This window comes from Nocardia sp. NPDC060259 (assembly GCF_042728775.1).
GTDB lineage: Bacteria > Actinomycetota > Actinomycetes > Mycobacteriales > Mycobacteriaceae > Nocardia.
The window spans coordinates 1-54,512 of sequence record NZ_JBHXAY010000041.1 but is presented as its reverse complement, the minus strand read 5'-3'; the positions used below and the strand labels follow the sequence as shown (position 1 = coordinate 54,512).

General features: G+C 67.9%; 46 protein-coding genes, 1 tRNA gene and 1 riboswitch. Of the genes, 20 read left to right on the top strand and 27 right to left on the bottom strand.

Annotation, left to right across the window (positions count from 1 at the left end):
* Positions 1-131: 131 nt before the first annotated feature.
* Positions 132-608 carry a YbaK/EbsC family protein gene (locus ACFWF2_RS17290; RefSeq protein ID WP_379308425.1) on the top strand — a complete coding sequence of 159 codons (477 nt, stop codon included), beginning with the start codon at positions 132-134 and terminating at the stop codon, positions 606-608.
* A gap of 162 nt (positions 609-770) precedes the next feature.
* Positions 771-1,238, top strand: a complete 468-nt coding sequence (locus tag ACFWF2_RS17285) for a flavin reductase family protein (RefSeq protein ID WP_379308429.1) — start codon at positions 771-773, stop codon at positions 1,236-1,238.
* Positions 1,239-1,268: 30 nt separating this feature from the next.
* Here the strand turns inward: ACFWF2_RS17285 and ACFWF2_RS17280 are convergent, their stop codons facing one another.
* Positions 1,269-2,585 (bottom strand): aminotransferase class V-fold PLP-dependent enzyme, encoded by a 1,317-nt coding sequence (locus ACFWF2_RS17280; RefSeq protein WP_379308424.1) that lies wholly within the window; start codon positions 2,583-2,585, stop codon positions 1,269-1,271.
* Positions 2,586-2,633: 48 nt separating this feature from the next.
* Positions 2,634-2,748, bottom strand: a riboswitch (SAM riboswitch).
* 265 nt (positions 2,749-3,013) lie between these two features.
* On the opposite strand from ACFWF2_RS17280, the gene ACFWF2_RS17275 reads away from it, so the two are divergent.
* The 6 genes from ACFWF2_RS17275 to ACFWF2_RS17250 all read left to right on the top strand — a co-directional run bounded on the left by ACFWF2_RS17275 (position 3,014) and on the right by ACFWF2_RS17250 (position 13,724).
* Positions 3,014-4,144 carry an AAA family ATPase gene (locus tag ACFWF2_RS17275; protein ID WP_379308423.1) on the top strand — a complete coding sequence of 377 codons (1,131 nt, stop codon included), beginning with the start codon at positions 3,014-3,016 and terminating at the stop codon, positions 4,142-4,144.
* A 23-nt stretch (positions 4,145-4,167) separates the two neighbouring features.
* A complete protein-coding gene (locus ACFWF2_RS17270; RefSeq protein ID WP_379308422.1) occupies positions 4,168-6,363 on the top strand; it encodes a S8 family peptidase in 2,196 nt (731 codons plus the stop codon).
* A complete protein-coding gene (locus ACFWF2_RS17265; RefSeq protein ID WP_379308421.1) occupies positions 6,356-7,729 on the top strand; it encodes a hypothetical protein in 1,374 nt (457 codons plus the stop codon). The genes ACFWF2_RS17270 and ACFWF2_RS17265 overlap by 8 nt, the downstream gene beginning before the upstream one ends.
* A 119-nt stretch (positions 7,730-7,848) precedes the next feature.
* On the top strand, positions 7,849-8,283 hold the full coding sequence (locus tag ACFWF2_RS17260) for a MarR family winged helix-turn-helix transcriptional regulator (protein WP_379308420.1): 435 nt from the start codon (positions 7,849-7,851) through the stop codon (positions 8,281-8,283).
* 156 nt (positions 8,284-8,439) lie between these two features.
* The gene (locus ACFWF2_RS17255) at positions 8,440-12,369 is read left to right on the top strand and encodes a Pls/PosA family non-ribosomal peptide synthetase (protein WP_379308428.1); all 3,930 of its coding nucleotides are present in this window, start codon (positions 8,440-8,442) and stop codon (positions 12,367-12,369) included.
* Positions 12,369-13,724 carry a M1 family metallopeptidase gene (locus tag ACFWF2_RS17250; protein ID WP_379308419.1) on the top strand — a complete coding sequence of 452 codons (1,356 nt, stop codon included), beginning with the start codon at positions 12,369-12,371 and terminating at the stop codon, positions 13,722-13,724. Before ACFWF2_RS17255 ends, ACFWF2_RS17250 begins: the two co-directional genes overlap by 1 nt.
* Here the strand turns inward: ACFWF2_RS17250 and ACFWF2_RS17245 are convergent.
* Together ACFWF2_RS17245 and ACFWF2_RS17240 are read right to left on the bottom strand one after the other, a co-directional pair.
* On the bottom strand, positions 13,709-13,894 hold the full coding sequence (locus ACFWF2_RS17245) for a hypothetical protein (protein ID WP_379037232.1): 186 nt from the start codon (positions 13,892-13,894) through the stop codon (positions 13,709-13,711). The two genes, ACFWF2_RS17250 and ACFWF2_RS17245, sit on opposite strands and share 16 nt — an antisense overlap.
* 38 nt (positions 13,895-13,932) lie before the next feature.
* On the bottom strand, positions 13,933-14,394 hold the full coding sequence (locus tag ACFWF2_RS17240) for a DUF2752 domain-containing protein (protein ID WP_379308418.1): 462 nt from the start codon (positions 14,392-14,394) through the stop codon (positions 13,933-13,935).
* A 208-nt stretch (positions 14,395-14,602) separates the two neighbouring features.
* On the opposite strand from ACFWF2_RS17240, the gene ACFWF2_RS17235 reads away from it, so the two are divergent.
* The 3 genes from ACFWF2_RS17235 (at position 14,603) to ACFWF2_RS17225 (ending at position 17,071) form a co-directional block, all read left to right on the top strand.
* Positions 14,603-15,655: an alpha/beta fold hydrolase gene (locus ACFWF2_RS17235; RefSeq protein WP_379308417.1), complete on the top strand. Its 1,053-nt coding sequence runs from the start codon at positions 14,603-14,605 to the stop codon at positions 15,653-15,655.
* 194 nt (positions 15,656-15,849) lie between these two features.
* Positions 15,850-16,779, top strand: coding sequence for a peptidase M12 (locus ACFWF2_RS17230; RefSeq protein ID WP_379308416.1), 930 nt, complete (start codon positions 15,850-15,852; stop codon positions 16,777-16,779).
* Positions 16,763-17,071, top strand: coding sequence for a hypothetical protein (locus ACFWF2_RS17225; protein WP_379308415.1), 309 nt, complete (start codon positions 16,763-16,765; stop codon positions 17,069-17,071). The genes ACFWF2_RS17230 and ACFWF2_RS17225 overlap by 17 nt, the downstream gene beginning before the upstream one ends.
* A 61-nt stretch (positions 17,072-17,132) precedes the next feature.
* Here ACFWF2_RS17225 and ACFWF2_RS17220 read toward each other — a convergent pair whose 3' ends face one another.
* The 3 genes from ACFWF2_RS17220 to ACFWF2_RS17210 form a co-directional block, all read right to left on the bottom strand.
* Positions 17,133-18,497 carry an alpha/beta hydrolase family protein gene (locus ACFWF2_RS17220; RefSeq protein ID WP_379308414.1) on the bottom strand — a complete coding sequence of 455 codons (1,365 nt, stop codon included), beginning with the start codon at positions 18,495-18,497 and terminating at the stop codon, positions 17,133-17,135.
* 3 nt (positions 18,498-18,500) lie between these two features.
* Positions 18,501-19,079, bottom strand: a complete 579-nt coding sequence (locus ACFWF2_RS17215) for an ArsR/SmtB family transcription factor (RefSeq protein WP_379308413.1) — start codon at positions 19,077-19,079, stop codon at positions 18,501-18,503.
* Between the two features lie 136 nt (positions 19,080-19,215).
* Positions 19,216-19,530, bottom strand: coding sequence for a hypothetical protein (locus tag ACFWF2_RS17210; RefSeq protein WP_379308412.1), 315 nt, complete (start codon positions 19,528-19,530; stop codon positions 19,216-19,218).
* Positions 19,531-20,569: 1,039 nt separating this feature from the next.
* Between ACFWF2_RS17210 and ACFWF2_RS17205 the strand changes: the two genes are divergently transcribed.
* Positions 20,570-21,397 (top strand): sulfite exporter TauE/SafE family protein, encoded by an 828-nt coding sequence (locus ACFWF2_RS17205; RefSeq protein ID WP_379308411.1) that lies wholly within the window; start codon positions 20,570-20,572, stop codon positions 21,395-21,397.
* 9 nt (positions 21,398-21,406) lie between these two features.
* On the opposite strand, the gene ACFWF2_RS17200 is transcribed toward ACFWF2_RS17205, so the two are convergent.
* The 4 genes from ACFWF2_RS17200 to ACFWF2_RS17185 all read right to left on the bottom strand — a co-directional run bounded on the left by ACFWF2_RS17200 (position 21,407) and on the right by ACFWF2_RS17185 (position 23,293).
* Positions 21,407-22,264, bottom strand: a complete 858-nt coding sequence (locus ACFWF2_RS17200) for an SAM-dependent methyltransferase (RefSeq protein ID WP_379308410.1) — start codon at positions 22,262-22,264, stop codon at positions 21,407-21,409.
* 58 nt (positions 22,265-22,322) lie between these two features.
* Positions 22,323-22,454, bottom strand: a complete 132-nt coding sequence (locus ACFWF2_RS17195) for a hypothetical protein (protein ID WP_379308409.1) — start codon at positions 22,452-22,454, stop codon at positions 22,323-22,325.
* A gap of 144 nt (positions 22,455-22,598) precedes the next feature.
* A complete protein-coding gene (locus tag ACFWF2_RS17190; RefSeq protein ID WP_379308408.1) occupies positions 22,599-22,742 on the bottom strand; it encodes a hypothetical protein in 144 nt (47 codons plus the stop codon).
* Between the two features lie 71 nt (positions 22,743-22,813).
* A complete protein-coding gene (locus tag ACFWF2_RS17185) occupies positions 22,814-23,293 on the bottom strand; it encodes a DNA-directed RNA polymerase subunit beta (protein ID WP_379308407.1) in 480 nt (159 codons plus the stop codon).
* Between the two features lie 526 nt (positions 23,294-23,819).
* Between ACFWF2_RS17185 and ACFWF2_RS17180 the strand changes: the two genes are divergently transcribed.
* From ACFWF2_RS17180 to xerC, 5 genes are all read left to right on the top strand, one after another.
* Positions 23,820-24,932 (top strand): helix-turn-helix domain-containing protein, encoded by a 1,113-nt coding sequence (locus tag ACFWF2_RS17180; RefSeq protein WP_379308406.1) that lies wholly within the window; start codon positions 23,820-23,822, stop codon positions 24,930-24,932.
* Between the two features lie 845 nt (positions 24,933-25,777).
* The gene (locus ACFWF2_RS17175; protein WP_379308405.1) at positions 25,778-26,224 is read left to right on the top strand and encodes a hypothetical protein; all 447 of its coding nucleotides are present in this window, start codon (positions 25,778-25,780) and stop codon (positions 26,222-26,224) included.
* A 20-nt stretch (positions 26,225-26,244) separates the two neighbouring features.
* Entirely contained in the window at positions 26,245-27,801 is a 1,557-nt protein-coding gene (locus ACFWF2_RS17170; RefSeq protein ID WP_379308404.1) for an FtsK/SpoIIIE domain-containing protein, read from the top strand.
* Complete coding sequence (locus ACFWF2_RS17165) at positions 27,798-29,561, top strand: replication initiator (RefSeq protein WP_379308403.1); 1,764 nt, start codon at positions 27,798-27,800, stop codon at positions 29,559-29,561. The genes ACFWF2_RS17170 and ACFWF2_RS17165 overlap by 4 nt, the downstream gene beginning before the upstream one ends.
* Positions 29,562-29,830: 269 nt before the next feature.
* Complete coding sequence (xerC, locus tag ACFWF2_RS17160; protein WP_379308402.1) at positions 29,831-31,117, top strand: tyrosine recombinase XerC; 1,287 nt, start codon at positions 29,831-29,833, stop codon at positions 31,115-31,117.
* 74 nt (positions 31,118-31,191) lie between these two features.
* Here xerC and ACFWF2_RS17155 read toward each other — a convergent pair.
* From ACFWF2_RS17155 to ACFWF2_RS17140, 4 genes are all read right to left on the bottom strand, one after another.
* Positions 31,192-31,267: transfer RNA gene (locus tag ACFWF2_RS17155), tRNA-Thr, on the bottom strand.
* Between the two features lie 57 nt (positions 31,268-31,324).
* A complete protein-coding gene (locus ACFWF2_RS17150; RefSeq protein ID WP_379308401.1) occupies positions 31,325-32,524 on the bottom strand; it encodes a DNA polymerase III subunit delta' in 1,200 nt (399 codons plus the stop codon).
* 234 nt (positions 32,525-32,758) lie between these two features.
* The gene (gene topA, locus ACFWF2_RS17145; protein WP_379308400.1) at positions 32,759-35,698 is read right to left on the bottom strand and encodes a type I DNA topoisomerase; all 2,940 of its coding nucleotides are present in this window, start codon (positions 35,696-35,698) and stop codon (positions 32,759-32,761) included.
* A 256-nt stretch (positions 35,699-35,954) separates the two neighbouring features.
* On the bottom strand, positions 35,955-36,161 hold the full coding sequence (locus tag ACFWF2_RS17140) for a cold-shock protein (RefSeq protein WP_019044597.1): 207 nt from the start codon (positions 36,159-36,161) through the stop codon (positions 35,955-35,957).
* 433 nt (positions 36,162-36,594) lie between these two features.
* Here ACFWF2_RS17140 and ACFWF2_RS17135 point away from each other — a divergent pair, with 433 nt between their 5' ends.
* On the top strand, positions 36,595-38,985 hold the full coding sequence (locus ACFWF2_RS17135) for a DEAD/DEAH box helicase (protein ID WP_379308399.1): 2,391 nt from the start codon (positions 36,595-36,597) through the stop codon (positions 38,983-38,985).
* 298 nt (positions 38,986-39,283) lie between these two features.
* Here ACFWF2_RS17135 and ACFWF2_RS17130 read toward each other — a convergent pair whose 3' ends face one another.
* The 7 genes from ACFWF2_RS17130 to ssd all read right to left on the bottom strand — a co-directional run bounded on the left by ACFWF2_RS17130 (position 39,284) and on the right by ssd (position 45,596).
* Positions 39,284-39,661 (bottom strand): Rv3654c family TadE-like protein, encoded by a 378-nt coding sequence (locus ACFWF2_RS17130; protein WP_379308398.1) that lies wholly within the window; start codon positions 39,659-39,661, stop codon positions 39,284-39,286.
* Positions 39,658-39,972 (bottom strand): TadE family type IV pilus minor pilin, encoded by a 315-nt coding sequence (locus ACFWF2_RS17125; RefSeq protein WP_379308397.1) that lies wholly within the window; start codon positions 39,970-39,972, stop codon positions 39,658-39,660. The genes ACFWF2_RS17130 and ACFWF2_RS17125 overlap by 4 nt, the downstream gene beginning before the upstream one ends.
* A 41-nt stretch (positions 39,973-40,013) precedes the next feature.
* Positions 40,014-40,223: a DUF4244 domain-containing protein gene (locus ACFWF2_RS17120; protein ID WP_189031156.1), complete on the bottom strand. Its 210-nt coding sequence runs from the start codon at positions 40,221-40,223 to the stop codon at positions 40,014-40,016.
* A 72-nt stretch (positions 40,224-40,295) separates the two neighbouring features.
* Positions 40,296-40,916, bottom strand: a complete 621-nt coding sequence (locus ACFWF2_RS17115) for a type II secretion system F family protein (protein ID WP_379308427.1) — start codon at positions 40,914-40,916, stop codon at positions 40,296-40,298.
* A 721-nt stretch (positions 40,917-41,637) separates the two neighbouring features.
* On the bottom strand, positions 41,638-42,273 hold the full coding sequence (locus tag ACFWF2_RS17110) for a type II secretion system F family protein (RefSeq protein WP_379308396.1): 636 nt from the start codon (positions 42,271-42,273) through the stop codon (positions 41,638-41,640).
* Positions 42,274-43,320: 1,047 nt separating this feature from the next.
* The gene (locus ACFWF2_RS17105) at positions 43,321-44,502 is read right to left on the bottom strand and encodes a TadA family conjugal transfer-associated ATPase (protein ID WP_379308395.1); all 1,182 of its coding nucleotides are present in this window, start codon (positions 44,500-44,502) and stop codon (positions 43,321-43,323) included.
* A complete protein-coding gene (gene ssd / locus ACFWF2_RS17100) occupies positions 44,499-45,596 on the bottom strand; it encodes a septum site-determining protein Ssd (RefSeq protein ID WP_379308394.1) in 1,098 nt (365 codons plus the stop codon). Before ssd ends, ACFWF2_RS17105 begins: the two co-directional genes overlap by 4 nt.
* 415 nt (positions 45,597-46,011) lie before the next feature.
* Here ssd and ACFWF2_RS17095 point away from each other — a divergent pair, with 415 nt between their 5' ends.
* Entirely contained in the window at positions 46,012-46,806 is a 795-nt protein-coding gene (locus ACFWF2_RS17095; protein ID WP_379308426.1) for an HAD family hydrolase, read from the top strand.
* Between the two features lie 422 nt (positions 46,807-47,228).
* On the opposite strand, the gene ACFWF2_RS17090 is transcribed toward ACFWF2_RS17095, so the two are convergent.
* The 6 genes from ACFWF2_RS17090 to ACFWF2_RS17065 all read right to left on the bottom strand — a co-directional run bounded on the left by ACFWF2_RS17090 (position 47,229) and on the right by ACFWF2_RS17065 (position 53,452).
* Entirely contained in the window at positions 47,229-47,975 is a 747-nt protein-coding gene (locus ACFWF2_RS17090; RefSeq protein WP_379308393.1) for an oxidoreductase, read from the bottom strand.
* An 11-nt stretch (positions 47,976-47,986) separates the two neighbouring features.
* Positions 47,987-48,151, bottom strand: coding sequence for a hypothetical protein (locus ACFWF2_RS17085; RefSeq protein ID WP_379078752.1), 165 nt, complete (start codon positions 48,149-48,151; stop codon positions 47,987-47,989).
* A 92-nt stretch (positions 48,152-48,243) separates the two neighbouring features.
* Positions 48,244-49,917, bottom strand: a complete 1,674-nt coding sequence (locus tag ACFWF2_RS17080) for an ABC transporter ATP-binding protein (RefSeq protein ID WP_379308392.1) — start codon at positions 49,915-49,917, stop codon at positions 48,244-48,246.
* On the bottom strand, positions 49,914-50,843 hold the full coding sequence (locus tag ACFWF2_RS17075; protein ID WP_379308391.1) for an ABC transporter permease: 930 nt from the start codon (positions 50,841-50,843) through the stop codon (positions 49,914-49,916). The genes ACFWF2_RS17080 and ACFWF2_RS17075 overlap by 4 nt, the downstream gene beginning before the upstream one ends.
* On the bottom strand, positions 50,836-51,762 hold the full coding sequence (locus ACFWF2_RS17070) for an ABC transporter permease (RefSeq protein WP_379308390.1): 927 nt from the start codon (positions 51,760-51,762) through the stop codon (positions 50,836-50,838). Before ACFWF2_RS17070 ends, ACFWF2_RS17075 begins: the two co-directional genes overlap by 8 nt.
* A gap of 61 nt (positions 51,763-51,823) precedes the next feature.
* Positions 51,824-53,452, bottom strand: coding sequence for an ABC transporter substrate-binding protein (locus tag ACFWF2_RS17065; protein ID WP_379308389.1), 1,629 nt, complete (start codon positions 53,450-53,452; stop codon positions 51,824-51,826).
* Between the two features lie 241 nt (positions 53,453-53,693).
* Here ACFWF2_RS17065 and ACFWF2_RS17060 point away from each other — a divergent pair.
* On the top strand, positions 53,694-54,512 hold an 819-nt coding region (locus tag ACFWF2_RS17060), incomplete at its 3' end, for an AMP-binding protein (RefSeq protein WP_379308388.1).

Below are 54,512 nucleotides of genomic sequence, written 5' to 3'. Positions count from 1 at the left end.
GTGCCGTTGCGTAGGCGACGAAGGAGCAAGCAACGGTGCCTGACCGACGGGACAGGAGGGGCCGCGAACTCGAGCACGCCAGTGCTCCAGTTGCACAGTATATTTCCCGCAATCGACCTACTCTGGATCTCATGCGCAGGTCGTCTCTTCCGGCGGTCGCATGCCGCGTCGCCGATACCCTCATCGCCCGCGGGCATCACGGCGTCATCGTTTCCCCCGAGACGCCAGCCCCCACCGCGGCCGATGCCGCTCGGGCCATGGGCGCCCACCCCACCGCGATCATCACTTCCCAGGTCTTCCTCCTCGACAACGACCCGGTCCTGATCCTGGTCGCCTGCCATCACCAGGTCGATCTGAGCCGCACCGGCAAACGCCTGGAAGGCACCCTGATCCCCGCCCCCACCGCCCTGGTGGAGCGCATCACCGGCCAGCACATCGACGGCACCGCCCCCGTCGGCCACCCGACGAACCTCCCCACCTGGGTCGACACCGCCCTCGCCGCCCACCCCGAGGTCTGGGCTGCAGGCGGCCACCCGAACACGGTGTTCCGCACCAACTTCCGCGAACTCGTCCGCATCACCGCCGGCCTGCCGATCGAGATCGACTGAGGTCGGCCGCGCGCGATGTGCGTCAACCGGGCAGAAGGGCCCCTGTGCGAGGTTCCGGCGCGGGCGTAGTTTGGGGCGGTGAGTGAAGTGCGACGAACCCCGGCCGAGCTGGTGGTCCCCGATGATCTGAGCGGGATCACCGCCGAGCAGTACCGGGAATCGATGCGGCACTATCCGGCCGGAGTCACCGTGGTGACCATCGGCGCCGAGACCGGCCCGGTGGGCTTCACGGCGACGTCGTTCGCCTCGCTCTCCCTGGAACCACCCCTGGTGTCGTTCAACATCGCCCACACCTCGTCGAGCATCGACGCACTGCGCGCCGCCGACTCGGTCGTCATCCACTTCCTCGGCGAACACCAGCACCACCTCGCCCACCGCTTCTCCCGCACCGCCGCCGACCGCTTCACCGACCGCTCCCTGTGGACCACCCTCGACACCGGCGAACCGGTCCTGCACGGCACCCCCCTCTGGCTCCGCACCACCCTCCACCAACTCATCGACATCGGCGACCACACCCTCGCGGTCGGCCTGGTCACCCGAGTCCACGACCAAACCCACGAATCCCCCACCGCCGCCCCCCTCCTCTACTACAACGGCAAATACCACCGCCCCACCGCCCTCGACACCTGATCGGGTGGGGCGGCGGGCGACGGCGAGAACTCAGCCGATGAGGCAGGGGGCGGCGCCTGCGGGGGAAGCGGCGGTGAGGGGGCGGGTTTCGGGGGTGGGGTTCCAGAGGCCTTCGGTGGTGGTGTAGGTCCAGGTTGGGCCGGATTCGGTGAGGGTGGCGATGGCCGTGATCAGGCGGTCTACGTCGGTGGTGGTGGTGCCGAGGCCGATGCTGGCGCGGAGGGCGGCGTCGAGGCCGAGGCGGGTGAGGAGGGGGTGGGCGCAGAAGCGGCCGTCACGGATGCCGATGGCGTGTTCGGCGGAGAGGTAGGCGGCGACCTGGCCGGGGGCGTAGCCGGCGACGGTGAAGGCGACGATGCCGACGCAGTCGGGGCTGTCGGACCAGATGCGGACGATGTCCACGCCGGGAATCGCGGCCAAACCGTCGCGCAGACGGTCGGCCAGGAAGCGTTCGTTGGCAACGAGTTCGGTGGGATCGATGGCGGCCAGCGCGTCACAGGCGGCGGCGATCGCGGCCGCGCCGAGCACATTCGGCGAGCCCGCCTCGTGCCGCTGCGGCGCCGCGGCCCACTCGACCTGTTCCACACCGACTTCGCGCACCGCGCCACCACCGGCCAGGTACGGCTCGCCCGCGTCGAGCCAGTCCCGCCTGCCGACCAGCACACCGGCGCCGAACGGCGCGTACAGCTTGTGCCCGGAGAAGGCGAGATAGTCGATCCCGTTCTCACGCAGCGAAATCCGGCGATGCGGGGCCAACTGCGCCGCGTCGACGAGAATCCGCGCGCCGCACAAGTGGGCGATGGTGGCCAGCCGCTCCAGCGGCAGCACCTCACCGGTGACATTGGACGCCCCGGTCACCGCGAGCAATGCGGCGGGCTTGCTGCACAATTCGGCGACGACCCGCCGGATCGTCTCCTCGACGGTGTCGGCCGCCCGCACGACCCGACGACCGTGCGCGGTCCACGGCAGGAAGTTCGCGTGATGCTCGATATCGAGCACGACGGTCTCGCCGGGCACGCAGCCTGCCAGCAGGTTCAGCGAATCGGTGGTGTTGCGGGTGAACACGACGACCTGGTCGTCACACGCGTCGACGAACCGGGCGACGGCGCCACGCGAGGCCTCGTAGCACTCGGTGGAGATCCGCGAGGCGTAGCCCGCGCCGCGGTGCACGCTGGCGTAGTACGGCAGCAGCTGCGAGATCCGGTCGGTGACCTGCCGCAACGCGGGCGCGCTCGCCGCGTAGTCGAAGTTGGCGTAGGTGCTTGTGCCGCCCTGCACGAGCGGAACCTGCAGGTCGGCGCCGGACACGGCGGCCAGGGCACAGGTGGGGTCGATTACTGCGGTCATGACGAAATCCCGTCGGCTCAGGGACTCGTTCCCGAAAAGGGTGCTGCGAGTCCGCGCTTGCCGCGCCCACTGCGGACGGCGGCCTGGTCGTCACCCGGAGCACCCCACCGCGGAGGAGGGTTGCCGACCAGCTAGCCGGGGCTTGTCGCTGGTACTCGTGACCTGTTGACGAGAGTGACAGACGATCCAGGGAGCTGTCAACCACCACCATCGGCACGCCCGAACCGACAGGAATCGCCGACGCCGGGTCGCCACGCAACTAGCATCCGACGAAGGCGACGGCTACGCCGACGACTCGGCAGATCAACGTGGCGCTGCGGGTGGGTTCTGATGTCAAACCGGTACACAAGGGGTGAACTTTGCCCGCGATGGACGCCGTACGATCGAGTGAACCGAAATCAGTCCATGCCTTCGATCGGAAGAACACCATGTCACACGCCCTGAGCTCCACACCGGCGGACGTGAACGCCGATCTAGCAGACGAATTCGTCCACCTTGCTCGGTTGGCGATGGCAGGCCGCGAACAGGACGTCACCATGTTCGTCCGCCGCGCCGCGCGCCGGCATCGCACCGACTGCCCCGAGCTCGCCGAGGCCCTGATCGGACTGCTCAGACAGAACCCGACGCGGGCCAATCCGCTACGCGCCGAACTCGATACGCCGATCCCCGTCGACGGCGACAGCCGCCTGCCGCTGCTGCGGGTCGTGCCGCCCGGCGCCACCGCGGAGGTGCCGATCCTGCCCGCCGAGACCTACCGGGTGCTCACCCAGATCGTCGACGAACGCAAGCAGGCCGACCGTCTCGCCGCCGCCGACCTCACCCCGGCGCGCAGCCTGCTCTTCGTCGGTCCGCCCGGCGTCGGAAAGACCATGGCCGCGGCCTGGCTCGCCCATCAGCTGGAGTTGCCGCTGGTGGTGCTCGACCTGGCCACGATCATGAGCAGCCTGCTCGGCAAGACCGGCACCAACCTGCGCCACGCCATCGACTACGCCAAGCAACGACCCTGCGTGCTGCTGCTCGACGAACTCGACGCGATCGCCAAGCGCCGCGACGACGACCGCGATGTGGGCGAGCTGAAACGCCTGGTCACGGTGCTGCTGCAGCAGATCGACGACTGGCCGTCGGGCGCCGGTCTGGTGATCGGCGCGACCAACCACGCCGAGCTCCTCGACCCGGCCGTGTGGCGGCGCTTCGACGTCACCGTCGGCTTCGAGCTGCCGGAGACGACGCAGCGCGGTGAGGCGATCCGCCGCTTCGCAGGCCAACCGCTACCCGATGCCGCCGTCGACGCCGTCGCCATCGCGTCGAAAGGCTTGTCGTTCAACGATATCGAGCGCACGATGCTGCGGTTGCGGCGTCGTTGCGTGCTCGATGACCAGCCGCTGCCGGACTTGATGGCCGAGCATTCCGCGCGTCTGGTAGCTGAACTTTCGCGGACCGATCGGTTACAGCTGGCACAGACCCTGGTCGGCATGTCAGGCTTGTCTCAGCGCCAGATCAGCGCGCTGACGGGGGTGTCGCGCGATACCCTCCGTGGCTTCACGCACCGACGGCAATAACGTGCTCGCTGGGGGGATTTCGGGTGGCCGGACCGCGATTTCTGATCGGCTTCGGTGAGCGGCTGACCGCGCCGATCGCCCCCGGCAGAGGCGGTGATTCGCCGCAGCCGCCGTATACGGTCGCGCAGGCGCGGGTCCGGCTCGCGCCGATGGTGCGCGCGGCGAGCGAGAGCGCGGTGGCGCTGCCCAGGGTCGCCTGCCCGGACGACGAGACCGTCACCGCGGTCACTCTGCATCCGCAGTATGTGTCCACAAGCGGTTATCCCACCAGGCTTCTCGCGTCGATGGAGTTCGACCCGCTGGGCAGCAGGCCGGTGACGGTCGTACCGGACGGCCATGCGCCGCGAGCCAGCACGCTGCTGTTTCTCGCGACGACCCGCGCCAACCTGCGGCTGCTCGCCACTCGCATCTGCGCCGAGACTCCGTTGCGCGCCGCCGAACACGGCATCGTCAGCTTGGCCGAGTTCCGCCTCAACTCCTCCGCCGATCGGCTGAGACTGACTGCCGCCCAGCCGGATTCGGAGACCGTGGCCGAGCTGGTCCTGCACTCCGGCCGTGACATCGCCCTGCAGGGCCTGCTCGACTACTCCCGCGATCTGGATCTCGACGTCGCGATCGACCGCAGACTCGACAACGGCGGTCTCGCCTTCGTCCCGGTCACCGGCACCCACGCGGCCGTCGCCGCGCTGGCAGGCTATTCGTTCACCAGGGTGATCCGCCGCATGCCACGAATGCGGACCCAGCTCGGCCGCGATACCCGCTCCACCGCAACACTTTCGCGCTTCCGCCCTGACCTGCCGACCGCCGAGCCGACCGACCGCGAGCTCACCATCGCCGTGTTCGACGGCGGGTTGCCCGCGCGCACCCCACTGACCCGCTGGGTCGACGCGCACACTTTCGCCGACAGCGCGGCGTCGCATCGCAATTACCTCGACCACGGCCACCGGGTCACCTCGGCACTGCTGTTCGGCAGCGTCGACCCCGCGCATCCGGTGCCGGTGCCCTACGGCTACATCGACCACTACCAGGTGCTCGACGAGGACACCGACGACGACCAGTGCGAGCTGTACGCGGCCATCGACCGCATCGACAGCGTCCTGCGCCAGCGCAAATACGAGTTCGTCAATGTCAGCATCGGCCCCGAACTGCCGATCGAGGATGACGAAGTGCACGCGTGGACCGCGTTCTGGGACGACTACCTCAGCGACGGCACCACCCTGGCCACCATCGCCGTCGGCAACAACGGGGAGGCTGATCGGCCCAGTGGCAATGCGCGCGTGCAGGTTCCGGCCGACAGCGTCAACGCGCTGGCGATCGGATCGTCGGATCGCAGTGGCGCGCTGTGGAATCGGGCGCCGTATTCGGCGATCGGGCCCGGTCGTGCGCCCGGCACGGTGAAACCCGATCTGCTCGCGTTCGGCGGCAGCGACGACGAACCGTTCCATGTCGTCGGCCCGGACGGCACGGCGATCCCCGATTCCGGGACCAGCTTCGCCGCGCCGATGGCCCTGCGCGCCGCGTTGGGCGCGCGCACCCTGTTCGGCCCGAAGCTGGGCGCGCTCGACCTGAAGGCCCTGCTCGTGCACACCGCCGAACGGCGAAGCAGCTCACCGGATTCCGATTCCGGACACGGCCGCATCGCCGCGACCCTGGCCCAGCTGGTGCTGTGCGGCGACGGCGAGGCGCGGGTCCTGTACCAGGGCGAACTGACCCCGGCGAAGTACCTGCGCGCCCAGATCCCGCTGCCCGCCGCACTGCCTGCGGGCATGGTGCGGATCAGGGCGACGCTGGTCTACGCGACACCGGTCGACCCCGCCGACCCTGGCAGCTACACCCGCAGCGGCCTCGACGTCACCTTCCGTCCGCACGACGAGAAGTTCGCCGAACCGACCAGGATCCATCCGGATTCGGCCCCGTTCTTCCGCGCCACCGACCTCGACTCCGAGTCCGTCCTTCGCCGCACCGCGCACAAGTGGGACACGGTGCTGCACGCCGAGCGCAGCAAACGGGTCAACAGCCTGCGCAATCCGGTGTTCGACATCCACCACACCGCGCGCGGGTCGAGCCATGCCGCCACTGCGGCGCGGCCGATCCGGTACTCGATGGTGATCACGGTGCGCCACGCCAAGGTCGACGATCTATACGAGCGGGTGCTCAGCGCGTACGTCACCCAGCTGGAGGCCTTGCGCCCGACCGTGGACATTCCGCTCGATGTCTGAGTTCCCTGCCGAGATCTTCGTCGACCCGATCGCGGCACGACGGCTGAGCTGCCAGAGCGTGTACCGGCTGCAACACCTCGGCGCACGGAAGTTCCCCTGGCAGGAGGAGACGTTCACCGAGATCCTGCTCGGGCACCTGACCGGCGTCGATTACCGCATCGACGCGGCCTGCCCCGATTGCGTTCCACCCCAGCGCTGTTCGACGTGGGGTTCCGCGACGCGCGCACCGGCGGGCTCGCGGCTGCTGACCCGGTCCGAGGAGGGCGGCGACCGATCCCGCGCCAGGCGTGGGGTCCGGCTGCTCACCCGGCCCGAGGAGGGCGGCAACCGGGCACGCGGTAGACGCGGCGTAGGCGCCGACTTCATCTACTGCGTGCAGGATCCCTCGGGCGCGCGCGAGGTACGGCTGCTCGTCCAGGCCAAGCGGGCCAGGCGCGGTCAGCCGATCAAAGCGGCAGCGCTACCCGCCGCGCAGCGGGCCGATCTACTCGACGCCGCAACACATTTCGGTGCGACGGCCTACTACTTGTTCTACGCCGAGTCGGTGTCGGCGCACGTCGGGCAGGTGACCCGCTGCGCGGAACACACCAGCCCGTCCGACACCTCGATCGTGATCGTGCCCGCCCAGGTCTTGCGCCGCGTGTTCGACGAGGAAGGCGCGGGCTCGATCGCGGCGGCCGCGGTGTTCGAACAGGGCCGCACGCTGCTGTGCTTGGACGGCTGCACGCCCGAACCCGGGCTGTCCGCATTCGATCGTGCGCTCGAATTCGTGCGGGACGACAACCCCGCTTATCGGCCGGTCGACATCGCCGGCGGTCCGGCACGCAGCAGCTGGGCGTATGCCACGGGAGCCCATGCCGCGGAAGTGGCCACCAGCCCACCACCTCGACCCGCAACCCCCGACATCCCCACCGTCACCGTCCTCGGCAAACGCGCCAAACCCCCGCGCCGACCCCCGTCCGGCCGGGTGACCCGCGGTGGGCACCACGTGCGCGAAGGCGAGATCCTGTGGGTCGACCTGGGTGACTGGGTACCGGTCGAATCACCGGAACGCGCCGGATACGGCTGGTACCCGGGCATCACCGCGGACCGCCTGCGCGATTCCGCACGGAGGTACTGGCGACTCGCGGTCGGCCGCGCTGTCGACGTCCGATACGTGGCGGCCTGGGCGCACGGCGAGATCCGCGGCGTCTTCCAGGTGCTCGACGATTCGCTCGTCATCCACCACGACCACGACGGCAAAGTCTCCTTCGACCTGGTCGAACTCGATCCGGAATCCAGCGCCTACGCCCAGGTCGTGCGCCGCACCGACGCCTACCTCGCAGCCCGAAATCCCCGCGCCCGCAACGTCGTCGGCTACCCGTAGCCGCCCTGCGCGATTGCCCACCGGTTGCCTCGCGAAGGCGCACCGCCCAACCATCTGCCAACTCCATGGTGGACACCCCAAATGATTGAGTCCCCCCACTATTTGTTAGAGTGGCCGTCATGTCCACGAACACGAACTCCGTCCGCGGCCTGCCGCGCTACCCGGTGTACGCGCTCGGACGGCTCACCAAGGCACTGCACGCCGAGATCGACGTGCCGCTGCGCGATCACTGGGTGCTCACCTTCATCGAGGAGAACGCCGACCTGACGCAGAAGAAAGTCGGCGACGCGCTCGGTATCGACCGCAGCGAGGTCGTCCGGCTGGTCGACGCGCTCGAACGCGCAGGCCTGGTAGAGCGCACTCGCGACGGCAAGGACCGCCGCAAGTACCGGCTGCGGATCACCGATGCCGGGCGCAAGCAGTGCAAGCGCACCGACCGCCTCATCGCCGACGCCACCGCGCGGGTGCTCGAGCGGCTCGACGCCGAGGAGCAGCGCACGCTGCACCGGCTGGTGCTCACCGCGCTCGGCGAGATCCCCGAATCGCCGTCGTGATCCGCGCCGCGGCACGCCTCGCGGTGGCCGTTGCGCCACTCCTTCTCCGAGTACCGTTGGCACCTGGTGACCATCCCGTTTGCCCTCCGGTAACCCGACCGTGAAACAACAGACGACACCGATGGGGGTCAACCGATGAGAGGTGGACTGAGCGCCATGCTCGAGCCACGCACTGAGGACCCGGCGAGCCGGTTGCGTGACCCACTGTTGCGCGCCGACCTGGCCGCGCCGCCGCGCACCCTGGTGGACATCCTGACCGACACCGCCCTGGCCCACCCCGACGCACCCGCCATCGACGACGGCATTGTCGTGCTCAGCTATATGGAGCTGATCGCCGCGATCGAGGCCAGGATGGCCGAGCTCACCGCGGCGGGCGTGCGACCGGGCGACCGGGTCGGCGTGCGGATGCCCTCGGGCAGCGCGGCGCTGTACGTGACGATCCTGGCCGTCCTCTACTGCGGCGCCGCCTACGTGCCCGTCGACGCCGACGACCCGGAGGAACGGGCCAGGCTGGTGTTCGGCGAGGCCAGGGTGAGCGCGCTGGCCACCGCCGAGGGCATCGAGTCGGCCACCGCCGCCGCGGGCCGCGCACCGGCCTCGGACTGGAACACCCTGCCGACCCCCGCCGACGACGCCTGGATCATCTTCACCTCCGGCTCCACCGGCACACCCAAGGGCGTCGCGGTCACCCACCGCAATGCCGCAGCCTTCGTCGACGCCGAGGCCAGGCTGTTCCTGCAGAACGCGCCGATCGGCCCCGGCGACCGCGTGCTGGCCGGCCTGTCGGTGGCCTTCGACGCCTCCTGCGAGGAGATGTGGCTGGCCTGGCGGCACGGCGCCTGCCTGGTCCCGGCCCCGCGCGATTTGGTCCGCACCGGCGCCGACCTCGGCCCGTGGCTCATGCGCCGGGAGATCAGCATCGTCTCCACCGTCCCGACCCTGGCCGCGACGTGGCCCGCCGTGGCCCTGGACTCGGTGCGGCTGCTCATCTTCGGCGGCGAGGCCGTCCCGCCGGAGCTGGCCGAACGACTCGCCGGCGGCGCCGACCGCGAGGTGTGGAACACCTACGGCCCCACCGAGGCCACGGTCGTCGCCTGTGCCGCGCTGCTCGACGGGAACATGCCGATCCGCATCGGCCTGCCGCTGGACGGCTGGGACCTCACCGTCGTCGACCCGCAGGGCAACCCGGTGCCCGAAGGCGAGACCGGCGAACTCGTCATCGGCGGCGTCGGCCTTGCCCGCTACCTCGACCCGGCCAAGGACGCCGAGAAGTACGCCCCGCTGCCCTCGCTCGGCTGGGAACGCGCCTACCGCAGCGGTGACCTGGTCCGCAACGACCGCGACGGCCTGATCTTCCTCGGCCGCGCCGACGACCAGATCAAGATCGGCGGCAGGCGCATCGAACTCGGCGAGATCGACAACGCCCTGCAGCACCTGCCCGGCGTCAGCGGCGCGGCGGCCGCGATCCGGACGACCAAGGCGGGCAACAAGATCCTGGTCGGCTACCTCACCGGCGCGGGACCCGACTTCGACGTCAAGCAGGCCAGGAAGATACTGGCCGAACAACTTCCGGCCCCGCTGGTGCCGCGCCTCGCGGTAGTCCCCGACCTGCCGACGCGCACCTCCGGCAAGGTCGACCGCAATGCCCTGCCCTGGCCGCTGCCGAGCACCGACGAGCCCACCGAATCCGGCGGCCTCGGCGGCACCGCGGCCTGGGTGGCCGGGCTGTGGGACGCCATTCTCGGCGCCGAAGCCACCGACCTCGATGCCGATTTCTTCGATCTGGGCGGCGGCTCGCTGGCGGCGGCCCAGCTGGTCGGCGCGCTGCGCGAGCGGTATCCGCACATCACCGTCGCCGACCTCTACGACCATCCGCGCCTCGGCTCGCTCGTCGAACTGCTCGACGGCAGCGCGCCGGTCGCCGCCGTCGACGCGCGAGTCGTCGCGCCGACTCCGCTGCGCGCGCAGATCACCCAGGTGCTGGCCACGATTCCGCTGACCACCCTCACCGGCCTGCAGTGGGTCACCTGGCTGGCCGTGGTGTCGGCGATCGCCGGCTGGTCCGGCTCGCTGCCGTGGCTGCCGCGGCTGTCCTGGTGGTGGATCGTGCTGGCGTTCGTGCTGTTCATCTCGCCGATCGGCCGGATGACGCTGTGCGTGGCCGGCGCGCGGGTTCTGCTGGCGGGACTGCGGCCGGGTACGTACCCACGCGGCTCGTCGGTCCACCTGCGACTGTGGGCGGCCGTGCGGCTGTCCGAGGCCAGCGGCGCCGAAAGCCTGTCCGGCGCACCGCTGATGGTGCCGTTCGCCCGTGCGCTCGGCGCGCGGATCGGCAAGGGCGTCGACCTGCACACCCTGCCGCCGGTGACCGGCATGCTCGATCTCGGCGACGGCGCCAGCGTCGAACCCGAGGTGGATCTGTCGGGCTACTGGGTCGACGGCGATGTCGTGCACATCGGCGGCATCACCGTCGGCGACGGCGCGGTGATCGGCGCCCGTTCGATCCTGCTGCCCGGCACCAAGATCGGTAAGAAGGCCGAGATCGCCCCCGGCTCCGCGGTATCGGGCAAGGTCAAGGCCGAACAGGAATGGGCGGGTTCGCCCGCGACGAAGACCGGCAAGGCGCCGCGCCGCTGGCCCGACCACGCACCGGAACGCGCCAGGCACTGGCTGCTGGTGTTCGGCCTGTCGTCGATGGCGCTGGCCGCCATGCCCGTCCTCGGTCTCGCGGTCGGCGGCACGTTCATCGCCTGGTGGGTCCGCGAGGAGACCACCATCGGCGCCGCCGCGCTGCGCGGCTTCGCGATCCTGCCGGTCGCGACCCTGCTCAGCCTCGGCGTGTACGCCGCGGCCACCGTGATCGCCGTGCGCCTGCTCGGGATCGGCCTGCGCGAGGGCTACCACCCGGTGCGCAGCCGGACCGGCTGGCAGGTGTGGGCGACCGAACGCCTGCTCGACTCGGCACGCACCTTCCTGTTCCCGCTCTACGCCAGCCTGCTCACCCCACTGTGGCTGCGCCTGCTCGGCGCGCGGATCGGCAAGAACGTCGAAGCCTCCACGGTGCTGTTGCTGCCCAAGTTCACCGTTGTCGCCGACGGCGCCTTCCTGGCCGACGACACCATGATCGCCAGTTACGAACTCGGCGGCGGCTGGCTGCGGATCGGCGAGGCCAAGGTCGGCAAGCGTGCCTTCCTCGGCAACTCCGGCATGACCGCGGTCGGGCGCCGGGTGCCCAAGAACGGCCTGGTCGCGGTGCTCTCGGCCGCGCCGAGCAAGGCCAAGGCCGGCTCGTCCTGGCTGGGCAGCCCGCCGGTGCGCCTGCGCCGTGCGGCCGAATCCAGCGACACCTCACGCACTTTCGATCCGCCGCTGCGGCTGAAGCTGGCGCGCGCCTTCGTCGAGACCTGCCGGTTGATCCCGGTGGTGGTGACCTTCGCCATCGGTCTCGGCGTGCTGTTCGTGCTTGCCCTGATCGCCCAGCACTCCGACTACCTCGTCGCCGCCCTGCTCTCCGGCCTGGTCCTGATGGCGGCGGGCGCGGTGGCAGGGGCTCTCGCGGTCGGCGCGAAGTGGTTGCTGGTCGGGCGGATTCGCGCCGTCGAGCACCCGCTGTGGAGCTCGTTCGTGTGGCGCAACGAGGTCTCCGACGCCTTCGTCGAGACCGTCGCCGCACCCTGGTTCGCGCGCGCGGCGACGGGTACACCCGTGATGAATCTGTGGCTTCGCGGACTCGGTGCCAAGATCGGCCGCGGGGTATGGTGCGAGTCCTATTGGCTACCGGAGGCGGACCTCGTGACACTCGGTGACGGCGCGACCGTGGAACGCGGCTGTGTGGTGCAGACCCATCTGTTCCACGACCGCATCATGTCCATGGACACGGTGACGCTGGACGCGGGCGCCACCCTCGGCCCGCACTGTGTCGCCCTGCCCGCCGCCCACATCGGCGCGGGCGCCACCATCGGACCGGCGTCGCTGGTGATGCGCGGCGACGTGGTTCCGCCGTCGACCCGCTGGTGGGGCAACCCCATCTCACCGTGGACCGGCACCGCCTCGATGTCGGAGTCGAGGCAGCGCGGAGCCGCCTGATGCGGAGCAAGTTCTACGAGGATCCGATCGATACCTACCTGCCGCAGAACGGCAATCGCGGCTACCGCGTGTCCAGGTACGAGCTGGAGCTGAGCTACAAGCCCGCCAGCAACCGGCTGACCGGGCGCGCGGTGATCATCGCGGTCACCACCACGGTGCGGGCCTGGTTCACGCTCGATCTGTCGCAGGCGCTGACGGTGTCGAAGGTGTTCGTCAACGGGGCCAAGGCCGCGAAGTTCAGCCATCAGCAGAGCAAGCTCGCGGTCACCCCGCAGCAGAAGATCCCCGCGGGCGGTGTCCTGGAGATCACCGTCCACTACTCGGGTACTCCCAAACCGGTGCGCGGGCCGTGGGGCGAGGTCGGCTGGGAGGAGCTCACCGAGGGCGCGCTCGTTGCCAGTCAGCCCAACGGCGCGGCCTCCTGGTTCCCGTGCGACGACCACCCGAGTTCCAAAGCGTCCTACCGGATCTCGATCACCACCGACAGCCCGTTCTACGCCGTCGCCAACGGCACCCTGATGCGCAAGCAGGCCAAGGCCAGCCAGACCACGTGGGTGTACGAGGCGCCGGAGCCGATGGCCTGCTACCTGGCGACGATCCAGATCGGCAACTACCGCAAGCACCGGATCGGCGCGCCCGGCGAGCCGGTGCCGATGCAGGCCGTCGTGCCACCGCGGCTGCGCGTGAACTTCGACCACGACTTCGCCCGCCAACCCGAGATGATGGCGCTGTTCACCGAGAAGTTCGGCCCGTACCCGTTCGAGAACTACACCGTGGTCGTCACCGACGACGAGCTCGACATCCCGATCGAGGCGCAGGGCATCTCGGTGTTCGGCGCCAATCACTGTGACGGCAAACGCGGTTCGGAACGGCTGGTCGCGCACGAGCTGGCCCACCAGTGGTTCGGCAACAGCCTGACCCTGAAGCAGTGGCGCGATATCTGGCTGCACGAGGGCTTCGCCTGCTACGCCGAGTGGATCTGGTCGGAGGCCTCCGGTGGCCCGACCGCCGACCAGCTGGCCAGGGCGGCGCGGGCCAATCTGGCCCGCCAGCCGCAGGACATCATCGTCGGCGACCCTGGCCCCAAGGACATGTTCGACGACCGGGTCTACAAGCGCGGCGCGCTCACCCTGCACACATTGCGCCTGGAACTGCGCGACCATCTGTTCTTCGAACTGATCCGGGAATGGACCGCGCGCTATCGCCACGCCTCGGTCACCACCGAGGAATTCGTGGATCTGGCAGGCCATTACAGCGTGGCGCCGCTGCGCGGGCTGTTCGCGGTCTGGCTCGGTACCAAGCCATTGCCGCAGCTACCGCCGCTGGGCGGACAGGGACATCAGAACACCAGGTAACGCTGCGCGAGTTCCTCGACGAGGGGATCGTCGGACGGCACCATCTCGAGCGCCTCGAGGTCATCGGCTACGGAGATGCTGCGTGCGTCGTCACGCTCGGGGTCGGGGCCGTCCTCGGCGAGCTGGCGCAACAACTTCTGTCGGACTCGATCCTTCAGTGAATCGCGCATGCCTCCAGATTGCCCGCACAACGGCGCGGACACCAGTATCAGACGGGCGTGAGCCAGGTTCCCCACGGCGTGTTGCGCAAAACGGTATAGACAGCGAGCAGGCCGAAGAACGACCACACGATCACCGGGTTCAGCCCCGGCAGTCGCCAGCGTCGGCCACGCCGGGCGCGCACCAGCCAGTCGACGACGAACACCGCGAACGCGAGGACCAGCGGCACGACGAGCACATTGCTCTGCAGCGAATCGAGGATCCGGCCGTCGGTGAGATTGTGCATGGCCCGCATCCCGCCGCAGCCGGGGCAGTACACCCCGAACAGCGCGTAGACCGGGCACAGCCCGTAGGAACCCTCGACGTGCGGGTCGCGGAAGTGCAGCAGCGCCAGCGTGCCGACGCCGAGGCTGGCGGCGATCAGCGGCGGGGCCATCCGCTGCCACAACGGACGCGCCGGTTCCCGGTGCGGTGCGCCGGAGAATTCGGCCATGACGGGCGTGCTGTCCACGCTCCTACGGTAGCCGGGGCCGGTCGAGGCCGCCAGCACGCTCGCATCGCGGTGACTCGCTGTAATTTTCCGGCGATTTCGTGCGATTTCACAGTGTCTGCGCGTCCGGTAACCCAGTTCACAACAAATGGGACACTGTGACCCGCTAACACTAGCTAGCACCCGAGCTCGCACTGTACGGTGGCCTACGACACAAAGGAGTGCCGACATGCTTGCGAAGTCGATGATGACGGTAGGCGCACTGACAGCACAGTTCCGTGCCGGGCTGCGTACCCGCAGTTTCGCGACAGCGAAACTCAACACCCCCGCCGTCGAGCACCGGGTCGTCCCGGTGACCACCGCCGACGGCGCCGGCCTCAGGGTCCACGTCTACGGTCCCGACACCGCCCCCGCCCTGGTTCTCATCCACGGCTGGGCGTGCAGCATCGAATACTGGAACCCGCAGATCAGCGCCTTCGCTGGCGAGTACCGCGTGGTCAGCTACGACCAGCGCGGACACGGCGAGTCCACCCTCGGCACCGTCGCGCCCAGCGAGCACACCCTGGCCGACGACCTCGCCACCGTCCTGGACGCGACGCTGCACCCGGGCGAGAAGGCCGTCCTGGCCGGGCACAGCATGGGTGGTCTGACCATCCAGGCCTGGGCCAAGCACCACCCCGAGCAGGTATCCGAGCGCGCCGCCGCCGTGCTGCTCGCCAACACCGCCAACGGCGGCATCCGCGAGGAAACCGATCTGCTGCCGCTGTTGAACAAGCAGCTCACCCTCGCCGAATACCCGGTCACCTTCCTCGGCGCTCCGATCCGGATGCCGCAGCCGGTCAGCGAGTCGCTGCTGTTCGCGCCGCTGCCGATCCCCGGCGGCTGGTTCACCGAGCAGGTGTTCCGCAACCGCATCATGACCCCGGAGGCCTCCGACGACGAGGTCGAATTCGCGGTCGGCATCATCCGCTCCTGCCGTCCGCTCGCCCGCGGCCGCCACGCCGCCGCGATGGCCGACATGGATCTGTCGGAAGGCACCGCCAACCTGACCGTGCCGACGACCGTGATCGCGGGCGCCCAGGACCGGTTGCTCCCGCAGCGCATGTCCCGCCCGATCGTCGACATCCTGCGCCGCACCGGCCACCTGGCCGATGTGCACGTGCTGCCGCACGGCCATCTCGGCAATATCGAGGACAGCGTCGCCTTCGACGCCATCCTGCACCAGATCCTGCTTTCCGCCACCAATTCTCGGGCCACCCGCCGCAACGTCGCCGCCCGCTGACCCGAGTCGGTTCTCCTGAGCCCGGTCAACGGCGATCGGCTCAGGAGCAACTCGAGGCCAGGCCCCCGACTACCCAGGTCGGGGGCCTTTCTCGTGCCTGGAGGGGCCCGTGGATCGGGTAGTCGACTACTCGGGACCTCGTTGATTCTTCGTGGAACAGTCGCAACCACGTTGATTCCGATGAGGAGGGTCCAATGGGTACACAAAAGCACAAAGGCGACGGCCACTACTCGGCGGCGGAGGCCGAGTCCGAGATAGACGCCCTCGTCGCTCCCCCCGCCGAGGACGCGGGCTGCGTCATCCCCTCGCTGCCGCCCCGGCTGTTGGAGCGCGCGGCAGAAGTCGCCTCGCGTCTCAATCCGGCGAATGCGCCACTCACGCAGAGCGCACCGACGGAAGGCGGCCTGCCGCAAGTGGCCGAGCTGGCGGTGCTGACTTCGAAGTACTGGGGCTTTCAGCGGCGCACGCTATCGGTCAGCTTCATGGAGGCAACTGGCGCCGACCTCAGGCAGCGCATTCTCAGCCACATGAACGCCTGGGGCATCGGCGTCACTTTCGCCCTGACGAACGGCACCGGCCAGGTGCGCATTTCCCGCGCCGGACAAGGCTATTGGTCCTATCTCGGAACGGACGTCCTACTGATCCCGACGAACCGCCCGACGATGAACCTGCAGGGGTTCACGATGAACACGAGGGAGTCCGAGTACAAGCGGGTCGTGCGCCATGAGACGGGCCACACACTCGGCTTCCCACATGAGCATCTGCGCCGCGCTCTGGTCAATCGGCTCGATGTCGCCAAGACGATCGCCTACTTCCGGGACACCTTCGGGTGGAGCGAGCAACAGACACGATCGAACGTCTTGACGCCGTTGGAAGAACGCTCGATCACAGCGACGCCCAACGCTGATCAGGATTCGATCATGTGCTACCAGTTGCCCGGCCAGATCACCACGGACGGGCAGCCGATTCGCGGCGGCTCGGACATCAACGCCACCGACTTCGCCTTCGCACGTGCCATCTATCCGAGGTTCGGGCCCATTTGGACCCAGGGCGCGGACTGGGGCGAGGGCGAGGACGTCAGCGTGGACTCTGCGCTCGAGCTGGCAGATGCCACGGCTGGTTGATCTCCGCGCAGGTCCGGTCGGGGAGAGGCTGGAGCTGGCGCCCGGTGACATCGTGCTGCTACCCGCCGCGGGAGCGCGGGTGACATCGGGCTCCGCGGTCGAGGTCGGCGTGTACCAGAACGCGACCCCGCTACCGAACGGACGTGCGCTCGCGCCCGAAGGCCCGCCGGACGTGGTGCTGCTCTCCGCGCTGACGCCCGGCACCTCGACGGTGCTGCTGATGACCGGCGACCCCTTTCATGGAGCGACGCCGCAGAACTTGTCGGTGATTGTGGAAGGTTTGACTCCCTGAACCAGTTCACCGGCAGTTCAGACCAGGCCCCCGACCATCAGGTCAGGGGCCTTCTCGTTTCTCATGGCAGCAGCAGACCCCAGTACAGCGCCCACAGCGTGAACCCGATACCGCCGCAGACCACCAGCGCCCAGCGGGTTCGCGCCCCCGTGCCCGCTCCGGCGAGCATCCGGTCCCGACGGACTACGACGAAGCCGAGCGCGACCACCGCGCACACCGCGATCAGCTGCAACGCCACCCAGGACAGGGTGCGCCCGAACAGCAACGGGCCGAACGAGGTCGCCCGGGTCGAGGCGACATAGAACAGCTGCGCGACCGTGCCGACAATGCCGATCCCCGCTGCCGCCACCAGAATTCGCGCGGGCAGGGCGTTCGGCAGGCGCCAGGCTCCGGCCACGCCGGTCAGCGCGCACCCGGCGAGGGCGAGCAGGGTTCCCGCCAGCAGTGCCAGCTGGGCGGCGGTCGACTCCCACCACGCCAGCGGGGTCAGGGGTGACACCGAATGCCCTTGCACCGCAGGTTCATCCGCCTGTCCGACAGCGGAGCCGGGCAGCCCGTTCACCCAATTGCCCATCAGCTGGGCGTAGCCGGGAGCCAGCTGCTCGCCCTTGTCGAATCCGTCGGTCGTCGTGAAGCCGCCGTGCTGGGCGTCCGGCAGGGTGCGCAGGGTGTAGTTCTTCTTGCCCGCGCGATCGAAGGTCTCCTGGAAGCCGCGCAGGCTGTCGCCCGGCGGAGTCAGCCGGTCCTTGTCACCCCAGATCGCGAGCACCGGTTGCTCGATCCGTGCCAGCACCGGCAGCGGATCGAAGTCGGCCTGCGCGAACTGACCCGCACCCGCGATCTGCCGGATTCCGTTGCGCGCCAGCAGCTCTATCATCGATCCGCGGACGCCCGCCGCCGCGAATCTGGTCTCGTTGGCCCAGGTCTGCTGTGCCGCGGGCGCGCCGGAGTTGGCGCCGATGGTGATCAGGAAAGCGACATCGGCCGAGCGCGAGGTGGCGAGCGGGGCGACCCAGCCGCCTTCCGAGAGCCCCCAGAGACCGACCTGCGCGGGGTTCACCTCGGGCCGATTCCGCAGTGCGGCGATGCCCGCCAGCGCGTCGTCGGCGAGCAGGGAGAAGTCGCGGTGGGCGGGCGTGTAGTCCTCGGTGCGCTTCTCGTAGTGCAGCGCGACGATGCCCTGCCGAGCCAGCGCCTCCGCGACCTGGGCGTATTGGGGGCTGCGGGCGGTGCCCGAGCCGTGGACGAGCACGACGCCAGGTCTGCCGGTGGCGCCGGCGGGTGCGTGGATCGTGCCGGTTGTCGTCGTCCCGTCGGAGCGGGTGAAGGTGATGTCGGTAGTGGTGAGATCGTTCGCGTGCGCGAGCGGGGCGCCGATCAGCACTGCGGCGAATACGCTGGTGGCCAGGACAATTCGAAGAAGCATGATCTACTCGCTGTTCATCCCCGGCGCCGGGAAGGCGATGAATCGGGTGAGTACCCGGCGCGCCCCCGGCCTGCCCTCGGCGTGCGTGGCCTGGAAGCGTTTGAGCAGTGCGAGATAGTCCTCGCAGAAGGCGTCGAGTTCCTCCCGGGTCGCGTAGATCGCGCCGCGCGAGAACGGCATCACGTCGGCCCATTCCCCCAGCTCGGCGCGCTCGGCCCGGTATCGCTGGAACATCTCGACGTCATCGGTGATGTGCTGCGCGACAAGACCTTCCAGCAGCTCACGCATCTCCGGCGACTGATCCTTGTCCATCCGGTACCGCAGATCGTTCGGCGGCGACCGCCACCACCGCTCCTTCCCCTTGGCCAGCTCGGGCGCCTCCTCGATGAACCCGTGCTCGGCGAGCTGGCGCAGGTGATAACTGGTCGCACCGGTGTTCTGCCCCAGCTGGGCACCCAGCGCCGTCGCCGTCGCCGGGCCCTTCTCGGCGAGTGCGCGCAGGATGCGCTGCCGGAGTGGATGCGCGAGCGCGCGGAGAGCGGCGGGATCGGTGATCTCCCTGGGCGGTACCTCGTCGGCCATACTTGCACAGTACCCTTTGCAAACAAATCTATGCAAAGACAATTGTGCAACTTTCGGCGGCAATGCCGGAGCCCGCTATAGCAAAAGGCCCTTCCCGGAATCCCGGAAAGGGCCTGTCACGTTGTTGCCGGCTCCACTACCTGGCGGCGACCATCGACCAGCTGTAGTAATTAGCGATGCTGCGAGGCGCCACCGTCGCCACCGGCGTCCCCGTGCAGTCCGGTGTCGAGAACACCAGAAGCGTTCGGTCGCTTCGATTCTCGTAGGTCACCTCGCGCGGGAAACCACTCGCCCAGCATCGGTCCAGGTTCTCGATCATCCCCGTACCGTCGATGATCGCCCATTGACCCTCCGACGACCCGGTCGGCAGCGGCATCGACGACCCGGAAGGCACCGGAAGAGGAAAGGCAGCGGCCGAGGGGGCACCAACTACCGCAGCGGCGATGGCCACAGCACCGACGAAAGACATGCTTCCACGCTTCATGAACCCGATGCTACAAAGATTCGCGAACACTGTCGTCCCCCAGAACTACCGTCACGGCCACGCAGGCATCTACTCCCCGCGAGACCGTCTGGCCCCTCCTCGGCGGCCCCCGCACAGAGCAAAGGCCCCTCCCGGAATCCGGAAAGGGCCTTTGACCTTGGAGCCGCCTGGGGGAATCGAACCCCCGACCTTTTCATTACGGATATGACCGACTACCAGAGGCAACCCAAGCCCACAACCGACAACCCATAAATGGTCCCTCACCTGGCAAAACAGGCAGGTTTGACAACCATTGACAACTAGGACATACGTTCGACAACGGCGCACAGCAGGCGAATAAGTTGGGAGATAGTTGGGGGACCAACGCCCACCCGATCGGCGTGTCAAAGAGTAGACGCGCCGCAACTTGGGGCGTGTAGCTATCGATGAGCAACAGAGCTGTGGGGCAAACCCCGGAGGGGCGCGGCAGCCCGATTCGCCGGTGAGGGTGTGAGGAAGCGCCGATTACGTATCCGAGAGCGGTAGTCGTCGGTTCGACGCTTCCCCACTGCTCGGACACTACGTGTTCGGCACCGCGCGATGCCCGGGAGATACACAATCCATACGGGCATGACCAGCCGCTGAGTTTCGCGTCGTCCGGGTGTCCCCCGTAGCGCAGCGGAGGGGGCACCCTGGGGCGGCGCGTTCGCGCTCTTGATGTTGTAGAGAGAAATTCGGCAAAGCTTCTCACCTGATACGTACAAACTACTCAGCTGGGTTACCGGCTACTCTTTCTTTTTCTGTTCATCTCCGGGGGACCCAGCTCCTCCATTCCTGGATTCCCCTCCCTCTCAACAACCCATCGCCAAAGCTGCCCAGAACCTTCTCACCACACCAAGGAATGCACACACTCATGCGTGAAGCGACTGGGTGGTTCCATCGGTGAATCGCGATGCCTATCGGTGACTTCTGACATCACCTGGACTGGGGGCGGTGAGATCGCTGCGCACCCGTACCGTCTCGGCGTGTGAGTGAGGTAGTCGAGGAGCCGACAGGATCGTCGGCCGTGGCACGGCGTGACGCGCTGCTGTTGGTCTTCGCCAGCGGCGCGGTGATCGGGGTATTGGGCGGGCTGATCGGGCTCGGGGGCGCGGAGTTCCGGCTGCCTCTACTGATCGGGTTGTTCGGGTTCGCGGCCCTGCACGCGGTGATCCTGAACAAATCGATGAGCCTGATCGTGGTCCTGACGGCACTCCCGGCGCGGCTGATCGCTTTGCCCTACAACGAGATCAGTCAGCATTGGACTATCGCGGCAAACCTGCTCGCGGGCAGCCTAGTCGGTGCCTGGCTCGGTGCGAGTTGGGCCACGCGCATGCATTCCCGCACCCTGTACCGGGTTTTGGCCCTGCTCCTTGTCCTGATCGCTGCGGCTTTGTCGGTGACCCACCTCGGCCATGTCGGCACGCTGGAATTACCGACCGTGGCGCGGATCTGTGTCGCGGTGGTCGCGGGCGTCGGGATCGGGATCGTGGCCGCGCTGATGGGTGTCGCGGGCGGGGAACTGTTGATCCCGACGATCGTGCTGCTGTTCGGTGTCGATATCAAGGTCGCGGGTAGCCTGTCGCTGATGGTGTCGTTGCCGACCATGCTGGTCGCGTTCGCTCGCTACAGCCGCGATGCCAGCTTCCAAGTCCTGCGGGCCAATACCCGTTTCGTGTTCGTCATGGCCGCCGGATCGATCGCGGGAACCATCGCCGGTGGCTTGTTGCTCGGTGTCGTGCCCAGCGCCGCGCTCATCCCGATACTCACCGCGCTCCTGCTCATCTCCTCGGTCAAGGTGTGGCGCCATCAGTAGACAGTGATGTCAGGAGTCGCCAGCACAACCAAACTGTGTACGCCTTTCGGCCCGGTGTCGTTGGCCGATCGCGGCATAGGCGGCCAGGTCCCACACGGCGGGGTGTAGTGGCTCGGTGGCCTGGTCATAGCGACTGGAGCCAAGGAGTTCGGGTCGCCACTGGTGCGGGGCGACCAGACCGGGGGTGTGCAGGTGGTAGCCGGTGAGCATCGCGGCAATATCGTCGTAGGTGCGTGGGTAGTAATCGATTCCGGCCGCGCGCAGGGTTCGCGCAGCGGAGTCGATGTGGTGGCCGTGGATGTCGGCGGTGACATGGGTCAGCACCAGCCACATTCCCGCCGGTAGTGCGTGGGTCAATGCCGCGACTATCGCCGGGGCGTCATCGATCAATTCCGCGGTGCCGGACAGACACAGCGCGATCGGTGCGGACATGTCGAACTGGGCGGTGATGGCGTCGAGAACGGCGGTGGTGTCGGTGAGGTCGATCTCGGCGGTGTAGACGGTTTGTGCGGTCATCAGGGCGCGTGCGTGGACGGCTACGAGTCGGTCGTTGTCGATGTAGAGCGTGCGGGCGGTGTCGGTGCGCTCGGCGGCGATGTCGTGAATGTTGGGTGGGTGAGGGAACCCGCACCCGAGTTCCACGAATTGTGTGACCTGGTGGTGGTCGATGAGATATCCGACCGCGCGACGGGCGAACCGACGTGATTCGGTGATCGCGGGGGCGATCTTGCTCCGGGTGAGTGTCTCGGCAATCACGCGGTCGTTGCTGTAGTAGTCCTTGCCACCGAGCACGGCGGTGAGGACGCGCGCGGCGTTGGGGCTGGACTGGTCAAGAACGGTGTAGTTTTCGGGGCCTGGGCCGCTCACGTGGTGTCGCGCCCTCTCTGGTGTTGTTTGTGGTGTAAATCGTTGTGGTGCAACGGAATCAGCCCTCAAGGCCCCCGAGGCGGTCGTACCCGGCATCGAGGTTGCTGGCGGCTTCGATGCCTTTGTCGGTGATCACGAACTTGCGGTCGGTGCCTATGACGACGTAGCCGTTGCTCCGGTTGGTCGACAAGGAAGGTTCGGGGCCCCGGAAATCGTCGGGAAACGACTCCGGGGCCGCCCCCGCGCAGCGGGCCGGTAGGGCACTGGGAGGCCGACCGGGGCGCATCGCATCGAGGGCATTCAGCTGGTCGGGGAACGTGCGGTGTTCGCACGGTCAGGGCTGGAGGTACAGCCGTTCGTTGGGGAGCCTCGACAGTCCCGCGCAGTGGCTGGGATCGACGGTGACGGTGCCGGGTCGGCGGGCGGTCACCTCGCACACGAACACCAACGCGGCCGTCAGGCAGGCGACGAAATCCATTCGCACACTGGTGAATTGGACTGTGAGATGAATGTCGGGTTCCTCGGGGCGTGGGGACCCGCCGCCGTGGTTCATCGGGGGTACTGGCCCGGTAAGCACGCCCGTGCGCACTCGAGGACAACCGAACCGGAGGGCTGGAATGCGCTGATCGCCGGGGATACCCATGTGCGGACCATCACCGCGTCCGGCACCGGGGAGGGCAACCCGATATCGCCGTCACGGATCACCACCACCCGCGCCCGCCGCAACCGGGCGACCTCGGCAGGGTCACCGATCGGGCGGATATCCGGCCTGATCAAAAATGTCCACATGTCGGCGCGGGGGTGACCGATGATCGGCAGTGGCGCGACCCCCCGCACATCGAGGGTGTTTTTGACCCGCTGTGCCAGACCGGTGGGCATCATGACCGCACCAACCCGCCCCGCCTTCATCGTGATCCGCCCAGTTTGGGGGTCGATCACGGTAGGCAGGCGGCAGGTGCGTCGGTAGAACTCGCACCGGGATTCGGGGGTTTCGGTGTAGGCCGTGGGCGATGTGCTGGTCTGTGTCATCGGGACTCCTCGGGCAACCCGGTCCGCGTAGCCGTCGTGTCAACCGTTGGCGAATTGGGCGTGGTGGTGATGAAACCGGCTTCGCGCATGGCGTCGAGTGCTCGAGTGAGGTCGGCAAAGGTGTGTTCGAGTGTGACGGGAATGGGGTCAGTCATCGCGCGGCCTGCCTTGTTGAGCGGCGTTCTCCCGCTGTGATCTGCCACTCCGCACGGCGGTTCCGGAAGGCGTCGCCGCTGCGACGCAACGAGTGCAGCGCCCGCGTTACACGCCAGGCCGGGAGGTTCACATTGTGTGCGATTGTGTCGGCGGTGAGCAGTCCGCCCGATTCGAGGAGGGCGAGAACGTCAGCTTTGAGGTTGGTTGTCATCGGTCACCCCAGTTGGCTTCGTATCGGGCGTTGGGAACCGGATCTGTAGGCCGCACCGTTGCTTGCCTGGGTCAATAGTTGCGCTCAGTGACCTTGCCGACGAGTGGCATTCGTAGTGGCACGCGTACGCACAGTGAGGAATCAGGGCATGATTGGCTCATGCACACGGGGAAGCTGATTCGCGACCTTCGGCAGGCGCGCGGGTGGTCCCAGGGGCGACTGGCAGACGAGTTGAGTGAGCGCTCCGGGCAGACGATTGGCCGCGAGTACATCTCCCGTCGCTGGGAGTCTTGCAAAAGCGAGCCTTCGCCGTTTTGGATGCGGCACCTTGCTGGCGTGCTTGATGTGCCACTAGCCGTATTGGAGGCCGACGTGAATCGCAGACATTTCCTTACTACGCTGGCCGCCACGACCGTGGCACCTGTTGTGGCATCGGACCTGTTGGCAGAGGGGTTCTCGGCTCGGCTGCAAGGCGCGGGGCCGTCTGTGGAGCAGTGGGCACACACGCTCGTCGGATATGGGGCCGACTACATGACCTCTGGAGCTGGTGAGATTCAACAGCGGGTGGCCGTGGACCTTGCGGTGATACAGCAGCAGTGCGACACCCCCCGAATGTGGGCGCACGCTGCGAGGTTGATGACCCTGTTCGCCAAAACGTTTCCGGGGTCTGACGGTTCCAAAGCTGTGACGTGGTATCGGATGGCGGCCGACTCAGCCGATCGTTCTGGAGATGTTGATACTCGTGTGTGGGTGCGGGGCCGCGCAGCGATTGCGCTTGGCTACGAGGGTGCATCGCTGCCAGTCGCAACCATGTTCGCTGATCAAGCGCTCGCGATTTCGGACCGTCCGTCCCTGGGCAGGGTGAATGCGTTGTACGGCAAGGCTCATGCCGCCGCGATCACTGGCGACGAGGCCACGGCGCGAGCTCTGGACACCGAAGGCCGAAGGATATTCGACATCGCAGGGTCTGGTGATTCGGAGGCTTCGGATTACGCCGTGCCATATTGGCGACTGGGGGTCTTCCGGTCACTGCTGCGGGCGAGGCTCGGGGACGAATCTGAAGCTGTGGAGGCGCAAGACGAGGCCCGGCGCTGGCTCCCGCCAACGCTGCCACGGTTCGCTACGCACCTCGAAATGCATCGAGGTCTAATGCTCGTGCGTGCCGGAGACCGAGAGATCGGTGAGAACTATGCGCGTGCCGCGCTTGATGCGCTTCCTCCGGAGAAGCATTCACTGACGCTTCGTATGCTCATGGACGAGATTTCTCGCTAGGTCTCATCGTTTCCTTTCGCGATCCACTCCGCAACCCCGGTTACCTTATGATTCAGGGGCTTTCGTGTGCAGGCGGACGATATGTCGGCACATGAGGAACGAGCCTGCATCGGCCGCCTTATCCACGCGGGCACAGGTTAAACCGATCATTTTTGACGTGTCAAAATTGGATCAGCTAAGGGCCTTGACCGAGACGGGTCCGTATGCATCTTCGATAGGGAATTCTGCTCTCCGCGCGCATGTTTCGGTGGTCGCGTAATAGAGTGGCTACTCTTGCACGTTTCGCCCGAAAACTTTTTGACGCAATTTTCGGTACCGACGCAGATCCCAATCTGATTGTCTACCAATACATTTGACATCTTCTAACCGTTGAACAGTCAAACCGGAGCACTGGAGCACACCCGATGCGGGCTTGACCGGGGCGAATGGGTCTGGATGATGGTAGTAGGCGTGATTCGCCGCGAAGGTTGGGGGCAACCTGACGAATCGCGCCGACTCGCTCTGAACGTGTTAGCTGGGAACACGGGCAGAGCAGCGCGACCCTGAATTGGGGTGGCGTTTCGTTTCGGCCGTCGTGCCATTCTCCCGGTGCCTCGGCCTCTGACTAGACAGAGAGGCCCTGATGATCAACCAGACTCCGAGTTGCTGATTCGCGGCTGCCCCCTCGTGCGACCGAGGGGACAGCCTGAACGAAACAAACTCACGCGGGACAACGGGCCACTAACCCACCGCGAGAGTCCCCATTCCATCCACGCAGAGACGGGCTCTGCCATGTCCAGAGTAGTCGAAAATTGGCTGTGGTACCGCCCCGTCGCGTGTTTTGACCCTGAAAGAGGGTGGCCGTGATGGTCCAAAAAGACGCCAACGAGACGCCGGAGTTCCGGCGAAACTTCCGATTCCACCCGGCATTCGCCGACTTCTACGCCCGTGGATTGTACCAGGTGGGACCGGTCATACCGGACACCGAATACACCGGTGATCCGTTGCGGCCCGGACCGCAACGCCGTGATCCGGTGACTCACGAACTGGTTTGGAAGATCGCGGTTCTCGATCCGGCGGAGAAGCATCCGCGCCGTAAGGCGTATGAGGTGATGTTGCTGTCCAACTCTGAGCCGGTGCCGACAACCGGGGAGATCGGACCGGATATGCGTCCGATCGAGCTGACCGGGTTGATCGTCACACCGCGTGTGGCCGGACAAGGTGAGTTCAAGTACCTGAGCTGGGTTGTTCGGGCCACTGGGTACGCCCCAGGGCCGCGCACCCCGTCTGGTCCGGCCAAGTCCGGCGACTGATCACACCTCACCTCTAGACGGTGCGGCGGTATCTGGTTCCGGCCGGTTACCGCCGCACCGCTTCGGACCTTACCTGCGCCTTCTTGCGCGGCAATGGCGACTATTCGACAGGACAAATCGTGATGGCTCGTTCTGATGACTTCTACCGAAACCAACAACCGTCCACGGCCGGTGATCAACTCGGCCTGGACCTGATGCAACTTTTCGAGAAATCGCTGATGCTCGGACTACGAATAATGTTGTGGGCGTTGATATTTCCCATATTGTCGGTGCCGATCGCGGGCGCGGTGGCTGCCGGGTACTGGTGGGGGTGGCCGGTCGGTGTCGCGGTCGGTGTGGTCGCGGTCGCGGTGTGGGGGGTGTGGGCGTGGGCGTGGCCGGTGTCGTGGCAACGCTGGGTGAGTGGGCGGATACGGACTAAACATCGGGTGTGGTGGACCTACCGCCGTCGCTGGTCGGAAATTGCTGCCATGCACGGGCTTTCCAGCGTGCTCGATACCGAGGTGAAAACCCCGTATCTGGTCGCGGTGCAGCCCGGCCCGGCGGCCGACATCCTCGAAATCAAGATGCTCGACGGTCAGACGCGCGAGGAGTGGGCACAACAAGCCGACGCGCTACGTCATGCCTTCGGCGCGATTGGGGTCCGGATACGGCTGTTCAAACCGGGTTGGATACGGCTCGAGGTCGTGCACCGCGACATCCTCGCCGACCCGATCCCGTTGCCGCGCGCCGATCCGAAGACGGTCGACCTGCACGCGTTGCCGGTCGGCATGACCGAGCTGGGGCAACCGTGGACGGTGCGCCTTCTCGGCAATCAGGTGATGGTGGCCGGTGCCACCGGATCGGGCAAAGGGTCGGTGGCGTGGTCGCTGCTGGCCGCGTTGGGTCCAGCGATCCGTGACGGGTCGGTGGTGGTGTGGGTCATCGATCCCAAAGGCGGACTCGAATTCGGTTACGCCCGTGACTGGTTCGCGCGTTTCGCCGCGTCGAGTGGAACCGAAGCGCTTGCGATTCTCGAGGACGCGGTGAAGCTGGTTCAGTCGCGGGGCGAGAAGTACATGTCTGCTCGGGCGCGCACGATCACTCCGTCTGTGGATGAGCCGTTGGTGTTGCTGTTGGTCGATGAGGCGGCGAGCTTGACCGCCTACTACTCCGATCGCAAGATCCGTGACGCGATCACTCGGTGCCTGGGGGTGATCTTGACCCAGTCCCGCGCGGTCGCGGTGCCGGTGGTCGGATGCTTGCAGGACCCCAGCAAAGAAGTTCTCGAGTTGCGCCAGCTCTTCCCCTATCGGGTGGGGTTGCGGCTGCGTGAGCACACCCAACCCGACATGGTGTTCGGCAAGGGCGGGCGCGACCGGGGCGCGCTGTGTGACGAGATCCCCGAGAACATGCCCGGTGTCGGGTTTGTCGAACACGAGACCTCGACCGAGATCACTCGTGTGCGCGCCTACTGGGCCACCGATGACGATATCGATTGGATCATGACGACGTTCCCTCCGCTGCCGCGCGACCAAGACGGAAAACCGTTGCGCACCAAGCGATTCGGGACCGGTGACGGGTGGGCCGAGTTGTGACCGGGAACGACGCACGGTTGGTCCTGGACCAGGGCCGCGCCGAGGAGGCCGAATCGGGGCTACGGCTGCGGATGCCCTCGTTCGACGCTGTAGCGATCGCAGCGGCCGAACAGCACGGGGTGTGTGTGCGGCCCATGGTCCTCGAACGCACCGACACCCAGACCGGGGCGCGGGAGCTGGTGCCGGTGCCGTGTGGGCACACCCTCGAGGTGGTGTGTGGTCCGTGCGCACGCCAAGCCAAACGGGTTCGCGCCCAGCAGTGCCGGGTGGGTTGGCATCTGGATCGTGAGCCCGAGATTCCGCGTGCGAGACCATCGTTGGATCACGTGTCGTTGATGGTGTACCGGGCTGATCTGATGGCGACGCTTTCCGAAGGGGTCGACCATGAAGCCGCGGAGCTGGTCGCCGAAATCGGATGGGCCGACAACCAACTCACAGCGCTCGGCACCGCCGGGAAACCGCCGGCTGATTCGGAAGGCACCGATGCCGGCTGCGATCCCGCCGACAGCGACGACAGCGACACCGACTCTGGCACCGGGGCGGGGCGGGGTCGCTCGACTCGTCGCCGACAAGACATCCCCGATCTGCCGCGCCTGCCTGTCGATGACCGCACGATCGGTGGTGCCAACGCTGACGGGTCCGCGCGGGCGTCGATGTTCGTCACGGTCACGATGGACTCCTACGGCAGGGTCCATCGCGAGGACTCCACTCCGATCGATCCGGAGGGCTACGACTACGCGCGTGCGGCTTGGGATGCGATCTGGTGCGCACGGTTGTTCTCGCGGTGGATACAGAACCTGCGCCGTGCGATCGGCTGGAACATCCAGTACTTCGGGGTGGTCGAACCGCAGAAACGGGGTGCGCCACACCTGCACATCGCCCTACGCGGCCTGGTCGATATCGACCTGATCCGGCGCGTCACCGAAGCGACCTATCACCAGGTGTGGTGGCCGCGCCCGAAACACCTGCTCTACGGCGGTACTCATCTACCGGTGTGGGACCGCGAGCAGGAGACCTTTGTCGACCCGACCAGCCGAATGGCGCTGCAATCCTGGGACGAAGCGATGGAATCGACCTGGGCTGAGGACGCGCAACCGGCGCATGTGGCGCGCTTCGGGCGGAAGGTGGACGCGCGCCGGTTGGTCGGCGGTTCCGAGAAGGCCGAACGCGGGATCGGGTACCTGTGCAAGTACCTGACCAAATCGGTGTCCGACATCCTGGAAGCGAAAACCGCTCGGCAACGGGGCCACTACGCCCGGCTACACGCGACGCTGCGCCAGACTCCGTGCTCGGAGCGGTGTTCGGTGTGGTTGCTCTACGGCATCGTCCCCAAAGGCGCGACAGCCCGTACCCGGCCTGGGCAGTGCAAGGGACGCGCCCATCGCCGCGAAAACCTCGGCTTGCCCGGTAATCGGGTGTTGACCTCGGAAAAGTGGACAGGCAAGACGATCGGGGACCACAAGGCCGATCGGATGGAGTTCGTGCGAGCGACCCTGGCCGCTGTCGGCATCGACAAGCCACGCCCGGACCTGCGCCGCTACACATGGTCCAAGGTCAGTCCGGGTACCCGGATTCCTCAACGTGGGTTCCTGCTGCTCAAAGCTGTTGCCCAACGGCGGGAATGGCGCGCGGAGTACGACCGGGCAGCCCTCGCGGTCGGGCTGCCACCTCCCCCTATTGCGAACAATCCTCCTCACATTCAGCAAACTATCAGCAATAATTCTGCTGTTGACCAGCAAGGAGACGGCCGTGTCTGCTGATCCGGCACCGCTGATGCCACCGGTTCGGCGGTGGGTGCCGACCAAGGATGCCGCCGCGCACATCTGCATTCACCCGGAAGTCTTGCGGCGGTGGGCTCGTGAGCCGGAGAAGCATCCGTGGCTTCCTCGGCCGAAGAGAATCGGAAAGGGGTTCCGTTGGGATCTAGACGCTTTGGACGCAGCGCTGGAGGGCCTAGAGGGCTGAGTATCGGCGGGTGGGCGTGAGTCGCGGCCGTCCTGCTCGCCCCCTGGGTGTCGCCGGTAAACCGATGCTGACGGAGTTGTCGCCTGGACGTTGGTCCGCGCGGGTTCTCGTGCGCGACGCTTCGGGGAAACGTCGGGATCTCGCCCGCGTCTCCCCTCTCAAGGTGGACAGGCGGGGCCGAGAGGTGCCAGACCGCACCGGCCAGCGCGCGCTAGATGCGGTGCTGGCCGCTGCGTCTGCCATCCGTATCGATCTGGGTGGCGAGCTGTCATCGTCGACGAGTGTTCGGCAACTGTGGGACATCTACCGAAACCACTTGGTGGAGCAGGGTCGCGTGGGTAGAACACTCGAGCGGTACGACGACGTGGCGAAAATGTTCAACACGTCGTTCGGCGGGCGCGGTCTGCTCGAGGTCAGGACCTCGGCAGTTGAAGCGTTCTTGGCAGAGGTCGGCCACGCCAGGGGGCCGGGCACGATGAAAATTGCGCGCAACGTCTTGTCCGGCATGTTCCGCTACGCGGTTCGCAAGGATGCGATGCCGATCAATCCGGTGCGTGAGTCACAGATGCCCAAGAACATCGAGGCCAAGGGCCGTACAGGGGGCGCGGGTGACCTGAGCGTGGAGGAGCTGAGGTTCATCCTTGCGGCGGTGCGCACGTCTGTCCTGCCTTGCCCGCGCAAGCTGTCGAAGGCTGAGCGGAATCGTGCGGTACCGGTCAAGGCTTACACCCCGCCGACAGTGGCCGAGTACTGCGAAAGCGCGGACCTGGCCGACCTGGTGACCTTGCTAGCCGGGTCGGCCCTTCGCCGTTCTCAGGCACTGGGGTTGTTGTGGTCTGACATCGACATAGATGGCCGGACGCTGCGCACGACGGGGAAGATTGCGCGCGTCCCTGGACAGGGTCTTGTGCGGGAAGAGAACGCCGCCGCCGCGAGCTCGAAGAACCGGGGCGGCAAGATCGCCCTGCCACCCTTCGCGGTCGAGATGCTCAAACGGCGCAAGGCAGTTCTCGCGGCTCGCCGGTTGGCTTCGCCGCCTGATCCTGATGCCGATGCATTGGATCTGGTGTTTCCCTCGGCGGTGTGGACGATGCGAGATCCCCAGAATGTTGGGGCCGAGTGGAGAAGGGTCCGCGAGGCGCTCGGCATTCCGGATGACATCGTTCCGCACAGCTTCCGCCACGCGGTCGCGACCATCCTCGATGATGCCGGGCTGTCGGCCCGTGTCACCGCTGACGTGCTCGGGCATGTTGATCCGGCGATGACTCAGCGGCACTACATGGCACGTGGGCGAACTCACGAAGCGGCTGCCGACGTGCTGCATCGCGCGGTGTCCGGCGACGACAATTAGTTGGGAAATAGTTGGGAAAACAGGTCAGGGCGGGTACCGGGATTCTTCCCCGCACCCGCCCTGACCTGGTGTTATGGAGCCGCCTGGGGGAATCGAACCCCCGACCTTTTCATTACGAGTGAAGCGCTCTACCGACTGAGCTAAGGCGGCGTGCCGTCAGGCGACGCGAGTCTATCGCGGGAATGGGCAGAACGCGAAAACGGGTGGTCAGGTGGACCGGGCGGCGATCAGGGTGGCGACCATGGCGGCGACGGCGAAGCGGGGTTTCACGTTGAGGTCCAGTGCTTCCCGGCATTCCAGGACGGCGTCGATGCTGCGGAGCAGGCCCTCGGGGCGGACATTGGACGCGAGTTCGGTGATCTCGTCGGCCATGTCGGGGTGGGTGAGGGTGATGGTGGCGCCGCGGCCGGCGAAGCGCATCGCGAGGGCGTCGCGGTACATGCCTGCGACGTCGATGAGGGCGCGGTCGAGCGCGTCGCGGCCGGTGCGGGTGGCGCGGGACTTCTGGCGGCGTTCGAGGTCTTTGAGCACGCCCGCCGAGCCGCGGGTGGCCGAAGCCGCGCCCTTGCCGGTGCCGCCTGCGCCGAGGGCGGTGGCGAGTTCGTCGCGTTCGCGGTCGTCGCGTTCGGCGCTCATCAGTTTGGCTTCGTCGTCGGCGGATTTCACCAGCTCGTCGGCGGCGGCGTAGGCGGCACCGGGCCGTTCCGTCGCGCTGACCAGGGCGAGTGCGCGCTGACGTCGCTTGCGCGCGTCCTCGTCGGTGGCCAGGCGACGCGCGCGGCCGACGTGGCCGCCGCTCACCGCGGCCGCCCAGTCGGCGGTTTTCGGGTCGAGCTGGTCGCGCTCGCGCAGCACCTGCGCGATGGCGGGGACGGTGGGTGTCACCAGGTGCACGTGCCTGCACCTGGAACGCAGAGTGACGGAGATGTCTTCGGGGTCGACCGTCGGCGCGCACAGCAGGAACACGGTGCGGTCCGGCGGCTCCTCGACCACCTTGAGCAGGGCGTTGGCCGCGCCCTCGGTGAGCCGGTCGGCGTCCTCGACCACCACGATCTGCCAGCGGCCGGTACTCGGCCGCCGGGAAGCGATCTGCACGATCGCGCGCATTTCCTTGGTGCTGATGCTCAGCCCCTCGGGGATGATCCGGCGCACATCGCCGTGCGTACCCGCCATCGTGGTGGTGCAGGCGTGGCACCGACCGCAGCCGACGATGTCGGGGTCGGTGCATTGCAGGGCGGCGGCGAAGCAGAGCGCCGCGACGGACCGACCGGAACCGGGTGGACCAGTGAACAGCCACGAATGCGTCATCGCCCCGGTGACGACGCCGGCCCGCGCCGCCGTGGCGGCAGCGGTCAGCTCGGTCTCGACCACGTCCTGGCCGACCAGTCGATCGAAGACACCTGCCACGGGAGACACCCTAGCCGCGCACTACGACAGCCTTGTCTGACGGGTTGGGCCACCGACCCGGGCGAAGTACTCACCCGGCTGCCCCGACGCCTACGCGCTCGACGAGCCGCGCCGCCACCACCCGACAGATCCCATCGGCCACCGGGCCGAACGTTCGCTATCCCGCCGATCGGTCGAAATCCGGACCATCGGAGCCTTCAGTGAATGCTCAGCGCATGCCGACGAGGCCGGTCGTCAGTCCTCGTCGCCGCCAACGCTTTTCGCTGCTGCCTTCTTCGCCGGAGCCTTCTTGGCCGGAGCCTTCTTCGCTGCGGTCTTCTTGGCAGCCGTCTTCGTGGCCGTCTTGGTCGCCGTCGACTTGGCCGCCGTCTTCTTCGCCGGCGCCTTCTTGGCCGCCTTCTTCGCGGGCGTCTTCTTCGCCGCCTTCTTCACCGGCCCACGTGCCCGGCGATCGGCCAGCAGCTCGGAGGCACGCTCGTCGGTGATCGACTCGACCTCGTCGCCCTTACGCAGGCTCGCGTTGGTCTCACCGTCGGTGACGTACGGACCGAACCGGCCGTCCTTGATCACCATCGGCTTGTTCGTGGCCGAGTCGTTGCCCAGCTCGCGCAGCGGAGCCGCGCTGGCCGCCTGCCGCCCACGCCGCTTCGGCTCGGCGTAGAGCTTGAGCGCCTCGTCGAGGGTGACGGTGAACAACTGGTCTTCGGTCGCCAGCGACCGGGAGTCGGTGCCCTTCTTCAGGTACGGGCCGTAGCGGCCGTTCTGCGCGGTGATCTCCTCGCCCGAGGCCGGGTCGTTGCCGACCACGCGGGGCAGCGACAGCAGCTTGAGCGCGTCGTCGAGGGTGATCGTCGCCAGATCCATCGACTTGAACAGCGAGCCGGTGCGCGGCTTGACCTCGGCCGCCTTCTTGGCCGTCTTCTTCGCGGGCGGCGCGGCCGGGTCGGGCGCGGGTGGCTCGGGCAGGATCTCGGTGACGTACGGACCGAAACGTCCTTCCTTGGCGACGATTTCGTGCCCCGACACCGGATCGACGCCGAGCGCACGACCCTCCTGCGGCGTCGAGAACAGTTTCTCGGCGACCTCCGGCGTCAGCTCGTCCGGCGGCAGATCGTCGGGGAGGTTCGCCCGCTGCGACACCGGATCACCGTCCGGGTCATCGGGATTGACGACCGTCCGCTCCAGGTACGGACCGAACCGGCCGACGCGGACCACGACATCGCGGCCCTCCTCGTCGACGAACATCTTGATCGAGTTCACTTCGCGGGCATCGATGTCGTCGAGCTGCTCGCCGACCATCTTCTTGAGGCCACCCGAGCGCGCCACCGAGCCCTCGGCGCCGTGATCGCCACCGAAGTAGAAGCTGGACAACCAGTTTCCGCGCTGCTCGCGTCCGCCCGCGATCGCGTCGAGGTCGTCCTCCATCGCGGCGGTGAAGTCGAAGTCGACCAGTCTGCCGAAGTACGCCTCGAGCAGACCGACCACCGCGAACGCCACCCACGACGGCACCAGCGCGCTACCGCGCTTGTAGACGTACCCGCGATCGAGAATCGTCTTGATGATCGACGAGTACGTCGACGGGCGGCCGATGCCGAGCTCTTCGAGCGTCTTGATCAGCGAGGCTTCGGTATAGCGCGCGGGCGGATTCGTGCTGTGCCCGTCCGGAGTCAGCTCGACGGCGGTGACGCCCTGACCCTCTTCCAGCGCGGGCAAACGGGATTCGGCGTCGTCGGACTGACCGCCCGCTTCCTCGTCGACACTCTCGACGTAGGCCTTGAGGAAGCCGGGGAAGGTGATCGTGCGACCCGAGGAGGAGAACACGCACTCCTCGCCGGTCCGCGCGGTGCCGGTGATGCGCAGGGTCAGCGTGGTGCCACGCGCGTCGGCCATCTGCGAGGCGACGGTGCGCTGCCAGATCAGCTCGTAGAGCCGGAACTCGTCCTGGTCGACCTTGGCAGCCAGCTGACCGGGAGTGATGAAGGTGTCGCCCGACGGGCGGATCGCCTCGTGCGCTTCCTGCGCGTTCTTGACCTTGCGCGTGTACTGCCGCGGCGTCGGCGAGACGTACTCCGCGCCGTAGAGCTGCGTGGCCTGCGAACGCGCGGCGGCGATGGCCGACTCCGACAGCGTGGTCGAGTCGGTTCGCATGTAGGTGATGTAGCCGTTTTCGTACAGCCGCTGGGCGACCCGCATCGTGCGCTCGGAGGTGAAGCGCAGCTTGCGGCCCGCCTCCTGCTGCAGCGTCGAGGTCATGAACGGCGGATACGGCTTGCGCGAGTACGGCTTGGCCTCGGCGGAGGAGACCACCAGGTCGGCGCCGTCGAGCGCCTCGGCCAGCCTGCGCGCGTAGGCCTCGTCCAGCACGACGACACCGGAGGCCGACTTGAGCTGACCGTCGGAGCCGAAGTCACGGCCGGACGCGACCCGGTCGCCCTGGACCTGGACCAGGCGCGCGCCGAACGTGCGCGGGTTGGTCGAATCGGAGTTCTCGTCGACGCCCGCGTCGAGCTTGGCGGCGATGTCCCAGTACTCGGCGGAACGGAACGCCATGCGCTCGCGCTCGCGCTGCACGATGACACGGGTGGCGACGGACTGCACGCGGCCCGCCGACAGCCGCGGCATGACCTTCTTCCACAGCACCGGGCTGACTTCGTAGCCGTAGAGGCGGTCCAGGATGCGGCGGGTTTCCTGGGCGTCGACCAGATCGTTGTCGAGTTCGCGCGTGTCGGCGGCGGCCGCGAGGATGGCAGGCTCGGTGATCTCGTGGAAGACCATCCGGCGGACCGGGACCTTCGGCTTGAGCGTCTCGAGCAGATGCCAGGCGATCGCCTCGCCCTCGCGGTCGGGGTCGGTGGCGAGATAGAGCTCGTCGGCGTCGGCCAGCAGGCTCTTGAGCTCGGAGACCTTGGCCTTCTTGTCCGGGCTGACGACATAGATCGGCTCGAAGTCGTGATCGACGTCGACGCCGAGGCGCGCCCAGGACTGCCCCTTGTACTTGGCAGGCACGTCGGCGGCGCCACGCGGCAAGTCGCGGATATGACCCACCGACGCCTCGACCGTGTAGTTGCGGCCCAGGTACGGCGCGATCTTGCGGGCCTTCGTCGGGGACTCGACGATCACGAGACGACGCAGGGGACGCCCCTGGTCGGCTGAACTGCGGTCTCGTGTTGCCACCGGCGAACACCTTCCTTCTAGATCCGCGCGTCGGGAGGTCCGCTCGGTGCGCGGCTGGGGCAGACGGCGCGACGTTCGGACATCGCCACCAGTGACGTTTATACCCTGCGCACTTGGGTAGCTGCGTTCATGGCAGCCGGCGACGCGGGTTCGCAACCCTCTCGAGCAGCGAAGTTCCGGGCGACTTTACCCGGAAATGGCTCGTCCCCCACCTCCGCGCAGGAGATGGGGGACGGGCGTTGATTCGATTCGCAGCTCAGGAGAGCGCGCGAACGCCGGTGGCCTGCGGGCCCTTAGTGCCCTGGCCGACCTCGAACTCGACCTTCTGGTTCTCCTCGAGGGTACGGAAGCCCGTGCCCTGGATCTCCGAGTAGTGGACGAAGACGTCAGCGGAGCCGTCCTCGGGCGCGATGAAGCCGAACCCCTTCTCCGCGTTGAACCACTTCACAGTTCCCTGTGCCATTCTGTTCCTTCTCTTTCTTACCGGAACGGCGGACAACTGGGTTCGTCCACCGGGTCCGTTCCGACCGCTGTACTGTGGGTCCCCCTGCAAGGAAAGCCTGAGCACGGCGTTCGCAACATCGATCCTGCTGATGGTTGGACTTTCGATCCGTCCCTCGAACACAGAAGCTTGCGACCAGGACCCAGTGAACCATGTCTCCGAGCAATTCAACAGTCGAGTTACCGACAATTTGCAAAATTCTTGATCTTGCGAATGCGCAGGTGAGGGACCGATTGGGTGAATCCGTACTTTCAGTCTGTTTGCTTCACGATAACCGGGAGGGCTTCCAGCAAACATGCTGTGACCCAGGTCGCTATTGGGTTACGAAATCGCAGGTAGCGCTTGCCGCACACACACGTTTCACACTTCCGGCGTGTCGCGAGAGGGCTATGAGATGAATCCGACCGAGCGGACCGAGGTCCGATCGCCGGTAGCGAGCGAGAGCTACGGTCGATCGTTGCTGAATCGTGTCCTGACAGAGGCGGCCGCAGGCGGCAACCCGTTGACCCATGTCGCCGAGCTCCCCGCCCAGCGAGCGCGCACCACAGAGTGGCCGGCGTGGGTGCCATCGGAACTGGTCACAGCCCTGGGCGCGACGGGGATCGAGCGACCGTGGGAGCACCAGACCTCGACGGCGGGCCTCGCGGTCGCCGGGACGCACGTCGTCGTGAGCACCGGGACCGCGTCCGGCAAATCCCTTGGCTACCAATTGCCGGTGCTCACCGCCCTGCACGAGGATCAGCGCGCGACCGCGCTGTACCTGTCCCCCACCAAGGCGCTCGGCGCCGATCAGTTGCGCGCCGTCGGCGGGCTGATCCACGACAATCCCCTGCGTGAGGCCCATCCGGCCACCTATGACGGCGACACTCCCGCCGAGGTCAGGCAGTGGGTGCGGGCAAATGCGCGCTGGATATTCACCAATCCCGACATGCTGCACGTCGGGATGCTGCGGTCGCATCAGCGCTGGGCGCGGGTGCTGCGCAACCTTCGCTATGTGGTGGTCGACGAATGCCACTCCTACCGGGGCGTGTTCGGATCGCACGTCGCCCTCGTGCTGCGCAGGCTGCGCAGACTCGCCGCGTTCTACGGCGCCGACCCGGTGTTCATCCTCTGCTCGGCCACCAGCGCCGACCCCGCGGCCTCGGCGAGCAGGCTGATCGGCGCACCGGTCACCGCGGTCACCGCGGACGCGTCACCCCGCGGCGCAAGAACCGTCGCGCTGTGGGAGCCGCCGCTCAGCGCGGCGCTGACCGGGGAGAACGGCGCGCCCGTCCGCCGCACCGCGACCGGGGAGGCGGCCAAGATCATGGCCGGTCTGGTGGCCGAGGGCGCACGCACGCTGACCTTCGTCCGCTCCCGGCGCGGGGCCGAACTGATCGCGCTCGATGCCCGCCGCGTGCTCGCCGAAAGAGCACCTGAGCTGCAGGAACGGGTTGCCGCCTACCGCGCGGGGTACCTGGCGGAGGACCGCAGGGAGCTCGAACAGTCGCTGTCGGAGGGCACGCTGCTCGGCGCGGCCAGCACCAATGCCCTCGAACTCGGCGTCGACATCGCCGGTCTCGACGCCGTGGTCATCGCCGGTTTCCCTGGCACGGTCGCGTCCTTCTGGCAGCAGGCCGGGCGTGCGGGCAGACGGCTACAGGGCGCGCTCGTCGTGCTGGTGGCGACCGACGATCCGCTCGACACCTACCTGGTGCACCACCCCGCCGCGCTGCTCGACCGGCCGATCGAGGCCACCATCACCGACCCCTACAACCCCTATGTGCTGGGGCCGCAGCTGCTTTGCGCCGCCATGGAACTGCCGCTCACCGACGACGAGGTGAGCGAGCTCCGGGCCGGCGAAGTACTCGCCGACCTGGCCGGACAAGGCCTGATCCGGCGCAGGCCGGGCACGCGCGGTGCACCCGCACGCTGGCACGTCACCGCCCACACCCATCCCCACGACGCCGTCGACGTGCGTGGCGGGCTCGGAACGCCGGTCGCCATCGTCGACGCCGAATCCGGACGGCTGCTCGGCACAGCCGACGCGGGCCGGGCGCCCGCCACCCTGCACGAAGGAGCCGTGCACCTGCATCAGGGCGAGACCTATCTGGTCGACGAACTCGACCTCGACGGCGGCGTCGCCTTCGTCAACGAGGTGGACCCCGGCTTCACCACCAGCGCCCGTCAGGTCACTTCGATCACCATCGAAGCGGTGACCGAGGAGCGCGTCTTCGGGGCCGTCACCACCGCATCCGCGCAGGTCGCGGTCACCAACCAGGTCGTCGGCTACCTGCGCACCCTGGTCACCGGCGAGGTGCTCGACCAGGTCGAACTCGACCTGCCCGCCCAGACCCTGCACACCAAGGCCGTCCTCTACACCGTCACGCCCCGGCTGCTCGCCGCCGCGGGAATCTCCGAAGACGAGCTCCCCGGTGCTCTACATGCCGCCGAACACGCCGCGATCGGCATGCTGCCCCTGGTCGCCGGGTGCGACCGCTGGGACATCGGCGGCGTCTCCATCGCCGAGCATCCCGACACCGGCGCGCCGACCGTGTTCGTCTACGACGGCCAGCCAGGAGGCGCTGGGTTCGCCGAGCGCGGTTTCGCCCAGCTCGCGGAATGGCTGGCTGCCACTCTCAGCGTCATCCGCAGCTGTGGGTGCCAGGACGGCTGTCCCTCGTGCGTGCAGTCACCCAAGTGCGGAAACGGGAACAACCCCCTGGACAAGGACGCCGCAGGCCGGCTTCTGGTCGCCGTTCTGGGCGAGTTGCGTGCCCAGCCGAGCCCGGCGCCTGTTCCGTGATGCCGCAGCGGCGGTGACGTGTCCGGCGCTACACCTCACTGCGAGAATGTTGGTCGCTCGACCATATTTGCGTTGACCAGCACCGACGGGTCCGCGACCGGCTGCCCCGTGAATAAAAAGGACGACTCTTCTGTTAACTGACTCATTGCCAACGGGGCATACGAGTTGGCCACATCATTGTTTTCATTTAGTTCTCTCCTCCTAAAACAATGTTCAAGGAAATTCGGAGAATGAGTTCCAATGAATTCCGTATTAGTTCGGCGCGGAACATCCACCGACCAGTGATAACACTTCTGCGTCACGCACTATCCGCCACCGGACCCGCGCGAGCAGCAGCGGAGACAGTGCGCACACCGAACACTCCGAATGACGCATTCGCCTCCACCGCGACCACGACGTCCCACTGCGCCACCGTGCACCGTCGCACCCGCTCGCCCATCCGCCGCGCGACCTCCACGGCTTCAGCGCACGCCGCCTCCGCCCCTTCGGCCAACACACTCGCGGCGCCAAGCGCGCCGCGGTCGGCCGCGGCCTGTGCCCGATGCCGGGCGACCACGACGACACCCACCTGACCGATCACCATGGTCAGCGCGATCAGCCCGGCCAACGCCAAGCACGCGAACGCCGTCGCACCGCCTGCGTCCCGGGCGAGCCGCCGCGCCACCGAGCCGATCATCGACCGACCCCGGGCTCGGCGATCGCGACCGCCTCGGCACGCAACCTGAGTCCGGGAAGCAGCGGTGTGCCCGCGGCGACGGCGGCCACCACCCGATCGCCCTCGCTGCGAACATCGACCACTGCGCCGGATGGCGCGATGGTCTTGGCCGCTGCCACCGCGTGCGCCGTGTCGCCCCGAGCGGCCAACCGGGCCGCCTCGCGAGCCGCGTCGACGCAGCGCACCTGGGTCGACGCGGCCAGCAGCGCACCGATGCACAGCACCACCGCACACACCAGTGCGGCGAGGGCGATGGCGGCCTCGACCGTCACCGCACCCGCGTCGTCAGCGAGACGACCTGCGCCGCACAGCTTTACACGCTCGTGTTGAGTGCCTTGTCGATGATCTGGGTCAGCGCGTTGACAATGCTGTCGCCCGTCACCACCCCGTAGAGCACCGCACCGAACGCCGCGGCCGCGATGGTGCCGATCGCGTACTCCGCGGTGGACATGCCGTCGTCGTCGATCAGCAAGCGCGTGATCCGCGTCTTCGCCCCTATATATACGGCGCGTACGAACGTCATCGTGATCCCCTCTCCTTCCACACCACGCGGCCGATCCGCGCGGTGACGATTCGCCTGCCTCGCCGAGGCCGGTCACAGCAGTCCGCCGTCGCCGAGGACCCGATCCGCCAGGCCGATCACGACCGGGACGATGCCGAGGCACACGAAGGCGGGCAGGAAGCACAGGCCGAGTGGCCCACCGATCAGCACGCCGGCGCGTTCGGCGCGCGCGACGGCCGCGTCTTCCACGGCTTCCCGACGCTGGTCCGCCAGTTCGCCGACGGCCGCGGCCAATGAGGAACCCGAGCGGGCCGAGCGCCGCGCCATCCTGGCCAGCGACTCGACCTCCTCGGCGCCCGCCGACCCGACCGCATCCGCCGCGGCACGCTCCCACGCCGTCGCCGCGTCAGCGCCGAGCGCCAGCAGATCGGCGGCCCGCAGCAGCGAGGCCCGCAACACCGGCGGCGCCGTCCCCGCACTTGCCCGCGCGGCCGCGGCCATCGGCAGCCCAGCCCGCAGACAAGCGGCCAGCAGATCGAACGCCGATGCCGACCCGAGCGGATCCGCCTTCGCCGACCCACTCCCTGCCTTCGCCGTGGCCGTCGGCGACCGGCCCAGCGCCCGCATCCGCCGACTCACCGCCACCCGCCCCGGCAACACCACAACGGCCATCGCCACGACCAGCAGCGCGACAGGCGACGGCGCACCCACCATGTCCTGCACAGCAATCCCTCCCCATGACGTTTCGATCGATCCAGATCTTCGAACCCCGGCGCCGATCTCGCTGGCGTGCAGTGCATGGCGCTCTCCATCGCCGAATCTGAAGCGTCCGCGCAGACCGGAAAACGCGAAGGGCGTGGACCGCTCCGGCGGCCTGGTCCGCGAGCCACTCACGGGCCGCCTGGCCTACCTGTGCCGCACCGATGTTCAGCTCGAGCGACCTACGTAACGAGCCCGGCGACTCCGGCGACCTGGTCCCCAGGCTTCCCGCGAGCGACCTGGTCGACATGTGCCGCAACGACGTTCGCCTCGGGTGTCCTGCGTGTCGAGCCCAACCCGTCTCCGCCGTGCTCACCTGCAGCTTCGCGGTCAGTACTTGGCGGAGTCTGGCGTGCCGGATACGCCTCGACCTTGTTGCCATCCCCGATCACGGCTCTGCGATCGGCATTTCGCGTCGCACACCAAGGCTGCGAGCTGCCTTGCAACAGCGCCGTGGCACGGTCGTCCGGAGCCACAGCTGGGCCGTGTGTGCCAGCTCGGCCCCTGTCCCACGGGTTGCGCACAGCGTGGCCGGCAGCGTGCAGGCCGAGGCGGCGGACCAGCCGATCGCAGCCATAGCTCGACCGTGTGTCCCGTCTCGACCCCGTCCCACCGGGGTTGTGCACAGCGTGGCCGGCAGCGTGCAGGCCGGGGGTGCAATCGGATGCCCACCGGTTCAGGCCGTTCCGCGGCGGGTGATCACATCTGTCCACAGCAATCCACAGCAGGCGAGGGCTGCGCCGAGCGGTAGGAGAAATTCGCCGGCGGATGAGCCGAAGAGCACTGTCAGGGGAGCTGCGCCCATCAGCTGGCCGAGGCCGATGCCTACTAGTGGAAGGCCGGCCAAGACGGTGGCCGAGGCGCGGGCTCCCGCGAGAGCGGCTTCGGTTCGGTCGCGGAAGCGGATGCGGCCCAGGAGGTCGGTGCGGGCCGCGGCCAGCAGCTCGGCCAGGGCGAGGCCGTGTTCTTCGGCCACCCGCCAGGCGACGGCGATCCTCGACAACTCCTCGGCGACAATCGAATCCGGGTGGAGCCAGCCGTCGGCACCGGATCCGCCGAGCCTGCTGCGGCCCGCGCTGACCCCGAGTACCCGTGCGGCTTCGCCCCGCGACTCGGCTGCCGCGGCCTCCGCCGCCGCGCTCGGATGCGCCCCCACCCGAAGTTCGCCGACGACGGCCTCGAGCCCCGCCAACAGGTGACCGCACTCCGCGCGACGGGCCCGCTCACCACGACGGCGCCGATTCCGCACCGCGACGGTGACGCCCACCATGAGTGCCGCCAGTCCCGTCCCGATCCCGAACGCGAAAGCCATGCACGCCAGTCCGATTCCTGCACACCACTCCACAGGCATCCGTCTCGCCGCACGCGCACCGCCCGCATCGAACAGCCGCCGAAAGCGCCGCCGATCGCCCGTAGCGGGAAGCATCAGCACCGCCACCGCGCAACAGAGCAGTCCGATCTCCATCGCCACTCCCGTGCCGTCTAGTAGTGGTGCGCCTCAGTATGTTTCGCGCTGATTCCGGAGCGGCTGCCGATGTGGGAGTCGGCACCACTGTCCGTGGACGGGAAGCCGCCGGCGCCGCGGTCAGGACCGATTCCGCCACGAGCGCAAGGTCACTGGGTAGCGCCGCATCCACAGCAGCGAACGCCACATCGAAACCGGAACCTCCCATACGATCCGGCGCGTCGCCCGCCGTGCCGAAGAACGACACCGGCACCGCGCTGCTGAACGGCGCCTCCCCGACTCGCGAGCTCCTCTCGGCGGGCGCCACAGTGCAAGCGCACTCGCTCGATCCCACCCATGACGATTGCCTTCGTCTGCCACCCGACCGTCGACCATCGCTCGCCAACCTTGATCGCAGTCGCGCCCCGGTCGCCACCCGAACCACCCGTGCCAACCAGCTGCGCAGCCGATCCGATCGAATCCCACCCGCACCCGCACCGCCACCGGCACCGGCACCGGCACCGGGCGATCCTGCCACTGTGCGGATCTGAGCCGTGCGCCCGTAACCGTCCTGCGGCGACGCGCCGTCTCCGCCGCCCGGCATCACTCCGGTACCCACGGCAGGCTGCGCTGCCGGTGCACGGTTCCGCGTCGTGTACCGGTCGCCCGCCCGCGGTGACTCGCCATCTCGGCTGATCGGCCACACGCAAGCAGCCCGGTCACGCGACCCAGCGCCGAGGCTCCGCGCAAGGCCCCTGTCACCTAGTTGCGTGGACGCACGATTTCCGCCGACCGGCCATACACCGGCACCCCCGCGCGATCCTGCCGGTGTGCGGCGCTTCGACGAGCCTCGAGCGTCGGCCCGCGGGAATGCACCTTCTCCGCGGATCGGCCATGCGCCCGCACCGGTGGTTTTCATCCGAGTCGCACCTCGATCAGTCGCTTCAGTTCGGTGGCGCCGGGGGTGGACATGCTGTCGGAGCGCCAGGCGGGGGTGATTCGGATGCCGGCACCGTCGCGTTCGAGGAGGCCGATCTCGCGGAGGCCGCGGGTGCCGTCGGCTCGGCGGTGGACGTGGAGGACCACTTGGACGGCGGCGGCGAGTTGGCTGTGCAGGGCGGCACGGTCCATGCCGCCGAGGGCGGCGAGGGCTTCGAGGCGGGCGGGGACTTCCTGGGGGGAGTTGGCGTGGACGGTGCCCGCGCCGCCGTCGTGGCCGGTGTTGAGGGCGGTGAGCAGGTCGACGACCTCGGCGCCGCGGACCTCGCCGACGACGATGCGGTCGGGACGCATGCGCAGTGCCTGGCGGACCAGGTCGCGCACGGTGACCGCGCCGACGCCCTCGACGTTGGCGGTGCGTGCGACCAGCCGCACCACATGGGGATGAACGGGGGCGAGTTCGGCCGCGTCCTCGACGCAGATGATCCGTTCGGCCGGGTCTACGGCGGCGAGGAGCGCGGACAGCAGGGTGGTCTTGCCTGCGCCGGTACCACCGACGACGAGGAAGGCCAGCCGGGCGCGGACTATGTCGGTCAGCAGTCGGAGTGCCGCGGGAGGCACCGAGCCGGCGGCAGCCAGGGCGACCAGGCCCTGGGTGGCCGGGCGGAGCACGCGCAGGGACAGGCAGGTCCCGTCGTGGGCGACCGGCGCGAGGACCGCGTGCAGGCGGACACCGAACGCATCGCCGAGTGTGGCCTCGGTGCCGATGAGCTTGCCGTCGACCCAGGGTTGGGCGTCGTCGAGCCTGCGTCCGGCGGCGAGAGCGAGTCGCTGGGCGAGCCTGCGGACCGCGGCCTCGTCGGCGAAGCGGACGTCGGTCTGTTCGAGGCCGTGACCACGGTCGATCCACACCGAGTCGGGGCCGGTGACGAGCACATCGGCGACCGCGGGATCGTGCAGTAGCGGCTCGAGCAGACCCGCCCCGGTCATCTCGGTCTGCAGCAGGCGCAGCGCCCGCAGCAGGTCGGTGTCGGCGAGCACGCCACCGGCTTCGGCCCGGATCGCGGCGGCCAGCTGCGCCGCATCGGGCACGCCCGCGTGCTCGGCGAGCCGTTCGCGGACCCGTTCGAGCAGGTCGACGGTGACGAACGTGGTCATCGCGCACCCACCATCGACAGCACCGCGTCGGCCGCGTCGCGCAGCGGCCCGCGCCTGCGCACGCTCAGCCCACCGCGTTCGAGTCGCGCCGCCAGCCCTGACTGCCCGCGCACCGCGGCCAACAGCGGCAGCCCGAGCACCTCGGCCACTTCCGCACCACGCAACCCGCCCGGCGCCGGGCCGCGAACAACCAGGCCCCGGTTGGGATTTCGCTCACCGAGATAGGCCGCCACCACCTCGGCGGCAGCGACAGCGCGCAGCCGGGCGGGGACGACCAGGACAACGAGATCAGCGGCGTCGACCATCGCATCGGCCGCGGGGCCGCGCTCCGCGGACACATCGCAGACGACCAGATCGCCTGCCGCCCTGCCGGATTCGATGACAGCACGGACAGCGGCGGGCGTCAGCTCGGCAGATGATCGCCCCGCGCCGTGCCGCCCACAGGACAACACCGCGAGCCCGGCCGCCGCAGCGGGCAGTGCGTTGTGCAGTGCCGTCGCGGAGACCCGGCCGTCCTCGATGACCAGGTCCGGCCAGCGCAGCCCGGGGACATTCTCCATCCCGAGCACCAGGTCGATTCCACCGTCGAGCGGCGCACCGTCGATGAGCACGGTGTCGGGTCTCGACCGCCGCGCAGCCGCACGTAAGGCGATGGCGGCGGCGAGTGTCGACGCGCCGGCACCACCGCCCGCGCCCGCGACCGCGACGACCACGCCCTCCCCCGTCCGGGATTCGGCGTGCTCGGCGAACTGCTCGACCAGTTCGACCGCACAGGCAGGCAGCGCGACGACCCGCTCGGCGCCGACCGCGGTGGCCGCCTGCCAGTCGGGCACCGCGGGTTCCCCCTCGGTGACGAGCACGATCCCCGGACGCCGCGGACAGCCCTCCGCGGCCGCCGCCGTAGCGGCCGCCGTGTCGAGGATCACCATGCCCGCGCCCGACCACGCGTGCCTGCCGACCGGCATGGCCCGCTCGTCGGTGGCGCGTTCGGCGGCCGCCGCGACCCGGCGCACTTCGGCGCGCAGGCGATGGTCGCCCACGAGTACCAGCGCGGGAGCCAGTCCGACAGCGGGTGGTGCGGCGAGGAGGTTCATGCAGCTCAGCGTGGAGGAATTGCGAGCGAGCGGAAAGACGGCGAAAGCCGATTGTGGATAACTCGGGGGTGTGGAGAACTTTCTCGACCTACCCGGAAATAGAGGACGGCCCCAGCCGGGGGGGAGGAGGCTGGGGCCGTCGGGTTCAGCCCCGGGGGGTCGGGCTGAACGCGCCTGGACCATGTCCAGGTGCCAGCAATACTACACCCATCCCCCGGCGCAGGCGCAAGTAGCGTTCGCCACCATCTTTCGGCGATTCGCGGCCTCCGGCGTCCCCGGGGCAAACCCCGCGGAGGGGCCAGGACGGCCGCCTCCTGCACTCCGCGCGAGGCGTGCCTATCCTGTTGACGTGACGGCCGAACGTGACCAGACTCCGCTTCCGGACACAAGACTCGCCCATTCGGGCCGAGCGCCGGTGCCCGGCGGACGCGTCGCGGCGTTCTTCGATCTCGATAAAACGGTGATCGCGAAGTCGAGCGCGTTCGTGTTCAGCAAACCGTTCTACGCACAGGGTCTGCTCAACCGTCGCGCCGTGCTGGAGAGCAGCTACGCGCACTTTTTGTTCCTGCTTTCGGGGGCCGATCACGACCAGATGGAACGAATGCGGGCAAACCTCGCCAACATGTGCGCCGGCTGGGATGTGGAGCAGGTGAAATCCATTGTGGCCGAGACGCTTCACGATCTCGTCGACCCGCTGATCTACGCCGAGGCCGCCGATCTGATCGCCGATCACAAGATCCGCGGACACGACGTGGTGATCGTCTCGGCGTCCGGCGAGGAGATCGTCACCCCGATAGCTGAGGTACTCGGCGCTTCGCACACCGAGGCGACCAGGATGGTCGTCGAGGACGGCAAGTACACCGGCGACATCGAGTTCTACTGCTACGGCGAAGGCAAGGTCGCCGCGATCGAAAAGCTGGCCGCGGCAGAGGGTTACGACCTGTCCAGGTGCTACGCGTACTCCGATTCGATCACCGACCTGCCGATGCTGAGCGCGGTCGGCCACCCGACGGCGGTCAACCCCGACCGCGCGCTGCGCAAGGAGGCCGTCGCGCGCGGCTGGCCGGTGCTCACCTTCTCCAATCCGGTGTCGCTGTGGTCGCGATTCCAGGCGCCGTCGAGCACCACCGTCGCGGCAACGGCGGCGGTCGGATTGAGCGCGATCATCGCGGGCGCGATCAGTTATCGACTGCTGCGGAAACGTCGCTGACCTGCGACGGAGAAGCACGAATCGCCAGGCGACACGCCGAAAACAGCCGTATCCGGTGATGCCTTCGAAACCCTTGATGTGAATGCCATCACAGTGTAAGAATGGAGTTACGGAAGGACGGAAGGCCAAGACGGAGCCGGAAGAGAAGGCTTCGCCTCCCATCCCACCCTTCCCAGCACGGACGCCAGGTACCCACGCGGAGCGCGCCGCGACAAGGGCAGCAGAGTTGTGGGCCTGCGAAATTCGGGCAGTCGTCGGCGAACGCCTCGCACAGGTTGCGGGGATGAACCGGCGGGGTTCGGATGATCGCCGAGGCCACCGAACACAACCCATCGAGCACGCTTGGTAACCAGGTGTTCCGTGCTAGCGGGCGGCGAGACCGAGTAATCGGCACGCCGCCCGTTTCGATGTGTGGGGAAGCCTCAGCCCGCGGCGGCGTCGGCGATCGAGTTCGCTTCGCGGGCACCGTCTTCGAGCGCACCCGCGCAGAACAGCACCCAGCCGCCGACACCCTCGGCGGTGCCCATGCCGAACCCGGCGGCCGCGTCGAGGTAGGCCTGCCTGCGCCGGAGCCAGAACACCTCGGGCACGCCGAGGCACCGGGGATCCAGTCCGCTCGACACCGTGACCAGGCGCGACGCCGCCCGCGCGACGACACCGTCGGCGGTGCCGAACGGCCGCAGGGACAGCAACTCACCGTGCACGACCGCCGCGATGACGGGAGCGGGCGCCTTGCTCGTCTGGACGGTCTGCACCAGCAGATCCAGCCGTTCGGCGACACCGGGGGTCGATCGGGGGCGACCGAGCTCCTGTTCGTCGGAGACCAGGTCGGCGGCCGCGAGCAGATGCAGCCGGGCCAGCGCCTGCAGCGGCGCGCGCTGCCAGGTGCCGACCAGGTTCGTCAGCGCGTCACCGTCGAGCGCCTGACCCACCCGCAGCGCGCCGGCCAGGACCGGATCGCTGACCTGCCCGTCGACGGGCAGATCGGTGCTCGCGCCTTCGATGGCGGCCGAGGACCGCGCGGCGCGGACCGCCGCTTCGGCGGCGGTGGTCGCCCAGCCGCGCCGGTTCGACCTGTGCCGATGCACCGCGGCGAGCGCGTCGCGGGCCTTGTCGGCGGCTTCACGCACGCCGGGCAGGTCGACCAGGGGCTGCAGCGGATCAGTCACGGCATACGAGGCTACCGTTCGAACACCGTCTCCCCGACGGCCACGTCCAGCCCACGGATCCGCGGCCAGGTGCGGTCCGGCCACGGCACCTCGGCGAGCCGCTTCGCCGCCGGGGTCAGCGCCCGGCGCCTGCGCGATTCCAGCTCGGCCTGTCGTTCGGCATCGATCCGATCCATCGGCGTCTCCTGCCCCTGCGATCCCACCGCACCACCTCGGACGCGTCCACGGTACGCCGGTGAACTGCGCCTTCGCGGTGGATTCGGCGCGGTTATCCCGTGAGCAACTCCCGTCCGGGGATCGCTTCGAGGAGGGCCCGCGTGTAGTCCTCCCGCGGCGCGGCGAACACCTCGTCGGTCGTGGCCGATTCCACCACCCTGCCCTCCCGCATGACCAGCACGTTGTCCGCGATCTGCCGGACGACGGCCAGGTCATGGGTGATGAACAGATACGTCAGCCCCAGCTCGGCTTGCAGATCGTTGAGCAGGGTGAGGATCTGTGCCTGCACGAGGACGTCGAGCGCCGAGACCGCCTCGTCGCAGACCACCAGCTCGGGCGACAGGGCCAGCGCCCGCGCGATCGCGACCCGCTGACGCTGCCCGCCGGACAGCTCGTTGGGATAGCGCCGCAGCACCGACGACGGCAGCGACACCTTGTCGAGCAGGTCGCGCACCACCGCCTCCCGCTCCTTGGCGGTGCCGATCTTGTGCACCCGCAGCGGCTCCTCGATCGTGCGGAAGATCGAGTACATCGGGTCGAGCGAGCCGTACGGGTTCTGGAAGATCGGTTGCACCCGGCGACGGAAGGCGAACGCGCCCTTGCTGTCCAGCTTCGCGACGTCCTTGCCGTCGAAGGCCACGGTGCCCGAGGTCGGTTCCAGCAGAGCGAGCACCATCTGCGCGATGGTCGACTTGCCCGAGCCGGACTCGCCGACGATCGCGGTGGTCGTGCCGCGTTCGACGGTGAAGCTCACATCGTCGACGGCAACGAAGTCGGTGGACTGCCACGGCCGCTTGCCGCGAATCTTGAACGCCTTGGTCAGGTTCCGCGCTTCCAGGACGGTGTCACCGATCGAGTCTCCGGCCTCGGCCACCTCGACGGCCTGTGCGCGCACGGCGGCGCGCTCCCGCGAGGACGACATCCGCTGCGCGGCCAGCGAGGGCGCCGAATTGACCAGCTTCTTGGTGTAGGCGTGTTGCGGATCGCGCAGGATCCGTAGTGCCGGCCCGGATTCCACGACCCGGCCGCGATACATCACCACCAGATGCTCGGCCCGTTCCGCGGCCAGGCCGAGGTCATGGGTGATCAGCAGCACCGCGGTGCCCAGCTCGGTGGTGAGCTGTTCGAGGTGGCCCAGGATCTGCCGCTGCACGGTGACGTCCAGCGCCGAGGTCGGTTCGTCGGCGATCAGCAGTTTCGGCCTGCACGCGAGCCCCATCGCGATGAGCGCGCGCTGGCGCATGCCGCCGGAGAACTCGTGCGGATACTGGTTCACCCGCCGCTGCGCATCCGACATCCCCGCTTCGGCCAGCAGCTCCACCGCGCGCTCGCGGGCCGCGTCACCGGTGGCGATGCCGTTGGCGATCAGCGTCTCCCTGATCTGGAAGCCGATCTTCCACACCGGGTTCAGATTCGACATGGGGTCCTGCGGCACCAGGCCGATGCCGCTGCCACGGATCGCGACGATCTCCTTGGCCGAGGCCTTGGTGAGGTCCTTGCCGTCGAAGAGGATCTGCCCGCCGGTCACCTTGCCGGTGCCGGGCAGCAGGTCGATGATCGCGTGCGCGGTCGTCGACTTGCCCGACCCCGACTCGCCGACGATGGCGACGGTCTGACCGGGAAAGACGGTGAGATTCACCCCGCGTACCGCGGGCACCGGCTTGCCGTCGGTGGTGAAGCCGACATCCAGATCGCGGATCTCCAGCAGCGGTGTGTCGTCGCTCATCGGGTGCGCTCCTTCGGATCGAGCGCGTCGCGCACCGCGTCGCCGAGCAGGATGAAGCTCAGCACGGTGACAGCCAGCGCGGCCGCCGGGTAGAACAGGATCGGCGAGGTACGGATCTCGTACTTCGCGCGGGCGATATCGGCGCCCCAGGACACAATGTCGGGCGGCAGGCCGACGCCGAGGAAGGACAACGTCGCCTCGGTGACGATGAAGACGCCGAGCCACAGCGTGGCGACCACGATCAACGGGCCTGCCGCGTTCGGCAGCACGTGCCGCACCAAGGTGCCCAACCGCGACACACCCAAAGCCTCGGCAGCGGTGACGTATTCGCTGTTCTTGGCCTCGATCACCGCGCCACGGGCGATGCGGGCAGCCTGCGGCCAGGTGAATGCGACGAGGATCAGGATCACCGTGAGCACCGTCGTCGGTCGCAGCAGCTGCAACAGCACGATCGCCGCCAGCACCATCGGGATGGCGAAGAAGATCTCGGCGATCCGCGAGACGATCGTGTCGAGCAGGCCGCCGAAGAAGCCGGACAGTGCCCCGAGCACCCCGCCGACCAGCAGGAACAGCATCGCCGCTCCGATGCCGACACTGACCGAGGCCCGCGCGCCGTAGATCGTGCGCGCGTAGACATCGCAGCCCTGCTTGTCGAACCCGAACGGGTGGCCGGGACGTGGGCTGTCCATCCCGAACTCCCCGAAGCACTGCTTCGGGTCCTGGCTGGTGAACAGCGACGGCCACACCACGACCAGCAGCACCAGCACGATCAGGACCACCGCGACCAGGAACACCGGATTGCGGCGCAACCGCCGCCACGCGTCGCCCCAGATGCTGGTCGGTGCGCCCGCGTCGACCACCCGGTCGGTGGCCAGCACCTCCACCTCGTCGGCGGGGGCCACGAAATGCTGTTGGCTCTCATGCATAACGGATCCTCGGGTCGAGCGCGGCGTAGAGCAGGTCGATGATCAGGTTCATCAGCAGGAACACCACCACGAGCACCGTCACGAACGACACCACCGTCGGCGGCTCGCCGCGGATGATCGCCTGGTACACGGTGCCGCCGACGCCGGGAATATTGAAGATGCCCTCGGTGACGATGGCGCCCGCCATCAGCGCGCCGAGATCGGCGCCGAGAAAGGTGACCACCGGGATCATCGAATTCCGCAGGATATGCACGGTCACCACCCGGCGGCGGCCGAGTCCCTTCGCGGTCGCCGTGCGCACATAGTCGGCGGATTTGTTCTCCGCCACGGAGTTACGGGTCAGCCGCAACACATACGCGAACGACAGCGAGCCAAGCACGAAGGCCGGCACGAGCAACTCGCCGATACTCCCCTTGCCCGTGACGGTGACCGGGGCGATCCCCCATTTCACGCCGAGGAAGTACTGCGCGAGATAACCGACGACGAACACCGGCAGCGCGATGATCACCAGGCTGGCGATCAGCATCGTCGAATCGAACAGCTTCCCCTTGCGCAGGCCCGCGATCAGGCCGAACACGATGCCGAAGAAGCCCTCGATGAGCACCGCGAGAAACGCCAGTTTGATGGTGATCGGAAAGGCGCGTGCGAGTTCATCGCGCACCGGCCTGCCCGAGAACGAGGTGCCGAAATCGAGGGTGAGAATTCCCTTCAGATAGTGCAGATACTGCACGATGAACGGCTGATCGAGGTGATATTGGGCGCGCAATGCGGCCTCGGCGGCGGGAGTCAGTGGTTTCTCACCGGCCAGCGCATCGATCGGGTCGCCGGGGATCAGGAAAACCATCGCGTAGATCAGCAGCGTCGCGCCTAGGAAGACCGGGATCATCTGGAGCAGGCGCCGAAGTATGTACCAAGCCATCATTCCTCCGAAAACGACTGGGGCCGAGCCACCTGACGTGGCCCGGCCCAGCTCCGAGTGCCTATTTCTCGATGTTCTCGAAGTCGAACAGACCGTTCCAGGCCAGTTCGGCCTTGGTCACCCTGTCGGACCGGCCCGCGGCGGCGACATAGTCGAACACCGGGATGTCGGCCATGTCCCTGATCATGATCGTCTGCGCCTGCGCGATCAGCTTGTAGGACTCCTCCTGGGTCGACGCGGCCATGGCCGCGTCGAAGAGGCGGTCCACCTCGGGGTTGTCGTAGTCGACATTGTTGGTCTCGGAGTAGCTGTAGTACTGCGAGGACAGGAACTGCATCATCGTGGGGTAGTCGCCCTGCCAGCCGTAGCGGAAGGCCGTGCCGATGGTCTTGGCGTTCACCGCGTCACGCACGTTCTTGAACGTCGGCACCGGGTTGGCGACCGCATCGATCCCGAGGGTGTTCTTGACGCTGTTGGCCACGGCCTCGATCCAGGCCTGGTGGCCGCCGTCGGAGTTGTAGGTGATCGTGTACTTGCCCGACCACGGCGCGATCGCGTCGGCCTGCGCCCACAGCTTCTTGGCCTGGTCCGGGTTGTAGTCGAACACCTCCGAGCCCGGCAGGTTGCCGTTGAAACCGGGCAGCGTCGAGGCGGTGAAATCGCGGGCGGGAACGCGCAATCCGTTGAAGATCTTCTCGATGATCTGCGGGCGGTTGATCGCCATGGAGATCGCCTTGCGGCGCAGCACGCCTTCCGCACCGGCGAAATGCGGCACGGTGGTCTGGATGCCGATGTGCTGATTCTGCGCGGTCGGCTTGGTGATCGCGCGGTCGCCGAGATCACTCTTGTAGGAGGTCAGCGCGCTGTCGGGAATGGTGTCGAGGGTATCGAGATTGCCCGCCTGCAGATCGGCGTAGGCGGTCTCGTAGGACTGGTACATGACGAACCGCAGGCCCTTGTTCTTGGCCGGACGGCCACCGGGGTAATCCGGGTTGGGCTTCAAGTCGATCTTGACATTGTGTTCCCACGATTCGAAGGCGTAGGGGCCGTTGCCGACCGGGTTCTCGCCGAAGGCCTTCATGTCCTTGAAGGCGGAATCGGGCAGCGGATAGAACGGGGCGTAGCCGAGCGCGCTCTCGAAATCGATCGACGGGGATTTCAGCTCGACGGTGAAGGTGCGATCGTCGACCACCTTCAGGCCCGACATCGTCTGCGCCTTGGGCTGTTCGGCATTCACCTCGTCGAATCCGACGATGGGGGTGAACACGTAGCTCTGCAGCTGCGCGTTGGAGGCGAGCGCGCCGTAGTTCCACGCGTCGACGAACGACTTCGCGGTCACCGTGGTGCCGTCGGTGAATTTCCAGTTCGGCTTGATCGTGATCCGGTACGACTTGCGGTCGGCGGTTTCGATCTTCTCCGCCATCTCGTCGTGCGCCTCACCGGTGGCGTCGTAGTACTTCAGCCCGGCGAACAAACGGTCGACGACGCGACCACCCATGTTCTCGTTGGTGTTGGTCGGCACCAACGGATTCTGCGGTTCTCCCGCGTTGGTGGTGACAATGCTCGCGTCGGCACTGTCGTCGGACGAGCACGCAGTAAGGCTGAGGCTGGTGGCCGCCAGGCCCGCTGCGATCAGCGCAGTCGCTTTGATGAATCTCAACGCTCTCTCCCGGTTCGATTCCCGTGGCATAATGCGCTTTATGCTCGACAGAAAAGAATGAACAATTCTCGGAACCATCAGCTGAACGGTTGAGTTAAAACGATAGCCCGCGACCGCCCGGTCTGTCCGCGAAGTCATCGGATGAACTTGCCCGCGAAACCTCGCCGATACAACGCCCCCGACGGGGCACCCGGGTTGACTACTGTCGAGGTAGCAGGGGCGAGCCCCCGCGACCGACCCGACCGCACGAGGCATGTGAGGCTGATTCGACATGACCGAAACCGCTGCAGGACATCAGGACTCGTATCCGCCGAGCGCGGAGTTCGCCGCCTCCGCCAACGCGGGCGCCGCCCTCTACGACCGCGGCGAGACCGACCGCGACGGCTTCTGGACCGAACAGGCCAACCGGCTGCACTGGCACAAGCCCTTCACCCAGGTGCTGGACTGGGCCGATGCCCCGGTCGCGCGCTGGTTCGCCGACGGCGAGCTCAATGTCGCCTACAACTGCGTCGACCGGCACGTCGTCGACGGGCACGGCGATCAGGTCGCCATCCACTGGGAGGGCGAGCCGGGCGACTCCCGCGACATCACCTATCGCGAACTGCTCGACGAGGTCTCGCGCGCCGCGAACTACCTGACCGAACTCGGCCTCGAGGCGGGCGACCGCGTCGCGATCTACATGCCGATGGTGCCCGAGGCGATCGTGTCGATGCTGGCCTGCGCCCGCCTCGGCCTCACCCACTCGGTGGTGTTCGCCGGCTTCTCGCCCAGCGCGCTGCGGCAGCGGGTCGACGACGCCGAGGCCCGGCTGATCATCACCACCGACGGGCAGTGGCGGCGCGGCAAGCCCGCACCGCTCAAGGAGGCCGTCGACGAGGCGCTCGCCGCCAAGGGCGACGTGCCGTCCTCGGTCGAGCATGTGCTGGTGGTGCGGCGCACGGGTCTGGATGTGCCGTGGACCGAGGTTCGTGATCTGTGGTGGGACGAAACCGTTTCTCTCGCTTCGCCTTCGCACGAAGCACAGCCCTTCCCCGCCGAGCACCCCCTGTTCATCCTCTACACCTCCGGCACCACCGGAAAACCCAAGGGC

What these genes read in the sequence shown, in the direction of transcription:
- ACFWF2_RS17290 (WP_379308425.1), top strand. Translation starts at nt 132, where the DNA reads ATGCGCAGGTCGTCTCTTCCGGCGGTCGCATGCCGCGTCGCCGATACC.
- ACFWF2_RS17285 (WP_379308429.1), top strand. Translation starts at nt 771, where the DNA reads ATGCGGCACTATCCGGCCGGAGTCACCGTGGTGACCATCGGCGCCGAG.
- ACFWF2_RS17280 (WP_379308424.1), bottom strand. Translation starts at nt 2,585, where the DNA reads ATGACCGCAGTAATCGACCCCACCTGTGCCCTGGCCGCCGTGTCCGGC.
- ACFWF2_RS17275 (WP_379308423.1), top strand. Translation starts at nt 3,014, where the DNA reads ATGTCACACGCCCTGAGCTCCACACCGGCGGACGTGAACGCCGATCTA.
- ACFWF2_RS17265 (WP_379308421.1), top strand. Translation starts at nt 6,356, where the DNA reads ATGTCTGAGTTCCCTGCCGAGATCTTCGTCGACCCGATCGCGGCACGA.
- ACFWF2_RS17260 (WP_379308420.1), top strand. Translation starts at nt 7,849, where the DNA reads ATGTCCACGAACACGAACTCCGTCCGCGGCCTGCCGCGCTACCCGGTG.
- ACFWF2_RS17255 (WP_379308428.1), top strand. Translation starts at nt 8,440, where the DNA reads ATGCTCGAGCCACGCACTGAGGACCCGGCGAGCCGGTTGCGTGACCCA.
- ACFWF2_RS17250 (WP_379308419.1), top strand. Translation starts at nt 12,369, where the DNA reads ATGCGGAGCAAGTTCTACGAGGATCCGATCGATACCTACCTGCCGCAG.
- ACFWF2_RS17245 (WP_379037232.1), bottom strand. Translation starts at nt 13,894, where the DNA reads ATGCGCGATTCACTGAAGGATCGAGTCCGACAGAAGTTGTTGCGCCAG.
- ACFWF2_RS17235 (WP_379308417.1), top strand. Translation starts at nt 14,603, where the DNA reads ATGCTTGCGAAGTCGATGATGACGGTAGGCGCACTGACAGCACAGTTC.
- ACFWF2_RS17230 (WP_379308416.1), top strand. Translation starts at nt 15,850, where the DNA reads ATGGGTACACAAAAGCACAAAGGCGACGGCCACTACTCGGCGGCGGAG.
- ACFWF2_RS17225 (WP_379308415.1), top strand. Translation starts at nt 16,763, where the DNA reads ATGCCACGGCTGGTTGATCTCCGCGCAGGTCCGGTCGGGGAGAGGCTG.
- ACFWF2_RS17220 (WP_379308414.1), bottom strand. Translation starts at nt 18,497, where the DNA reads ATGCTTCTTCGAATTGTCCTGGCCACCAGCGTATTCGCCGCAGTGCTG.
- ACFWF2_RS17215 (WP_379308413.1), bottom strand. Translation starts at nt 19,079, where the DNA reads ATGGCCGACGAGGTACCGCCCAGGGAGATCACCGATCCCGCCGCTCTC.
- ACFWF2_RS17190 (WP_379308408.1), bottom strand. Translation starts at nt 22,742, where the DNA reads ATGGATTTCGTCGCCTGCCTGACGGCCGCGTTGGTGTTCGTGTGCGAG.
- ACFWF2_RS17185 (WP_379308407.1), bottom strand. Translation starts at nt 23,293, where the DNA reads ATGACACAGACCAGCACATCGCCCACGGCCTACACCGAAACCCCCGAA.
- ACFWF2_RS17180 (WP_379308406.1), top strand. Translation starts at nt 23,820, where the DNA reads ATGCACACGGGGAAGCTGATTCGCGACCTTCGGCAGGCGCGCGGGTGG.
- ACFWF2_RS17175 (WP_379308405.1), top strand. Translation starts at nt 25,778, where the DNA reads ATGGTCCAAAAAGACGCCAACGAGACGCCGGAGTTCCGGCGAAACTTC.
- xerC (WP_379308402.1), top strand. Translation starts at nt 29,831, where the DNA reads ATGCTGACGGAGTTGTCGCCTGGACGTTGGTCCGCGCGGGTTCTCGTG.
- ACFWF2_RS17140 (WP_019044597.1), bottom strand. Translation starts at nt 36,161, where the DNA reads ATGGCACAGGGAACTGTGAAGTGGTTCAACGCGGAGAAGGGGTTCGGC.
- ACFWF2_RS17135 (WP_379308399.1), top strand. Translation starts at nt 36,595, where the DNA reads ATGAATCCGACCGAGCGGACCGAGGTCCGATCGCCGGTAGCGAGCGAG.
- ACFWF2_RS17130 (WP_379308398.1), bottom strand. Translation starts at nt 39,661, where the DNA reads ATGATCGGCTCGGTGGCGCGGCGGCTCGCCCGGGACGCAGGCGGTGCG.
- ACFWF2_RS17120 (WP_189031156.1), bottom strand. Translation starts at nt 40,223, where the DNA reads ATGACGTTCGTACGCGCCGTATATATAGGGGCGAAGACGCGGATCACG.
- ACFWF2_RS17115 (WP_379308427.1), bottom strand. Translation starts at nt 40,916, where the DNA reads ATGGTGGGTGCGCCGTCGCCTGTCGCGCTGCTGGTCGTGGCGATGGCC.
- ACFWF2_RS17110 (WP_379308396.1), bottom strand. Translation starts at nt 42,273, where the DNA reads ATGGCTTTCGCGTTCGGGATCGGGACGGGACTGGCGGCACTCATGGTG.
- ACFWF2_RS17105 (WP_379308395.1), bottom strand. Translation starts at nt 44,502, where the DNA reads ATGACCACGTTCGTCACCGTCGACCTGCTCGAACGGGTCCGCGAACGG.
- ssd (WP_379308394.1), bottom strand. Translation starts at nt 45,596, where the DNA reads ATGAACCTCCTCGCCGCACCACCCGCTGTCGGACTGGCTCCCGCGCTG.
- ACFWF2_RS17085 (WP_379078752.1), bottom strand. Translation starts at nt 48,151, where the DNA reads ATGGATCGGATCGATGCCGAACGACAGGCCGAGCTGGAATCGCGCAGG.
- ACFWF2_RS17080 (WP_379308392.1), bottom strand. Translation starts at nt 49,917, where the DNA reads ATGAGCGACGACACACCGCTGCTGGAGATCCGCGATCTGGATGTCGGC.
- ACFWF2_RS17075 (WP_379308391.1), bottom strand. Translation starts at nt 50,843, where the DNA reads ATGCATGAGAGCCAACAGCATTTCGTGGCCCCCGCCGACGAGGTGGAG.
- ACFWF2_RS17070 (WP_379308390.1), bottom strand. Translation starts at nt 51,762, where the DNA reads ATGGCTTGGTACATACTTCGGCGCCTGCTCCAGATGATCCCGGTCTTC.
- ACFWF2_RS17065 (WP_379308389.1), bottom strand. Translation starts at nt 53,452, where the DNA reads ATGCCACGGGAATCGAACCGGGAGAGAGCGTTGAGATTCATCAAAGCG.